The sequence below is a fragment of the Sulfobacillus sp. hq2 genome (assembly GCF_002903155.1).
GTDB lineage: Bacteria > Bacillota > Sulfobacillia > Sulfobacillales > Sulfobacillaceae > Sulfobacillus > Sulfobacillus thermotolerans.
Window position 1 is genome coordinate 1 of the sequence record NZ_NWUL01000047.1, and the last position, 57,671, is coordinate 57,671.

Annotated in this window: 55 protein-coding genes (1 of these 55 running past the window's edge); 11 read left to right on the forward strand and 44 right to left on the reverse strand. The window is 53.1% G+C overall.

The annotated features are described in order from the left end of the window. From CO251_RS17255 to CO251_RS13530, 4 genes are all read right to left on the reverse strand, one after another. Positions 1–262 (reverse strand): recombinase family protein (locus tag CO251_RS17255; RefSeq protein ID WP_158246354.1); only part of this gene is annotated, 262 nt, incomplete at its 3' end. Between the two features lie 234 nt (positions 263–496). Next, positions 497–1,624 (reverse strand): citrate synthase, encoded by a 1,128-nt coding sequence (locus CO251_RS13520; protein ID WP_103376353.1) that lies wholly within the window; start codon positions 1,622–1,624, stop codon positions 497–499. A gap of 151 nt (positions 1,625–1,775) precedes the next feature. Beyond that, complete coding sequence (locus tag CO251_RS13525; protein ID WP_103376354.1) at positions 1,776–2,060, reverse strand: hypothetical protein; 285 nt, start codon at positions 2,058–2,060, stop codon at positions 1,776–1,778. 96 nt (positions 2,061–2,156) lie between these two features. Beyond that, on the reverse strand, positions 2,157–2,732 hold the full coding sequence (locus tag CO251_RS13530; RefSeq protein ID WP_103376355.1) for a TetR/AcrR family transcriptional regulator: 576 nt from the start codon (positions 2,730–2,732) through the stop codon (positions 2,157–2,159). Positions 2,733–2,801: 69 nt separating this feature from the next. Between CO251_RS13530 and CO251_RS13535 the strand changes: the two genes are divergently transcribed. Continuing rightward, positions 2,802–3,341, forward strand: a complete 540-nt coding sequence (locus CO251_RS13535) for an NUDIX hydrolase (protein ID WP_242968612.1) — start codon at positions 2,802–2,804, stop codon at positions 3,339–3,341. Positions 3,342–3,440: 99 nt separating this feature from the next. Next, positions 3,441–3,698, forward strand: coding sequence for a hypothetical protein (locus CO251_RS13540; RefSeq protein WP_146039086.1), 258 nt, complete (start codon positions 3,441–3,443; stop codon positions 3,696–3,698). A 5-nt stretch (positions 3,699–3,703) separates the two neighbouring features. Here the strand turns inward: CO251_RS13540 and CO251_RS13545 are convergent, their stop codons facing one another. The 4 genes from CO251_RS13545 to CO251_RS13560 form a co-directional block, all read right to left on the reverse strand. Further along, positions 3,704–4,939, reverse strand: coding sequence for a SpoVR family protein (locus tag CO251_RS13545; RefSeq protein ID WP_158246355.1), 1,236 nt, complete (start codon positions 4,937–4,939; stop codon positions 3,704–3,706). Then, positions 4,917–6,068, reverse strand: coding sequence for a DUF444 family protein (locus tag CO251_RS13550; protein WP_242968613.1), 1,152 nt, complete (start codon positions 6,066–6,068; stop codon positions 4,917–4,919). Before CO251_RS13550 ends, CO251_RS13545 begins: the two co-directional genes overlap by 23 nt. After that, the gene (locus CO251_RS13555; RefSeq protein WP_369825284.1) at positions 6,065–7,921 is read right to left on the reverse strand and encodes a protein prkA; all 1,857 of its coding nucleotides are present in this window, start codon (positions 7,919–7,921) and stop codon (positions 6,065–6,067) included. The genes CO251_RS13550 and CO251_RS13555 overlap by 4 nt, the downstream gene beginning before the upstream one ends. 80 nt (positions 7,922–8,001) lie before the next feature. Then, positions 8,002–8,952, reverse strand: a complete 951-nt coding sequence (locus CO251_RS13560) for a magnesium transporter CorA family protein (RefSeq protein WP_242968614.1) — start codon at positions 8,950–8,952, stop codon at positions 8,002–8,004. 133 nt (positions 8,953–9,085) lie between these two features. Here CO251_RS13560 and CO251_RS13565 point away from each other — a divergent pair, with 133 nt between their 5' ends. The 5 genes from CO251_RS13565 (at position 9,086) to CO251_RS13585 (ending at position 11,897) form a co-directional block, all read left to right on the forward strand. After that, a complete protein-coding gene (locus tag CO251_RS13565; RefSeq protein ID WP_103376360.1) occupies positions 9,086–9,997 on the forward strand; it encodes a YIEGIA family protein in 912 nt (303 codons plus the stop codon). A 3-nt stretch (positions 9,998–10,000) separates the two neighbouring features. Then, positions 10,001–10,204 (forward strand): hypothetical protein, encoded by a 204-nt coding sequence (locus CO251_RS13570; RefSeq protein ID WP_103376361.1) that lies wholly within the window; start codon positions 10,001–10,003, stop codon positions 10,202–10,204. A gap of 63 nt (positions 10,205–10,267) precedes the next feature. Then, a complete protein-coding gene (locus CO251_RS13575) occupies positions 10,268–10,831 on the forward strand; it encodes a nitroreductase (protein WP_103376362.1) in 564 nt (187 codons plus the stop codon). A 20-nt stretch (positions 10,832–10,851) separates the two neighbouring features. Next, positions 10,852–11,439, forward strand: a complete 588-nt coding sequence (locus CO251_RS13580) for a cob(I)yrinic acid a,c-diamide adenosyltransferase (RefSeq protein WP_103376363.1) — start codon at positions 10,852–10,854, stop codon at positions 11,437–11,439. Between the two features lie 104 nt (positions 11,440–11,543). Further along, on the forward strand, positions 11,544–11,897 hold the full coding sequence (locus CO251_RS13585; protein WP_103376364.1) for a hypothetical protein: 354 nt from the start codon (positions 11,544–11,546) through the stop codon (positions 11,895–11,897). On the opposite strand, the gene CO251_RS13590 is transcribed toward CO251_RS13585, so the two are convergent. From CO251_RS13590 to CO251_RS13655, 15 genes are all read right to left on the reverse strand, one after another. Then, positions 11,894–12,430, reverse strand: a complete 537-nt coding sequence (locus tag CO251_RS13590; protein ID WP_103376365.1) for a hypothetical protein — start codon at positions 12,428–12,430, stop codon at positions 11,894–11,896. The genes CO251_RS13585 and CO251_RS13590 overlap by 4 nt on opposite strands. Then, positions 12,399–15,167 (reverse strand): DNA polymerase III subunit alpha, encoded by a 2,769-nt coding sequence (gene dnaE, locus CO251_RS13595; RefSeq protein WP_103376366.1) that lies wholly within the window; start codon positions 15,165–15,167, stop codon positions 12,399–12,401. Before dnaE ends, CO251_RS13590 begins: the two co-directional genes overlap by 32 nt. Positions 15,168–15,170: 3 nt before the next feature. Beyond that, complete coding sequence (gene typA, locus CO251_RS13600) at positions 15,171–16,991, reverse strand: translational GTPase TypA (RefSeq protein ID WP_103376367.1); 1,821 nt, start codon at positions 16,989–16,991, stop codon at positions 15,171–15,173. 44 nt (positions 16,992–17,035) lie between these two features. Further along, a complete protein-coding gene (murD, locus tag CO251_RS13605) occupies positions 17,036–18,403 on the reverse strand; it encodes a UDP-N-acetylmuramoyl-L-alanine--D-glutamate ligase (protein ID WP_103376368.1) in 1,368 nt (455 codons plus the stop codon). Continuing rightward, on the reverse strand, positions 18,400–19,599 hold the full coding sequence (locus CO251_RS13610) for a pyridoxal phosphate-dependent aminotransferase (protein WP_369825285.1): 1,200 nt from the start codon (positions 19,597–19,599) through the stop codon (positions 18,400–18,402). Before CO251_RS13610 ends, murD begins: the two co-directional genes overlap by 4 nt. A 44-nt stretch (positions 19,600–19,643) precedes the next feature. Continuing rightward, positions 19,644–20,372: a creatininase family protein gene (locus CO251_RS13615; protein WP_103376369.1), complete on the reverse strand. Its 729-nt coding sequence runs from the start codon at positions 20,370–20,372 to the stop codon at positions 19,644–19,646. 56 nt (positions 20,373–20,428) lie between these two features. Beyond that, positions 20,429–20,686 carry a spore protein gene (locus CO251_RS13620; RefSeq protein ID WP_103376370.1) on the reverse strand — a complete coding sequence of 86 codons (258 nt, stop codon included), beginning with the start codon at positions 20,684–20,686 and terminating at the stop codon, positions 20,429–20,431. Positions 20,687–21,109: 423 nt separating this feature from the next. Continuing rightward, entirely contained in the window at positions 21,110–21,898 is a 789-nt protein-coding gene (locus tag CO251_RS13625; protein ID WP_103376371.1) for a sulfite exporter TauE/SafE family protein, read from the reverse strand. Positions 21,899–21,949: 51 nt separating this feature from the next. After that, positions 21,950–22,939, reverse strand: a complete 990-nt coding sequence (locus CO251_RS13630; protein ID WP_103376372.1) for a sodium:calcium antiporter — start codon at positions 22,937–22,939, stop codon at positions 21,950–21,952. A gap of 57 nt (positions 22,940–22,996) precedes the next feature. After that, a complete protein-coding gene (locus CO251_RS13635) occupies positions 22,997–23,461 on the reverse strand; it encodes a tRNA (cytidine(34)-2'-O)-methyltransferase (protein ID WP_103376373.1) in 465 nt (154 codons plus the stop codon). Between the two features lie 32 nt (positions 23,462–23,493). Beyond that, positions 23,494–23,649, reverse strand: a complete 156-nt coding sequence (locus tag CO251_RS17540) for a hypothetical protein (protein WP_173677114.1) — start codon at positions 23,647–23,649, stop codon at positions 23,494–23,496. Between the two features lie 39 nt (positions 23,650–23,688). Next, on the reverse strand, positions 23,689–24,531 hold the full coding sequence (locus tag CO251_RS13640) for an aminotransferase class IV (RefSeq protein WP_103376374.1): 843 nt from the start codon (positions 24,529–24,531) through the stop codon (positions 23,689–23,691). Positions 24,532–24,555: 24 nt separating this feature from the next. Then, the gene (gene pyk / locus CO251_RS13645; protein WP_158246356.1) at positions 24,556–26,280 is read right to left on the reverse strand and encodes a pyruvate kinase; all 1,725 of its coding nucleotides are present in this window, start codon (positions 26,278–26,280) and stop codon (positions 24,556–24,558) included. 13 nt (positions 26,281–26,293) lie between these two features. Beyond that, the gene (locus tag CO251_RS13650) at positions 26,294–26,497 is read right to left on the reverse strand and encodes a hypothetical protein (protein ID WP_103376376.1); all 204 of its coding nucleotides are present in this window, start codon (positions 26,495–26,497) and stop codon (positions 26,294–26,296) included. 96 nt (positions 26,498–26,593) lie between these two features. Further along, positions 26,594–28,081, reverse strand: coding sequence for a DHA2 family efflux MFS transporter permease subunit (locus CO251_RS13655; RefSeq protein WP_103376377.1), 1,488 nt, complete (start codon positions 28,079–28,081; stop codon positions 26,594–26,596). 270 nt (positions 28,082–28,351) lie between these two features. On the opposite strand from CO251_RS13655, the gene CO251_RS13660 reads away from it, so the two are divergent. Further along, a complete protein-coding gene (locus CO251_RS13660) occupies positions 28,352–29,863 on the forward strand; it encodes an NFACT family protein (RefSeq protein ID WP_146039088.1) in 1,512 nt (503 codons plus the stop codon). Here the strand turns inward: CO251_RS13660 and pyrE are convergent. Genes pyrE through pyrR form a run of 9 tightly spaced genes read right to left on the reverse strand, consistent with a single transcriptional unit; the run spans position 29,860 to position 39,900 of the window. Beyond that, on the reverse strand, positions 29,860–30,432 hold the full coding sequence (pyrE, locus tag CO251_RS13665; RefSeq protein ID WP_103376379.1) for an orotate phosphoribosyltransferase: 573 nt from the start codon (positions 30,430–30,432) through the stop codon (positions 29,860–29,862). The two genes, CO251_RS13660 and pyrE, sit on opposite strands and share 4 nt — an antisense overlap. Further along, entirely contained in the window at positions 30,429–31,136 is a 708-nt protein-coding gene (gene pyrF, locus CO251_RS13670) for an orotidine-5'-phosphate decarboxylase (protein WP_103376380.1), read from the reverse strand. The genes pyrE and pyrF overlap by 4 nt, the downstream gene beginning before the upstream one ends. After that, positions 31,133–32,080 (reverse strand): dihydroorotate dehydrogenase, encoded by a 948-nt coding sequence (locus tag CO251_RS13675; RefSeq protein WP_304465939.1) that lies wholly within the window; start codon positions 32,078–32,080, stop codon positions 31,133–31,135. The genes pyrF and CO251_RS13675 overlap by 4 nt, the downstream gene beginning before the upstream one ends. Further along, complete coding sequence (locus CO251_RS13680; protein WP_103376381.1) at positions 32,074–32,853, reverse strand: dihydroorotate dehydrogenase electron transfer subunit; 780 nt, start codon at positions 32,851–32,853, stop codon at positions 32,074–32,076. Before CO251_RS13680 ends, CO251_RS13675 begins: the two co-directional genes overlap by 7 nt. Then, positions 32,854–36,066: a carbamoyl-phosphate synthase large subunit gene (carB, locus tag CO251_RS13685; RefSeq protein ID WP_103376382.1), complete on the reverse strand. Its 3,213-nt coding sequence runs from the start codon at positions 36,064–36,066 to the stop codon at positions 32,854–32,856. It abuts the gene before it with no gap. Further along, positions 36,059–37,141 carry a carbamoyl phosphate synthase small subunit gene (locus CO251_RS13690; RefSeq protein ID WP_103376383.1) on the reverse strand — a complete coding sequence of 361 codons (1,083 nt, stop codon included), beginning with the start codon at positions 37,139–37,141 and terminating at the stop codon, positions 36,059–36,061. Before CO251_RS13690 ends, carB begins: the two co-directional genes overlap by 8 nt. Beyond that, positions 37,138–38,436, reverse strand: coding sequence for a dihydroorotase (locus tag CO251_RS13695; RefSeq protein WP_103376384.1), 1,299 nt, complete (start codon positions 38,434–38,436; stop codon positions 37,138–37,140). Before CO251_RS13695 ends, CO251_RS13690 begins: the two co-directional genes overlap by 4 nt. Then, positions 38,429–39,349, reverse strand: coding sequence for an aspartate carbamoyltransferase catalytic subunit (locus CO251_RS13700; RefSeq protein ID WP_103376385.1), 921 nt, complete (start codon positions 39,347–39,349; stop codon positions 38,429–38,431). The genes CO251_RS13695 and CO251_RS13700 overlap by 8 nt, the downstream gene beginning before the upstream one ends. After that, positions 39,346–39,900 carry a bifunctional pyr operon transcriptional regulator/uracil phosphoribosyltransferase PyrR gene (gene pyrR, locus CO251_RS13705; protein WP_103376386.1) on the reverse strand — a complete coding sequence of 185 codons (555 nt, stop codon included), beginning with the start codon at positions 39,898–39,900 and terminating at the stop codon, positions 39,346–39,348. The genes CO251_RS13700 and pyrR overlap by 4 nt, the downstream gene beginning before the upstream one ends. A gap of 340 nt (positions 39,901–40,240) precedes the next feature. On the opposite strand from pyrR, the gene CO251_RS13710 reads away from it, so the two are divergent. Further along, positions 40,241–41,161 carry a mechanosensitive ion channel family protein gene (locus CO251_RS13710; RefSeq protein WP_103376387.1) on the forward strand — a complete coding sequence of 307 codons (921 nt, stop codon included), beginning with the start codon at positions 40,241–40,243 and terminating at the stop codon, positions 41,159–41,161. A 388-nt stretch (positions 41,162–41,549) separates the two neighbouring features. On the opposite strand, the gene CO251_RS13715 is transcribed toward CO251_RS13710, so the two are convergent. The 8 genes from CO251_RS13715 to ileS form a co-directional block, all read right to left on the reverse strand. Beyond that, positions 41,550–42,635, reverse strand: a complete 1,086-nt coding sequence (locus CO251_RS13715; RefSeq protein WP_103376388.1) for a hypothetical protein — start codon at positions 42,633–42,635, stop codon at positions 41,550–41,552. 20 nt (positions 42,636–42,655) lie between these two features. Then, positions 42,656–44,020, reverse strand: coding sequence for an MFS transporter (locus CO251_RS13720; protein WP_103376389.1), 1,365 nt, complete (start codon positions 44,018–44,020; stop codon positions 42,656–42,658). A gap of 102 nt (positions 44,021–44,122) precedes the next feature. Next, positions 44,123–44,968 carry a hydroxymethylglutaryl-CoA lyase gene (locus CO251_RS13725; RefSeq protein WP_103376390.1) on the reverse strand — a complete coding sequence of 282 codons (846 nt, stop codon included), beginning with the start codon at positions 44,966–44,968 and terminating at the stop codon, positions 44,123–44,125. Continuing rightward, positions 44,969–46,171, reverse strand: coding sequence for a CaiB/BaiF CoA-transferase family protein (locus CO251_RS13730; RefSeq protein WP_103376391.1), 1,203 nt, complete (start codon positions 46,169–46,171; stop codon positions 44,969–44,971). Positions 46,172–46,184: 13 nt separating this feature from the next. Further along, on the reverse strand, positions 46,185–46,949 hold the full coding sequence (locus CO251_RS13735) for an IclR family transcriptional regulator (RefSeq protein WP_103376392.1): 765 nt from the start codon (positions 46,947–46,949) through the stop codon (positions 46,185–46,187). Between the two features lie 484 nt (positions 46,950–47,433). Continuing rightward, positions 47,434–48,468 carry an RluA family pseudouridine synthase gene (locus CO251_RS13740; protein ID WP_158246357.1) on the reverse strand — a complete coding sequence of 345 codons (1,035 nt, stop codon included), beginning with the start codon at positions 48,466–48,468 and terminating at the stop codon, positions 47,434–47,436. Further along, the gene (lspA, locus tag CO251_RS13745; protein ID WP_103376394.1) at positions 48,455–48,916 is read right to left on the reverse strand and encodes a signal peptidase II; all 462 of its coding nucleotides are present in this window, start codon (positions 48,914–48,916) and stop codon (positions 48,455–48,457) included. Before lspA ends, CO251_RS13740 begins: the two co-directional genes overlap by 14 nt. Next, the gene (ileS, locus tag CO251_RS13750) at positions 48,916–51,654 is read right to left on the reverse strand and encodes an isoleucine--tRNA ligase (protein ID WP_103376395.1); all 2,739 of its coding nucleotides are present in this window, start codon (positions 51,652–51,654) and stop codon (positions 48,916–48,918) included. The genes lspA and ileS overlap by 1 nt, the downstream gene beginning before the upstream one ends. Before the next feature lie 645 nt (positions 51,655–52,299). Between ileS and CO251_RS13755 the strand changes: the two genes are divergently transcribed. Together CO251_RS13755 and kynU are read left to right on the forward strand one after the other, a co-directional pair. Next, positions 52,300–52,650, forward strand: coding sequence for a DsrE family protein (locus CO251_RS13755; protein ID WP_103376396.1), 351 nt, complete (start codon positions 52,300–52,302; stop codon positions 52,648–52,650). Positions 52,651–53,075: 425 nt separating this feature from the next. Further along, complete coding sequence (gene kynU, locus CO251_RS13760) at positions 53,076–54,356, forward strand: kynureninase (RefSeq protein WP_103376397.1); 1,281 nt, start codon at positions 53,076–53,078, stop codon at positions 54,354–54,356. 49 nt (positions 54,357–54,405) lie between these two features. On the opposite strand, the gene CO251_RS13765 is transcribed toward kynU, so the two are convergent. From CO251_RS13765 to CO251_RS13785, 4 genes are all read right to left on the reverse strand, one after another. Beyond that, complete coding sequence (locus CO251_RS13765) at positions 54,406–55,467, reverse strand: helix-turn-helix transcriptional regulator (protein ID WP_255398172.1); 1,062 nt, start codon at positions 55,465–55,467, stop codon at positions 54,406–54,408. Positions 55,468–55,750: 283 nt separating this feature from the next. Beyond that, positions 55,751–56,236, reverse strand: coding sequence for an ABC transporter permease (locus tag CO251_RS13775; protein WP_207654689.1), 486 nt, complete (start codon positions 56,234–56,236; stop codon positions 55,751–55,753). Next, a complete protein-coding gene (locus CO251_RS13780; protein WP_242968615.1) occupies positions 56,233–57,168 on the reverse strand; it encodes an ABC transporter permease in 936 nt (311 codons plus the stop codon). Before CO251_RS13780 ends, CO251_RS13775 begins: the two co-directional genes overlap by 4 nt. Before the next feature lie 51 nt (positions 57,169–57,219). Then, positions 57,220–57,671: the final stretch of a peptide ABC transporter substrate-binding protein gene (locus CO251_RS13785; protein ID WP_103376399.1), read on the reverse strand. It continues 1,276 nt past the right edge of the window; the window shows 452 of its 1,728 coding nt (coding positions 1,277–1,728); the start codon falls outside the window, past its right edge; the stop codon is at positions 57,220–57,222.

A 57,671-nucleotide genomic window follows, 5' to 3' on the forward strand; every position in this document is an offset into this window, starting at 1 on the left:
CTCCGCGTTTGCCATAAATGCGGGCCGAGAACGACGTGGTAATGGCAATCAAGTCCTCCACGAGTTCCTGCTGATCGTCTTTCACCGTGTGCTCCATGACAACAACACGCACGCCAAAGGCGTGCAGGTAACTTTCCAGATAAGTAAACCCGAAGCGTGCCAATCGATCCTGGGATTCCACAGCCACAATGCCCGCTTGGTGTTGCTGAGCAAGATCCAGCAACCGATGGAGTTTCGGAATGCGAATCGCACGCAATGACACGACCGGATACCGTGCCAGAACTTCGCCGCGAGGCTTGTCCTCACCTCCTCGAGCGTCGCTTTCGGTGGATGTTAGTCCAAATTGTGGACACCTCGAATTGAGACAAGATGATACGATAATTCTCCATTGCGGTGAATCCGATGGCCAATCCGTAGGATCCGAACGGATGAAGCAGACGCCGCGTTTAACAACGGCGGCGTCTGCTTGGGATTCTGATGAATGGGGGTAAGTTTTCTACCTTTGGTCCAAGGGCACAAAGGTCCGGTGTTCAGGTCCAGTGTAATCGGCGCGGGGCCGAATAATCCGGTTATGCCGATATTGCTCAAGGATATGAGCTGTCCAACCCGCAATCCGGGACACCGCAAATACCGGGGTAAACAATTCGCTGGGAATCCCCATTAATGCATACACGGAGCCCGAGTAAAAGTCTACATTGGGATATAACGCCTTCTTCGCCTGAATATGCTGGCGCACTGCTTCTAACATGTCATAATAATGTAGATTCTGGGCCTTTTCTCCCAAATCATGAGACAGCCGGCGAAGAATAGTCGCCCGGGGGTCTTCGGTCTTATACACCCGGTGGCCAAAGCCCATAATTTTTTCGCGGTTGGCTAACGCGTGATCCAACCACGGCTTTACATTGTCAACCGTCCCGATCTTCTCAAGCATAACCATGACTTGCTCATTGGCACCGCCATGCAAGGGTCCTTTAAGCGTTCCCACAGCCGACGTCACCGCCGAATACAAGTCCGTCAACGTCGCGGCTGTCACACGCGCCGCAAAGGTTGAAGCATTGAGCTCATGGTCCGCATGAAGCACTAATGCCGTGTTGAAAACGTGCGCATCAAGTGCAGGGGGACGCTTGCCCGTCAGCATATATAAAAAGTTTTCCGCAAGACTTAATTGAGCATCAGGAGCGACCGGATCATGTCCTTGGTGATGCCGCTCAAACGCTGCGACCATGGTCGGCACTTGCGCCACGAGGCGCATAGCCTTACGGTAACTAGCCTCGTAGGAATTGTCATGCGAGTCCGGGTCATAAATGCCTGCGAGGCTCACCGCCGTCCTCAACGCGTCCATGGGATTTGTATTATCGGGCAACGACATCAACAAATCATAGACGGGTTGAGCCAGCGACCGCATTGCTGTCAGGGTCTTGGTAAAGTCTTGCAACTGGGACCGATTAGGTAATTGGCCTTCCCACAAAAGATAGACGACCTCTTCAAAACTCGTCTGTTCCGCCAGGTCTTCGACACTATATCCGCGGTATACCAGACGCCCTTCCTTGCCATCAATGAAGCAAATTTCTGAGGTGCCTGCCACTACATCTTCTAGGCCTTCTTTGAATTCTACATCAGACATGGCTGTTGGCCTCCTTATTTCCAAAATCCTGGCTCAAAAAGGTTTGCGTTCTCTAAAAAATTGACCCCGGCAATTAAATTGTAAGCCGGGGACTCTTTGAAGGCATCCTGACTCAGGCCCGCCTAGCCATACTCGTAATCTTCTGTCAAAACTATGAGGACTTGACCTCGTCTGCTTCGTAGTCCCAGACGTGAACGCCCTCAACTTGCATACCCGTAGGAGGCAATGAGCCCCGCCGCATATGCCGTTTAACTTGATCTAGCACAAATTCTTTCATGCGTGTTTCTTGATCTTGGTCGGATAAAGATGATGGAGCCTTGGGCACATCGACCACTCGCACCACGTAGCGCTCTTTTCGGTAGACGCCTTCAAAAACCGACAATTCCACCGTCCAGTAATCGTTTTGGGCCTTTAATGCCAATACCTCCACTGCCATGGTCATCGCTCCTCGCGTGATCTGAGATTATTCTACAACGTTAGCAAAATAGCCAAAAGACCGTGCCTGCCGCAAATATTCTAGCTTTTGCGGCGTCTAAAGAGAATCCTCTAGGCCCCAAGCCCGCCAAAAAATTCGTTCAATCTCCAAGGCTGCCTGGGTTAGGTCCAGATCTTGGTCTTGGCGAATCCAGACCCCAACCACTTCGGCTAATGCTCCCACCCACGCATGCGATCCAATCACCGCCCGCTCATAGTCTAAGCCGCAGTCCACCAAATCTTTGACGATGAAGGCGCTGAATGCTTCGCGTACGCGCCACATGCGGTCTTCAAACAGTGGGTCAGCCCCTGCCCCTCGCACCAATACCACCTGAGCCAACTCATAATCGCGACGGAAAACCTCAACGGCTGCCTCTAGCGATCTTTTCAGTTTCTCTGCCGGATTATCCACGCCGGCCCGCGCTTTCATAATGTACTCCATCACGTGCGTATAAAGTTGTTCCACCAAAGCGAGAAAACAGTCTTCTTTGCTCGAAAAATATAAATAAAATGTCCCTGTCGCACATTGCGCCTGATCGGCAATGGCGCGAATGGTGGCTTGGTGATAGCCATAGTGTCCAAAGATAGCTTGAGCAGCTTTTAACAGCTCCTCTTTGCGTCCATGTTCTTCCACGTGTCTTTTCCCTTTCCTTCGCGACTATTGCTATAATACAAAGTAATACAAGGTAGAGGGAGTCGTCCATTGCTAAGGAATCGTATCCGGCGGGTGCCCGTCACAGTGCGGGGCACCCATTATATCCACGAGTACCTGATTTTGCCCGATGTCTGCGCCGTTATTGCAGAAATTCCTGAGGGCGTGATATTAGTCGAGCAATTTCGCCCCGCGCTCGGTCGAAAAATTTTGGAGTTGCCGGCCGGACGCTTACGTCGCGGCGAAGATCCGGTCCAAGGGGCAAGGCGAGAGTTACAAGAAGAAACAGGTTACCAAGCCGGGGACATGCGCCTGTTATCTCGCTTTTATCCATCGGTCGGCCTGTCGCGGCACAAAGTCCATCTCTATTACACCGTAAACCCTGTACCGGGCCCTACGCACTGGGATGCGACGGAAGAAATTGAGGTCAAAATCATTCCGGTGAGCGAAGTGCCTAATCTCCTGATAGAGGGACGAGCCGCCGATGCCAAAACACATCTTGGTCTGGTGTATTTTCTTAATGCCCGGGGTTGGCTGTTACAACGAGGACGTTGGCGCCCAGCGCAGGAAATCGCCAAACCTCCGCAGTAAAGTGACTCCCCGCCAACGACCTTTTGCGTTAAAATAATAGGGTAAAAATGCGCGGCATTTTTACCCTATTTGTGGGATCTTACACTGGGTGAAAGAGGGATGGAGCAAATGACGTGCGAGCATTGCGGCAGCAATATCAGCCCTGATGGGACCAGTTGTCCTCAGTGTGGTTTTGAAATTCCCAAACCGAGCGCCTCGAAAAAGAGCGCCAAAGTGGTGCCATTTCGTCCGCGCAAAAAGGCGCGCCGTCCGGTACCATCCAAAAAGCGCCCTCCTACTCCCACGTTTTTTTGGTGGTTCATTGCCATTTTAGCGGCGGCCATCATCTTGCCCTATATTGTGCCAATGCATCCGTAACGGCGTTAAACCGCTTCATCTGTCCACTGTGTCCCGTTATGACGCGCCACATGGGGAGCCCCTTGACGGATGGTCCGGATTTGCACGGCTGCACCCCATAATCTTTGCGCGATTTGCGCGAGGGCAAATGGCAATTGGTAGAAGTCAAGTTCTCGACCATCATCGTTATGCCAAAGCGACAGTTCTCCTGTACTCTTGGTGATGTCCTCCATGACGTGGATATAGGGCACGCCCCCGTGTTCAACGTCTTGGATGAGTTGCTGGCGGATTTTTTCTACATCCGCAGCGACAGCGGCATTGCCGGCATCTTTCTCCCGGTAGACCCCGAGTTGTGCCGTTTGCGCGATTTCTGGTGTCAACGCACCTCGAATGAGTCCGACGTCATCCCAAAAATCGCGCGCTTGGAAGACTCCAGCCAATCCTTGCTCGCGGTAAATCGCTTGGTACAGAAGACTGCCCAACACATAGGGATTTAACGTCGGCGGATGCACTTCGAGCAATTTCGCATTTAAAGCGGCCACATCCCACAACCGATCTCCCGTGAGCGCCAGATGGCGCAGAATTCTTGTGTGCCAAAACGTCGCATAACCTTCATTGCTAATTTTGGAAATCTGTTGGGGCCAAAAATACTGGGCTTCGGCCCGTAACATCAAAAGGACCTCGCGCTCCCAGTCCTGCAATACCGGGCTATAACGGGCAACGAATCCAATAACGTCCGCCGGATCCGTGCCCACTACCGGGCTCGCGTTCACAGGTCCCAAAAAGTCGGCCAACACCAAGCCTGCATCAATTAAACTTTCGACGCGTTCGGTCCCATATTCCTGGCGCATGGCTGCCAAATAGCGAGCATGCCGCGCGGTTTGATGCAAAATCAAGCGATTTGTCGGCGCAAACAGGCGCGAATGCCCAAAGAAATCGACGTGGGCCATCACATGGGCTACAATTAACATCGCTTGCGCGGGCGTGCTACTGCGGTCAATAAAGGCAAAATAGGGACGACTGTTAATCACCAACTCATAGATATGCGACAGACGGTAATCATAGGCCGTCTTCAGACGGCCAAAACTTTTGCCGAAACTCCAGTGTGCGTAGCGAATGGGAAGCCCTTGATACGAGGCCAAGGCTTGAATATCTTCTCCGTCTACCAGTTCAAAATGGATGTGGTCGCAACTCAGCCCTAACAACTCCGCAACCGGCCAGACCGTATCCACCAACTCATTAAGCGTGCTGGGCGTGATCATGCGGGCCTCCATCCTTTGCAAAGTAGTACTCGAGCGCGTGGAAAATATCTTCCTTTTGCCGCAATAAGGTCACTCCGATTCCGGACGCCTCCGCGAACGCTTGATAAAGGGGCGAGGGGTTGCGATCGGTATCGTGAATCTCGCCATACCCAAAGAGATTGGTCTCTTGCGCCAACATCCCCCCAATTTCCACCGCCAAAGCATTATCCGACGTCAGATTCCCCCCATCGGTAAAATGAAAGGCATAGCGATTGTAACGGTCGGCCGGATAACGGTCGGCTAAGATATCCAACGCTAAGCGGTATACCGACGACGACACCGTTCCCCCCGAGGAGCCACGGCGGAAAAAATTCTCTTCGTCGACCTCCCGGGCGCGCACATCGTGCGCTAAAAACACAATATCAACGCGCGGGTAATTGCGGCGGAGAAATTCTACCGTCCAAAAGAAGAAGCTTTTGGCCAAATATTTTTCAAACGTCCCCATCGATCCCGATGTATCCATCATCGCCACGACCACAGCGCCGCCTTCTTCTTGCGGCAATTCATCATACCGCCAATAGCGAAAATCCTTAGCAATCAAGGGTGGCGCCGCCTCTTGACGATGGAGGGCACGGCGTTTGAGACTCTCACGCAACGTGGGCCGTCGAACCCATTGGCTTTTAGGCCCGGATGTGGCCCAACTTTGGGGACGATCTTCATATCCATTGCCTAAGGACCGCTTCTGCGGATCCAAATCGGGCAAGCCTAGGCGTTCAAAGACAATGTCGGCAGCGTCCTCGAGCGTAATCGTCGTATCTTCCACATCCATCCCGGGCTCGTGTCCGCCTTCATGGCCCGGTTCCGCATTACTGCGGCCTGGTTGGCCCCCTTGCGCGCTGTCTGCGCCCATTTGGCCGACGCTTTGGGCTTGCTGCCGGTCAAAGCAAATGCGAAATTCACGCAATAGTGGCAAGGGCACATTGATGACCTTGCGGCCATCAGACAACGTAATTTGTTCATCGGAGACCAAGTCCGCCAGATTGGCCTTGACCGCTTCCCGCACCTTTTGGTCATGGCGCCACTGATCGCGATGAACGGCATGATATTGAAAGGCTTCGCCCCACCCAATGCTATATCGACGATCGTTCACCGGTTGAGCAACCCCCCCACATGATGAATGGCTTTGGCCGCGCACCGGGGGCAAAATTGGCCTGAGGCCACCAACACTTCCGCCGCTTGTTCGACACGTTCCAAGGTCTTAGGGTCAGGATTTAAGGACTGAGTGGTAATTTTGACAACGTCACGAAGGTCATCAAAGAGTTTATTCTCTAAGGCTTGTTGGAGCCGTGGGTACTCGCGCAGAGCCAGAGTTTCCCGCCGTGCCTTGGCCAGTTCAATGCGCGCAAAAATTTCTGACCGAAACGCGGGCGCTTGCAAGGCCGAGACACTTAAATGCTCCTCGACCGACCGCATCAGGGTCTCATCGGCGGCTTTATGCTCGCTATAGCGTATCACGTGGTCCAAATAATTGCGGTACAACCGGTCCAATTCGTCGCTCCAGTCGTCGGCGAAAGCGGCCAGCACCGCGTGTTCAATCTCTTGGTCATATAAACTTTTCGCAGTTTGCAACCAGTCTGCCAAATCTGTGCGCAGTGTCCTATCGCCAAAGGGATTTTGGTCCAAGCCCGTGCGCAGCGCCTCAAACACATCGAGGGCATCAATACATTCGCGTCCAGGATCGGCACACAATGCCGCTAACCGGTTAATGACGTAACGGGGGTCGAGTCCCGTCATGCCTTCACCCAAGGCCCGCGCCTCTTGCATCATGGCCACCGTTTCGGGGTCGGACGGCGCTTTGTGATATGTCAGCATCTTGCTTAACCGGTCATGGCCGGGTTTAGGCAATTCTTTCAAGCGCGACAAAATCGCCACGTGGGCGGCGGCTTTGAGGGCGTAGCCGCTTAGGTGAATGGCGGGCTCTTTATAGGGAGCTAACATCTTGTCATAGATTTGGACCTCAGCGGCGGTATTCAAATTGTATGGTACAGGGACGATAAACATCCGCGACAACAGCGCTTCATTGCGGGGATTTTGCAAAAAGGCGCGAAACTCGTGCTCGTTGGTATGGCCAATGACCACTTCATCGGCCGAAATCAACTGGAAACGCCCGGTTTTGACATTGCCTTCCTGACTCAAAGATAACAGCTGGTAGAGAAACTTTTCATCAAGTTTGAGCATCTCTTGAAACTCGACTAGCCCTCGATTCGCAATATTTAATTCCCCATCAAAACGAAACGCCCGGGGATCAGACTCGGCGCCGAATTCCGCTAAGCCTTGAAAGTCGACGGATCCGGTTAAATCCGCAATATCTTGCGACTTCGGGTCCGATGGCGCGTAGGTTCCAATCCCAATGCGGCGCTGTTCGGACAAAACCACCCGTTCAACCGGAACTTGCCCAATATGTCCTTGATAGGTATTTTGCACACGCCATTGACACACCGGACACAAATCGCCTTCTATGGCAACGCCTAACTCCAGCTCCAATTGCGAGCGTTGGCTGGTAGGAATGAGGTGGAGCGGTTCTTCGTGCATCGGACAACCCGCGATACCGAACAAGATGCCCTCAGGGCTCTGTGTAAATGCTTCCAGCCCCCTTTTGAGCAGCGTGACTAGGGTTGATTTGCCGCCACTGACCGGTCCGACCAGCAGCACAATCCGCTTCTTCACTTCAAATCCGCGCGCTGCAGGGCGCAAATATTCCTCCACGAAACTTGTAATCGCGGTGTCAATCCCAAATAAATGGTCAGTAAAAAATGGATAGCGGTGATCGGTACTGCCCGCCCCGTACTGCATGACCATGCGCCACAGGCGCTGGTGGGCATTGTCTGCGACTTCGGGGCGCGCGCGCACAAAATCGAGATATTCACTGAAAGTACCGGACCACTCCCCAAGCGGCAATGGCGCCATGCGTTCTGAGCTTCCTGCATTTTGACCGGACAACAAGGAAATCCCCTCCTCATAGTGGGTGATGGTTCTGTCCTAGTGTCTCCCAATATCGTCCACTTTATCCGTTTGTTGCCAACTCAGCGAAACCAATGATTTTTCTTCATGTAGACCAGCAACACCGCCGTAATTAAAAACATCACGGTCAAGGAATACCAATAGCCATAGTGCCAATGCAGTTCGGGAATATAAAAGTTCATCCCGTATATCGACGCCACGGTAGTTGCCGGTAAGGCCAACACGGAGATAATGGTCAAGAACTTCATGACTTTATTAATTTCATTGGACTGCATGCCTGAATAGGCTTCCACCAAGCCCTCCAAGCCATCACGGTATGATTCAATATCGCTTAGGACTTCTTGGGCCTGGCTATACAAGTCCTCAAAATAGGGCCGGTTGCGCACCGCAACGTAACGGATGTGCTCTTTCAACAACGCATAAATTTTGAGTTCCGGGCGCACGACATTGTAGAGCCAGTACGTTTTTTTGCGCAGTGCCACAATATCCAAGGCTAAATTGCGGTAGGGTTCCTTGAGCAGTCTGGCGTGCAATTTTTCAAATTGGTCGCTGATGTGATGCGTTGCCGTGTAAAAGTGATGAAGGTGGCCGTATAAGAGCCGGTACAGAGCGAAATCAATCCCTTCATCCAGGGATTCATCATGCAAGATATGCTGCCAAGCTTCTTCGACAATCCCGTTATCCCCGTCAAAGTGCGTGGTCACTAAAAAGTTTTGGCCGAGAAATATCCCAATCGGTTTGGTGTGGTCAGGAAAGGTATCTTGCACTGGGTCAGAAATCACCATGACAACCGCGTCTTCTTCAATTAAAAAGCCCGAGCTGCGGCGTCCTCCATGTAAGACGCGCTCCACGGCTAAGGGGTGTGCCGTGTATAAGCGCCGCACCACGCCAGCTAGGTCCGATTCTTCACCTTGGGGGATATCGATCCATAAGGCTTGTGCCTGTTTAGGCCACTGGGTGGTTTCATGGCTATGCTCCTGGTGCTTTCCCACCGACATGTACCGCGGCATCATCCTGGCCTCCTTCCGTCGTCTTGTCTTGGTCAGAATCCCCGATCCCGTCACCATGTATGCCTGGCTGGGAAATGACCCACAATAAGGCCGTTCGATTGTCGGCAACAATGCTTAGACTGCAAAGGAGGATACCATGTCCAGTTCAGGTCCTATTAACTGGACCCCTATGATTGTGGGGTTCGCCGCGGGGTTTCTCTCCCGCCTCATTTCCCTCAGATCCGGCCGGACTCACTATCCCGGCTACCCTTCGGGCTATATCTCGCAAATTGCTTTGGCAGTCATTGCCGCGATGATTGGATCAAGCATCCTCACCTCGCTATTAGGCAAGGAATTCACTGCGGCGACGTTTTTAACACTGGCTGCCACCCAATTTCGCGACGTGCGCAATACCGAACGCAAAACCTTGGAGCAAGAAGAGCATTTGATTTTAGTGTCCCGGGGGGCTGGATATATCGAAGGGATTGCCATTACCTATGAAGCCCGGAACTATTTAGCCATGCTGGTCGCACTCCTAGGTTCGGCGCTCACATTGGCTGGGGGGCTCATGGTGGGCATCATTGGCAGCGTCATCGTCTTGATCATCTCGGAAATCTTCATGTCTGGTAAGCGCGTGGGTGATCTTATCGATGTGCAGCCAGCCAAGATTAGCTTTGACAAAGGGTCACTGCTGTACGCAGGGGACGTCATGATGATGGAAGTAGGACTCCCCCATTCCCGTGAACGTTACGAAAAAGAGGGGCTCGCCGTCGTCTTAACGCCTAAGGACGAACGCGGTCAAGCCATCTTGTGGAACGTCTCGCAGCGTCAAGCTATTACATATGAGGCGGCTGCAGCGGTCGGGGCACAAAAAGATATCGGGTACCCTGAACAAAGCCCGTTGTGCCGGATGGAGATGCCCGCTGGCACGGGAAAAGCCGGCCTATCGATTTTGCCGGTCGACCGCGATATGGCCAAATTGATTAAAGCCATTAAAAACACCCCCGTGCTCGAATCCGATAAATGGAGCAAAATGAGTAGCCCGGTCCTGAAACGGAAGGAGATGTAGACAATGGCTGACGCCCCAACGCCCGTCATGTTTGCGATTGTCACCACTAAAAAGGATTCGGTGACGGGAGGCATGGCTCCCATTTTCATCGCGGAAGATGACCAAGAGCGCGAACGCATCGCCATGTGGATTTCGCGCATTACCAATGCCATCGTGCATGATTTGCACAATGGCACGCTCATTTTAACCGTGAATCAATCCTCGTAGTGGCTCGTGCGGGGCATTTCTGATACCATAAAAAGGTACCCGAGAGGAGCCACGCACTGTCTCATGGAACTTATGGAAGGCCTTTTAACCCGTCGCACCATCCATCTTTTTCGGCCCGGTCCCGTGCCACAGGCCGTGATTGAAGCTATGCTCGAGGCCGCTGTGCAAGCGCCCAATCACCACATGACTCAACCCTGGCGGTTTGTTGTCCTCCAGGGTGACAGTCTTGCCCAATTAGCCCGCATTCGCTACCACGTCGCGTGGCATAAAGCCGTGTCCCAAAATCGTCCGGACCCCGAAAGACTGGCCATGAAAGCCCAAAACGACTATATGGCCGTGCCCGTGATTATCGGCGTCATTCAACAATTGGCTTCGGATCCCCACCGACAAGAAGAAGACTACGCGGCGGTGAGTTGCGCAACGTACGGGATGCTTTTGGCTGCTTGGAGTTTTGGTGTGGGTACCCATTGGGCAACCGGCGGCATTACCCAAGCCCAAGACGCCCGCGCCTTACTTCAGGTACAAGACCATGAGCGTATTACCGGATTTATTCGCGTCGGATATCCGGCGACCGTGCCCGAGGTTCCTCGTGACCCGGCCACCCACCGTACGCTTTGGTTATCATAGCGCGTTAGAAAGGAGCGGCTATGCCTAAAAGTCCCATTTACACCCGAAATGGTGACAACGGAGTTACCCGTCTTAGCACCGGTCAAAAAATCGAGAAACATTCGCAGCGTGTCACGGCGTATGGGACATTATATGAGCTCAACGCCTTTATTGGGCAAGCCCGTGCCCATTTGTCCAACGCCAGACCGGCAAATCCTCCAGCGCCATGGGAAGAACTGGAGCGCTTTTTACATGATTTGCAGCACCGTCTCTTTTTAGTGGGGGCAGACCTCTCCTCCCTTCAAGAGCGGGCCGAAACAGCGAAAACCCCCGCCAGTCTTACGAAACAGTTGGAAGCGTTAGCCGACCTTTTGCGCGACAACACCCCACCCTGGCGGCCTTTTACCATTCCAGAGGGAACGCTCGCGGCCACCAGCTTGTATGTGGCCACCACGGTGTGCCGGCGGGCCGAGCGGGAAATTTGGAGTCTCAACAAAATTGAGCCGGTGGAACACAACGTGATGACCTTTATGAACCGACTCTCCGATGTCCTATTTGCGGCTGGACGTTATGTCAACGCCCAATTAGGTGTCCATGAAGAAGCCACCCGCCAGCCCGATCTCTATTAATAGCCAAAGACGTGGGTATGCCCACGTCTTTGGTTGATTTTGTTTAGCGGTATGACGCCCCCGGTAATTGGCTATACTGCCGATGGCAGGAGGTCATACGTACTATGCTCAAAGCATCAACGACAGTCCACAAAATTATTACCGCCATGATTGTTGTCGCGATCGTATTGCTCGAGACACCAGCGCCTTACGGGCATCAAGGGATTTCTCCGCGCTATTTAAGTGTTGCCCTCGGCGCAGGCCTTATTACCGGCATCCTCGGGGCGTTGGTTGACCGGACGGTCGGCTACCGTCAGGCTTTATTCGAGCGGTTTCTCGTGTGGGGCACCATTACCATGGTGACCGTCTATTTTAGCGGCTTTTTTCTCCCCGGGCTGCACATCTCCACCATCGCCACCGCAATAGCCGCCTTGGCCACGGCCTTGCTCGAAATCTTACTCCCCGCCTCGGCGGCTTAAACCTCAAATAAGGGGAGCGTCCACCGTCCCCGTACTAAGCTAAGCCATAAGAAGGCTAAGCCCAGCCATAACAGGCCCATGAGCCACCAAGGCGCGCCAAACACCATGCCCGCTCCAAATAACACGGAATACCAAGGAATCACGCGCCCGGCCCAAAAGTGAAAACAATGAGTTTCTTTGGCCGCCATGATCGCACTGCCCGCAATCGTTAACGCCCATGCGCCCAATGACCAAAAAGGCCATAGCACTAACCCTAAGACCACCAAACTTCGTACAATCCACCGCCACTGCTTCAGCCACACCAGGAAAGTCCAGCCTGCCACAGCCAGTCCGGCACTGACCAATCCCTGAATCCAAAACATCGCACGCTCGGCCCGCATCAAGGTCGCTACGGCCGCGGCCACCATGGCCAATGCGGTCCATCCCAAACTCATCCGGTACACTTTGTCACGCTTGGCCGGATACGGGGGCATGATAATGCCTGGGGGCGGCGTCAAATGTTTAATCAGTTCCTCGCGTGATATCTTGGCCATCGGTCCACACCCTCTTTGTTTCAATCCGGCGTCCACACCCGGACACCATGGGCAACGCTCGCAGGGCCTGAAGACTCTGCCACGATCCTTGCAGGCGAATCCCGTCCACCCTAAATGCTTTGCCCTGATCATTGCCCACAATCACTGCATGCGGGCCCGGAAAATCGCGCTGCAAAGACTTCAGCTGCCGTTGCCACCATGATACATCTTCTAGGCGTCTGGTGGTACGAATATAAATAGGACCTTGTGCCACCGGCCATTCCATGCCAAATGACTGCACGGCATCCACTTGTTGCAAAGAGGCGTCTTGTTCGGTGTCGAATAAGCTCAGCTGCCCCGTCTTTAGCAATCGTCCCGGTAAACGGCCTAAGGCACCCGAAGCCGAAACTAATTCCGCGATACGAGACTGCGTCACACGGCTAATGCGTTCAAAGGCCTCGGACTTCGACTGAAAGGATTTCCGCTCGCGTTCGGCAATGATGCGCTGAGCCATCTCTGGACTCACTCCGCGAATCAGCGTGAGCCCGGCAACAATTCCTGAAGGCTCGGCCACGAAATCGACATGACTGCGCGTCACGTCCGGCGGCCAAAGCACAATCCCTTGGGATACGGCGCGTTTAGCTTCTTGAGTCAGCTTGTCGACACCAATCGTGGAGAATTCGGCCGCCCAAAATTCCAAGGGATAATGCGCCTTCAAATACGCCATGTAATAACTAAATAACCCATAGGCGGCGGCATGCGATTTGTTAAACCCATAATCCGCAAAGGCCATAATACTGCCCCAAATCTCTCGAATTTCCTGAAGGCTCCACTGTTTGCCTTGCGCTCGCGCAGTAAAGTCGCCTTCCATCTGTGAAAGGGTCGCATGATCTTTTTTGCTAATCGCTCGGCGAAACAAATCCGCCTCAGCCAAGGTATACCCCGCCATGGTCTGCACTAACTGCATTAATTGTTCCTGATAAACCATGACGCCGTACGTGTCATGGCACACGGCCCCAAAAATATCGTGGGGAACGGGTTCTTGCCCGGCCCGCCGCGCCAAGTACGTCCCAATAGCGTCCATGGGACCAGGCCGGTACAGCGCAACGACGTCGATAATCTCCTTGGCATGGCGCGGCTTCATACGCTGCAAGAGTTCGCGCACACCGTGCCCATCCAGTTGAAAGACCGCGTCGGTGTCGCCCCGAGCGAGTAATCCCAATGTCAAGGGGTCCGCCCCATCCACGGTGTTAAAGCCATGCTGGCGGCTGCCTCCTATCCGCACCGCCACACTTAATGCCCGCAAGCCCAGCACATCGAGCTTCAACAGCCCTAGCTTTTCGACCGAGACCATATCCATCTGCGTCACCAAATGGCCGTCCGGTCCTTTGACACATGGCACGAGCTGGGCTAAAGGCCTATCCGACAAGACCACGCCCGCCGCGTGAATCGAGCTATGGCGAGGCAATCCCTCCAAAGCACGGCTCACCCGCCACCAGCGTCCACTTGGTTCAATTGCCAAAGTCCTGGGCTTGAGGTCCCCGGCAATCTCCTCTAAGCGCAGCCCCGGCGTTTGGGGAACGTTTGCCATGACAGCATTCACCTGCGCGGCAGGAATCTGTAGCACCCGCGCCACATCCCTTAAGACAGCACGCGCCCCCAGCGTGCCATAGGTGCCGATTTGCGCCACGCGGTCTGTTCCCCAACGCTGGCGGAGATATTCAATGAGCTGATAGCGCTTGGTAAAATCAACGTCCAAATCGATATCGGGCAACGTCCGTCGATGAGGATTTAAAAACCGCTCGAATAACAGACCGTGTTCTATGGGATCGATACTGGTAATGCCTAAGCACCGCGCCACAAGACTGCCGGCAGCCGAGCCGCGCCCCGGTCCCGTCAAGATCCCATGCGTACGCGCATACTGCACCAAATCTGCCACGATAAGAAAATAGGAAGCATAGCCCATAGAGACAATGATGTTCAGTTCGTGCTGCAAACGCGCCTCATAGGGTTCTTTGGGCGTAGGGTTCCAGGCATCCAGTCCCATTTTGGCTTGATAGACCAATTGCTCTTGGTCCTGGCTTGGGGTTTCCAAGAAAACAGGCAAACGCGCCCGTTCTTGGGGCAACACAGACGGCGGCAGTTCCTGAAACAACAAGGGCCGCCACTCGACAGGATAGGGCGCTAAAACGCTCTGGGGAGAAGACGCGGAGCACGCACCGGGTTGGGGTAGATGCTCGCCCATGTGCATCAAAATCTGGTACGCATCTTCTTCTCTGGCGTGATAGCGGACGGGACACGCGGGAATCCACGGTAATCCATGAGACGCCTGCTCGGGCCGGAGTTCTTCTACTAATCCGCCAAATTTCAAGGCCGTCACCGCCGGCCATAGGCGTTGGTCTTCATAACTGGCGGCCGGCAGCACCAAGAGCAAATGGGGACTAGCCAGGCGATCTAGTTCAGTGGGCACGCCTTCTTGGACCATGGTGCACAGAAGCTGCCATCCGTCAGGGCTTTGGGCATAGAGCATCACATGCAGGTCCGGAGCCAGTGCCACGGTCATACCCAACCATGTTGCCATGTCCAAATGCGCAGCGCGGCGGCTGAACAATTCAGCCGCCGCTAGAGACTGGAAATCCGCCAGCCCCACCGTGCGGTAGCCCAACCGCTTGAGCTCCGCCAATCCTTTATCGATATCCCAACTGGACCGCAATAACGAATACGCGGACCAAATGTTCAGCAGCGGGAAAGACTCCATAGCCTACAACCGCTGAATCTTTTCACGCTTGCGTAGCGTCTTATCCAATGTGGCTTTGCGTAGTCGAACCGATTTCGGTGTAATTTCGACCAACTCATCCGACTTCACATACTCTAGCGCCACATCCAAGGTGAGGGGTCTGGGAGGACTGAGATGGACTCCTTCATCAGACGTCGAGCTCCGCATATTGGTCACGTGCTTCTTTTTGCAGACGTTGAGCTCCAAATCAGTCGGACGGCTATTCTCACCCACGACCATGCCAGCATAAACGGGAGTCCCTGGCCCCACAAACAAAATTCCGCGCTGTTGGGCATTGTCCAAGGCATACGATGTCGTCACGCCAGCCTCGATGGCAACGAGCGCTCCACGAGGCGCTTCTTCGATCGGGCCAGAATACGGCTGATAGCCTTCAAACAAATGATTCATGATCCCATAGCCGCGCGTCTGGTTGACAAAGGCCGTGCGAAACCCTAACAACCCCCGAGCTGGAATAATAAATTCTAAACGGGTCTGGCTCGGCCCGGCTTGGCCCATATGCAACATTTCCGCCTTGCGGGGCCCTAACAATTCCATCACCGGTCCTACGTACTCATCGGGCACGTCCAGATACAAATGCTCAATGGGTTCCATAAGTCCTTCAGGCGTCTGGTGCATGATGACTTCCGGTTTCGAGACTTCCATTTCATACCCTTCACGGCGCATCTGCTCCAACAAAATGCCTAAATGGAGTTCACCACGTCCAGACACCCGAAACACTTCCGCATCCTCAGTCTCTTCCACGCGCAAGGCCACATTGCGCTCTTGTTCACGCATCAAGCGGTCGCGCAGATGCCGTGACGTGACGTACTGGCCTTCTTGTCCGGCGAAGGGACTGGTATTGACGCCAATTAAGATGGTGAGAGTAGGCTCATCCACCACAATCGGCGGGAGCGGTGCTGGGTTATCCGGATCGGTAATGGTTTCTCCAATGTTGACATCAGGAATTCCAGCCAGCGTCACGATATCGCCCATCCGTGCCGATTCCAACTCTATGCGTTTGAGCCCTAAACGGCCAAATATTTTGCTGAGCCGCGCCCGCCTGACCGCGCCATCATGGTCCACCACACCGACGGTTTGATTCAGCGATACTTGCCCTTGGGTGATGCGTCCAATCGCCATCCGTCCCAAATAATCATCGTGATCTAACGTGGTGACCAAAATTTGCAAGGGGGCGGTGTCATCCCCCACGGGAAACGGAATTTCTTGCACAATCGTATCAAACAGCGGTTTAAGGGATCCATCGGGCAAAATCACCGGTTCGAGAGACGCAATTCCCTGTTTGGCTGACGCGTAGAGCACCGGGAATTCCAATTGCTCATCAGTGGCTTCCAAATCAATAAACAATTCTAAGACCTGGTCAATGACTTCATGGGGCCTAGCCCCCTCCCGGTCCATCTTATTCAACACCACAATCGGCTTAATCCCAGCTTTGAGCGCTTTTTGCAGCACATAACGGGTTTGGGGCATCGGCCCTTCATTGGCATCGACCACCAATAACGCTCCATCCACCATGCTTAGAATCCGCTCGACCTCGCCGCCAAAGTCAGCGTGCCCAGGTGTGTCGACAATGTTAATGGTGATGTCTTCATATTTAATGGCCGTCGTTTTCGACAAAATGGTAATCCCGCGTTCCCGTTCGAGGTCATTCGAATCCATCACGCGGTCGGTCATTTGACTCGGGTCCCGAAAAATTCCACTTTGCCGCAACATGGCATCGACCAAGGTCGTCTTTCCATGGTCCACGTGGGCAATAATGGCTATATTGCGTATATCTCGCCGTTCCAACTTGCTAAGCCCTCCTGATCGAATGCTTTGGACGCCTGTAGAATCTAGAGGCTTTCCACAATTTCACGAAATCGTCGTCCGCGTTCCTCAAAGTTGTTGAACATATCATAACTAGCTGACGCCGGCGACAGCAAAACCGTATCTCCTGGTTTGGCCACGCGGCGCGCTTCCCGTATCGCATCGTCAAACGTCGCGGCACGAATAACTGCTATTGTACTATAACGAGCCACAGCTTGCGCAATTTTCTCCTGCGTTTGCCCTAACACCACCACGTGATGCACGGTACTGTGCGCAATCGCCTGCCCAAGCGCATCATAATCCAGATGCTTGTCATAACCGCCCGCAATCAGCACGAGCGGACTCGATAACGCTTTTAATGCCGCCATGGTGCGGTCGGGGGCTGTGGCAATCGAGTCATTAATATACAAAATGTTATCATGTTCGCGCACTTTTTCCAAACGGTGTGGCACCCCTGAAAAACCCGCAATGGTGTCGGCCAGCGCTTGACTATCTCCGCCCGCCATTTTTACGGTGGCCACGGCGGCCAAAACATTAAGCACATTATGCGCACCGGGTAAGCGCACCTGGTCTACGGCCACAATGGGTTGCACCTGCCCATGGACATCGCGGTACATGATCGTATCATTATCAATGAAGCTTCCGGTTTGTTGGTGATCCTGGAATGCAAAGAACACCAACTGGCCCGCATATTGCGTAAGCAGCGGGGTAACGGCCGGATCGTGATAAGGAACGACCGTCCATCCATTTGGACCCTGAAAACGGAAAATGTGCGATTTAGCGGCCCCATACGCTTGCATCGACTCGTGGATATCTAAATGGTTAGGAGACAGATTTAAAAAGGCCGCGCCATGTGGACTATGCTCCACCAATTCGAGTTGAAAACTTGATAGTTCCATCACAACCCAACTCTGGGGAGTAATCTGCGCCAAATCCCCTAAAAGGGAGCGTCCAATATTGCCACCCACAAACACCGGATGACGTCCATCGGTCTTCAGCGCTTCACCTACCAGGGTCGTTGTGGTCGTCTTTCCTGCAGAACCGGTAATGCCGATAACAGGGGCGGGACACTGCGCCAAAAATAGGTCCGTTTCGCAAGTGATGCGAGCGCCTTGGGCACGCAAAGCCTCGATCGGAGCAAGCGTCTTCTTCATACCCGGTGTGAGATAGACGACATCAGGATGCTCTGCTTGAGCCAGACGGTCTAAGTAATCGGGTCCAGCATACAAGGCCTGGGGTTCGCCTAAATGACGCTCTGCAATCGTACGAGCTAGCTCCTCCGCGGGCTTTTTGTCCGCCACTACGACCTTATAGCCATGCTCCTGCAAAAATGGGAGGAGGGGCTGGTTATTGATTCCCAGCCCCACCACCGCGGCGACAGGTTGTCGGCTCATCGAGCCTCCTCCAACAATGCCGCCATACGGTCGAGCCCTGTTTCGATCCGTTCCATGGATGTGGCATAAGACATCCGGAAATAATTGGGCATACCAAACCCAGACCCTGGCACGACGGCAACATCGGCCAGTTCTAGCCAAGCCAGCGCCAAGTCGTCGGCATTTTGCACCAAACGCCCGCGAATCGTTTCGCCAACCCAGCCTTCCATGTTTACCCATACATAAAAGGCTCCTTGGGGGGTGGCTACGCTCAGCTTGGGCATCGTGTTTAGGCGTCCAACAATATAACGCCGCCGTCTGTCAAATTCCCGCTGCATCACCGTCACGGCTTCTTGCGGCCCGGTCAAGGCTTCCAATGCCGCATACTGGGAAATCGTGGAGGGATTGGAGGTAGACTGCGACTGCAACGAGGACATCGCTTTGATAATATGTTTGGGACCCGCGGCATAACCAATACGCCAGCCGGTCATGGCATACGATTTGGAGACTCCGTTAATCAAAATCGTCCGGTCTTTCATTCCATCAAATTTGGCGATTGAGGCATGCACCGCATCATCATAAATCAATCGGTTGTAGATTTCATCGGAAATCACCCACAAATCATGATCGATGACAAAACGGGCAATATCCTCCAAGACGGACGGGCGAATGACGGCTCCTGAGGGGTTGCTCGGCGAATTTAGAATCAATCCCTTAGAACGCGACGTCACAGCCGCGGCTAGGTCATCGACCCGCAATTCGCCTTCGTGCGAGGGCGCAATGGGCACATACTCGACGGTTCCTTCCGCCAACGTAATTTGTTCGGGATAGGTGACCCAATAAGGGACTGGCAGAAGCACCCCATCTTGTGGGTTGATGAGGGCCATGGTGGCGTTGTAAAGAGAATGTTTGGCGCCAACCGATACCAAGATTTCTTCATTGGTGTATTGCACGCCGGTATCAGCATAAATCCGCTCACAAATGGCCGATTTTAATGCTTCAATCCCACCGACCGCAGTATAACGCGTATGACCGTGATTAATCGCCTTGATGCCGGCATCGCGGATATTTTCTGGCGTATCGAAATCGGGTTCGCCTGCGCCGAAGTTCACCACATCCCGCCCTTGCGCTAATAACGCCTTGGCCTTGGAGTCAATGGCCATTGTCGGTGACGGTTTCAATTCCTGAACCCGCTTTGATAAAGATACTGCACTCACTATGACTGCCTCCTCCACAACGTCCCTTGAGCATTAACGCTCCTTTATAGCGTACGATCAAAAAGCTGATCATTCCATAAATCTTGCAACAGCTGCCGCAATTGATCCGTGACGAGCGAAATGATGTCGTCGCCTTTGGCGCGGGTTGCAGGCCGACCATCTCCCGTCGTCGCGTGCCGGAGACTTTTGTCAGTCAAGCCTGGACCTTTCATCCGGTAGCGAGCGCGAAAGGGATTAAACGATGCATCTTCCATGTGAACGAGGTCCGGCCGAATCGCCAACATCACGGAGGTTTCATCCTCCCCCGCATGACCTTGGCCAGTCGTGATCGTCAAGATTTGCTCACGGTAGTCCAACCACCAGTTCACCAAGATGACCGTCACTTGCTCGGCGGCAATGGCTTCCATTGCCTGTTGCAGGGCGGAGATATTCCCCCCATGGCCATTAAGTAAAATGAGGTGTTTAATGCCCCAATTTGCCGCCCCAATCCCAATCTCTTCGACATAACGGCGAAAGGTATCGGCCGATACAGAAATCGTGCCGGGCCACTCGGCTAATTCCTGCGTATGTCCGTATGGCACAGGCGGGAGAATTAACACCCGGTCCGGAAATTCGGATTCGATGCGCTCCGCAAAATGCCATGGCGCCATGTTATCTGTCCCTAGGGGACAGTGTTGTCCATGAGCCTCTACGCTGCCGGTCGGAAGGATTGCCGTCGTGATACGGCCAATGGTATCACGAAAATGTTTCGTCGTTAAATTGTCCCAATACATATCCTTCTGCCTTTCTCTGATCATGCGGACCCTGCCTGGCAATGGGAACTTGGCGGCTATTCGGTGGACGCGGCCGTCTGTGTTTTTTTCTCTACGAGACCTCTTTCACGCGCCATCTGGCTCACTACAGCGCCGATAGCCCCGGTTTCCTTGGAAGACAATCCGCCCCAGCCCAGTTCTTCCACTTTCGTGATAAGGTCCAGCTTGCGAGCCGCTTCCCACTTTAGAGCCATTCGCTCTGCGGCCCGTGGATCAATGCGAGACTCTTTTTTCAGTTTACCAGGTTGGTCGGCGCTACGGGATCCTTTTGGCATGAGATTCCCTGCCTTTCTTAATATATGTCAACGAGTCACTAGCTGAGCTTACGCTCAGGCATCCCCCTTTTGGGCGCCGTAATCCGTCGGTTTCCTCATATTTTGGCATTAGACACGTCTGGAACCCTAGGGTCGTACTGCGCTCGCTTAGGATTAGACACTCTTGCCATGGTGCTATGCTTTGTATTCGAGTCTTTAAATAAATGGAATGAAGCCTCATCCGTGCCCCTTTCCTAGCGATTCGTATATAGATGATTTTGCCAGTTTGCCCCATAAACAGCCCTATTCATACGTCAAAACTTACGACGCCTCCATGCTTCCACCTAAGAAGCCTTTAAGCATTGCGGCAGCCCATGGGCTTAGGCTGCTTAGATAGCGTAAGCTATCCTTCGTCTTGGTTCCCTCAGAAGCCCCCTCCACCGTTTAAAAGATTTTTGGTGCCATCCACAACGCGGCCACAATTAAAATTCCTCCCATGATCCCGGCTTGCACACGTTCAGGAACTTTTTGGACAAACCGTGCCATTGTATAGCCCGATATCATGGACACACCGCCTAACAGTACGGCCGGCCCCCACGCTATCTCAGAACGCCAGACGTAAGCGCCCACGCCACTGGCAGCCGAAACCGCCATAATGACAATCGCGGTCCCCACGGCCGTTCGCAGAGGCATCCCCAGTCCATAAATGAGCACGAGGAGATAGAGCACACCGCCAGAAGCGCCAATCAGACCCGTGACGGTGCCAACCGCTAAACCTGCCGCCAATACCCCCAGTGCCTGCCCACCTCGCCTCGTGGGACGCTCTTTTTGGCCTTGCGCCCCGGGTTCAGGCATCAGTGGAATGTTACGCCACCCGTGCTGCAAAAAATTGACGCCCATGAATAAGAGGGCAACCACAAAAATCGCCGTAAGCCACCAGGTGGGTAGGACATGAGAAAGCATAGCCCCAAGCTGCGGGCCCAAAATGGCCCCTCCTAAAAGCGGCCACGCATTGCCAAGATCGACCGCGCGGTTTCTCGCATAACCTACGGCTACCATGATCGATGTCAAGACATCGACTGCTAGGCTCGATCCGACAGCCATACGCACGGGCGTATGCCAAACTTGTGTCAAAAAAGGCACGACAATGACAAAGGCACTGCCGCCCGAAAATCCAGTCAGCGCCCCCGTCAAGATGCCTACCACGCTCAGCAAAAGCCATTGCGCGAACATCGTCTCACCTCGTTGCTTTGCCTTTCTCTACTATACAACGAGGATATGAACTTAACGGGCTGTCATGGCAATCACCATGCCGATATACAGGACGTAAAAGAGGCCTGCTGCAATCAGTTCGGAGACCATAAGAGGACCTTGCCGACTTCTCAACCAAATCCATAACGCCGCAAGCCATGTGACAATGCCCGTCAGCAATTCGAGCGCATCGAGGTGCCATGGTGTAAGTCCAATGCCTAACGCGGGCACAACACTGGACTGAAAGGCCATGGCCCCCGTGACATTGCCAACGGCCAACGTATCCTTATGCCGGCGAATCCAAATCACACTGTTGAGCACTTCAGGCAACTCCGTGGCCACGGGCGTCACAATTACCGCCAGCAAAAAAGCAGACAGATGAATAATTCCTGTCATCCCATCAAGGGCTGTCACAAAAAAATGCGCACCAATAATCAACCCCAATAGTGCCAAGACGACCTGCAATAGCGCTAACCAGAGCGGGGGATCAGGCCGGGTCGACAAGCGTAAACCTTGACTCGGATGAGACGCAGGGCCTTTCGCCTCACCGCCTCCTTTAACCAAGGCCACAGCATGAAAGGCGTAAAGTCCTAAAAGTCCTACGGCGAGATATGGATGCCACGGGCCAGGCAAAAGGCTGGCGACAATCGCCAGCCCGAATGCGACCAGAAAAAAGGCTAAGTCAGCCGTCATATGACTGCCATTTTCGACCGTTAACGACTGACGTCCTGCCCACAAAAGGCCCGCCCCAATCACCAAAAATCCCACCGTGGACAACATAAAAGGAGCCCCTAAAATCGCGCCCAACCCAATTGAGTTTTCGCTGGTCCCTTGTCCAAACAATATGGCGATAACAGGGACTAAGGTCTCTGGCAACGCGGTCCCCAATGCCGCCAATAATGAGCCAACGGCTCCTTCATCCAAATGAAGGCGAAACCCAACCCACTCAATGCCGTTCGTAAAATAGTCGGCGGATAAAACAATTAGGACCATGCCACTCAGCGTAATAAGCAATAACGACATCAATACGTCCCCCGTGTCCCAGCCAGTTAATCCATTATATGGGCTGGCCGTGCTCCGCTATTCATGAGCCAGCCAAAAGTTCTGCTGTCTAAGGGCTTCGTAAACGACAATCGCCACACTGTTGGCTAAGTTTAAGGAGCGTACCCGGCTGTCCATGGGAATCACATAAAAGGCGTCCGGATAGCGTTCCATTAAGTATGATGGTAAACCGGTGGATTCCCGGCCAAATACCAAGACCGCATCCGGTCCGTATTGCGGCGCCGTATATAACTTCTGGCTGTGCGAAGAGAAATAATACCAATGAGCGGGGTCGCCCAACTGATCGACCACGCTTTGCCAATCGGGGTGTACCTGCATGTCGACAAAGTCCCAGTAATCCACCCCGGCCCGTTTCAAATACCGATCACTCACCGAAAATCCTAGCGGTTCCACCAAATGCAGATGGGTACGGGTTGCTGCGCACGTGCGCGCAATATTTCCCGTATTCGGAGGAATTTCCGGCTCTACCAACACCACATGCACCGACCGGCCCTCCTATTGTTTAACATTTGCGGTCAAGAACGACCACTATAATAGTCAATTTGGCGAAATTCCATATAAAGTTCCGCCAATCGTCCGAGCAGATCTGCCTGATCCAGTTCCCGCAAAACATCTGCCAACGCCAAGAAATAGCCGCGGGCCTCATCTGCCAAAAGATCACTGTTTTGCATAATGTCACCTCTGACAGGCAGTCTGCCCCGAAAATGGCCTTATGATACGACGCCCGCGCGGCTCCATAGCGCATCCAAGAGCATGCGGGCGATGGGGCCCGCTTGGCCTGTTCCAATCAGGTGGCCATCAACCTTGGTAACCGGCAATACTTCCGTCGTGGTCCCTGTTAAAAAGACCTCATCAGCCGCTTTTAAAGCCTCCACCGAAAAAGGCTGCTGCACCACTGGAAGCTGAAGGCGCTGGGCCTCTTCGAGAAGGACTTCCCGCGTAATTCCGGGCAAGATATAGTTTGTCACCGGCGCCGTCATCAGTTGGCCATTTTGGGCAATAAACACATTGGAACTGGTGGCTTCGGTCACCATCCCATCGCGCACAAAGATGGCATCAAACAGTCCTTGACGGTGCGCTTGTTCCTTGGCTAACACATTGGGCAAAAGCCCAATGGTCTTAATCCAGACTTTGGCCCAGCGATCGTCATAAGTGGTCATCACGCTGACTCCGTCATGCCATGCGTCCATATTGCGAGCAGGCACGGGCCGTATCCACATTAACACCGTCGGCTTCGTGCCGTCGGGCGGGAACGCGTGAGCCCTAGGATAAGCCCCGCGGGTAATTTCCAGATACAAAGCCCCATCGGCTTCCGGAAATTGCTCTAACAAACGATCGGCGCCTTGGGTAATAGCCGCCAAGTCAACGCCGGGCAACGCAATACCGCGCAAAGACCGCTCAAGCCGAGCCATATGCCGTGACCATTCAAAGAATTGATGGTGATAGACGCGCACGACCTCGTACACCCCATCGCCGAATAAAAATCCACGGTCGTCAAATGAAATCCGCACGGCGCTTTCGTCGACAAGCGCTCCATTCCAATAGACTTGCACGATGTGGGTCCCTTCCTTCGTGTCTTAGGTTTGTGCCCGGCCTTTATAGATTACACCGCGCAAGGGGTCTAACGTGACAATCTGTCCCTCAGCCCATCGTGTTCGCGCATTTTTGACGCCCACAACGGCGGGAATTCCCAACGTGACCGCCACCACGGCAATATCCGAGGTGCGACCGTCTCGTTCGGCGATTATCGCCGCCGCTTTTTCAAAAAAGGCGTGTTGGTCGGGCGTATAGTCCACGGCCACAGCAATATACGGTTCATCACGCGGTGGCGGGTTAGCCCCGGGATAACGCACGGGGGCCGTAACGGGGTGCCCATAGCCAAGGCCCATGCCCACGACTTCGGGGCGCGATACCGTCTCCACCCGCACCAAGTTGGTTGTACCGGGAATGCCCGCGGGAACCCCCGCGGTGAAAATGACTAAATCGCCATCTTGCACATACCCGCGGTCTGCTGATTCTCCAATGGCCGTAGCCGCCATATCTGAAGCGCCATCGACACCCGGAGAATGCAAGGAGTAGACCCCCCACGAAATTTGCAATTGACGCGCTACCTTCAGATTCGCCGATAACGCAATAATCGGCACTTCGGGGCGGGCCCGGCTGACCATCCGCGCGGTATAGCCCGTTGAGGTCACCGTAATGATGGCTCGTGCCCCCAAACTTTCCGCCATTTCGGCGCTAGCTTGACTGACCGCATCGGCAACCCGTGCCACGGTATGCACGCCATGACTGACGTATTCCGGGCGGTCATCAGCGTCTTCGGCAATCTTCGCCATCATTTTAACCGATTCCACCGGGTACGCCCCGGAGGCGGTTTCGGCCGACAACATCACGCTATCTGATCCATCCCAAATCGCGTGGGCGACATCGGACACTTCAGCCCGTGTGGGACGCGGGGCATGCGTCATCGACTCAAGCATTTGTGTGGCAGTGACGACGGGAATGCCTAAGCGGTTAGCATGCGTAATGATTTCTTTTTGAAGCCAAGGCACCCGTTCAGGCGGTAATTCGACGCCGAGGTCGCCGCGAGCCACCATCACGCCATCGGACAACGCCAGAATTTCTTTAAGATTGTCGACCCCAGCCCGGTTTTCAATTTTGCTAATAAGAAACACGCCGCTATTATAATTTTCGAAAAATTTTCGGATTGTTAAAACGTCTTCCGCGGAGCGGATAAAGGACGCTGCCACGAAATCGATGTCTTCCTCAATGCCCATGCGCAAGGCTGCTTGATCAACATCCCCCAAAATATCCAAAGGCCACGTCAAATCTGGGGAGCTAATCTTCTTGCGGCTTTGCAATGTGCCGCCGACAACCACTTCGCAACGCAACGTCAGCCCTTTTTGGTCAATGCAGCGCATAACAATATTGCCGTCATCAATCCACAAAATTTGTCCCGGTTTAACCAACTGATAAATCCCTTCCCAATTGACAGACGCCGAAAGGCCTGTGACGTCATCCTCTTGAGTCAAGAAAAATTCATCATGCTCATGCAAAAGGAGCGGAGCAGGCAAATCCCCTAGGCGTACTTCAGGGCCCCGGGTATCGAGCATAATGCCGGTATAGCGCCCTAACTCTTGGGAAATCTGGCGAATCTGATGAATTCTTTGCCGGTGGGTTTCAACATCCCCATGGGATAAGTTTAAACGGGCGACATCCATTCCGGCTTCAATCATAGCCCGTAGCACCTCTGGATGGTCACAGGCAGGACCAATGGTCGCAACAATCTTTGTTCGTCTCACGCAATATCTCCTTTTACCGCAATCGTCCCAAATGTTCGGCAATTAACTCGGTAGCTTCTTCCGCCTCGCCCTCAGGTACCTGCACTTCAATGGTGCCGCGGTCATTTTCATCAAGTTCAACAATTTTCAAGGTGACAAGGAAGCTTTCTTGTTCCAAAAGCGCTTGCACACGTTCCGCAATCGCTTTGGTAGGTGCAATATATACGACCGTCCACATTATATAGCCTCCCGAAGAGTAGGTCATCTAGGGTAAGAATACAATGAACGGCCCGCACTCACAACTGCAAGCCGTTCATTAAATAGACAAAAATTCCTACCATTCGAGCGGCATGCTCTCATGTTTCGACGAATCTTTCTCTGCCACGCGGAATAACGACAACAAAGCGGCTAATAAAGACAAGGCCACTAAGACATACAGTGAATATCGGGTCGACGGAATCCACGGTCCTTTGGGTCCGCCGGCTTTCTCCACCCCGCCGTGGGCTATCAGGACCACAGCCATAATGGTACCGGATAACGCCGTGCCCATCGCCATGCCTAAGGACCGGGCCATATTTAAGATACCGCCGCCCACTCCCAAGCGTGAACTCGGCAAGCTGCCCATGACCGAGGAATTGTTGGGCGGCGTAAACACCCCTAATCCAACTCCCACCAAAACCAATTCAATCACCATCATCACCACACTGGGATGAAGGCTTAACGTCCACGCCAATAACAAGCTAGCTAGTCCCGTAAGCGCCATGCCGCTTGTCGTTAAAAGTCGGGGCCCATACCGGTCCGCCATCGCCCCGGCTTTCGGCGCTGCCACCGTCATCCCTAAGGGCACGGCGGTTAAAATCAACCCGGTGACGGCTGAATTGAAGGTCAAAACACGTTCAAAGAAAAACGGCATGAGAAACAGCACGCCAAACATCGCGAGATATGACAACAAACCGGTGAAGTTGCCGACACTAAACACCCAAATCTTGAAAAGACGCATGTCGACCAAGGGTGCGCGGAAAGACAATTCCCGAAAAATAAACCCGACAAGCAACAGTCCCGAGGCGGCAAACATACCCAATATCGTAGGCGACGTCCACCCCCACGAGTTCCCTTCCGTCAAGGCCATCATGAGCAACACCAAGAAGGGGGTCATAAGCGCCGTGCCCCACCAGTCAAACGTCGTCTTGTGTCCCGACAGCTTATCTTTCGGCAAAATCGCGGCGGCCATCAATGTTCCAATGAGCCCCACCGGCACATTGACATAAAAAATAGCCCGCCACCCGAAGAGTCCAATCAATCCTCCTCCGATAGCTGGCCCTAACGACAAACCAATGGCCTGCGCTGATCCTTGAAACCCAATGGCACGTCCCCTAACTGATGCGGGGACCGTCGCCGTGATAATGGCCACCGAATTGGCTTGCAACATCGCGGCGCCTGCCGCTTGAAAGACACGAGAGACAATCAACATGGGCAAATTGATAGCCGCGCCGCACGCAGCCGAGCCAATAATAAAGACCAAGAAACCAAACGTATATAAGGGCCGTCGCCCCATCATGTCTGCTAAGCGGCCAAATAACGTTAAAAGCGTGGCCAACGTCAGCAGATACGCAATTAATACCCAACTCACCAACGAAGCACTGGCATGAAAATAGGTGCTCAAATCGGGCAATGCGACATTGACGATACTGGCATCCACTGCCGCCATGAACGCTCCAATACACACGGTTGCAACCACTAACCAAATATAATTGTCGCGGGACGTATACCTTTCGAGAGGCAACGAGTGCCAAATTCCTCGGATCCCCGTCGCTCGTGCCACTGTCGCACCTCCATTTTGTGAATATTTTCTCAAATAGCCCGATCAGATTACGGAAGTATTATCCCACCATCATCTTAATAAATCTAGCACTTTGCGTACTCTTTTCTTGCCCTATTAGAGATCGTACAATGCAGAGAAGAGCGACTCTGGTATGCGTCTTGTCCGCTTATTCTTCTTTGGAGGTTTTTCATTCCGTTTGATGCCTTCTTACTGCGCCAATTGTCTCACCGTTGGAACACGCGCTGGGCGGGTTTGGAGGTCGCCAGCGTTTTGGCGGACAAAAGCCGTTTGGCCCTCCAAGGCTGGCACCCGGCCACGCGCCAGAAATTGTCCATCTTGATTGTGCTCGAAACAGGGCTGGCGCGAATTCACGAAACACGCCATCCCCTTGCCTGGCCCAAGGCGTTGCAGCCGATCTTTACCCGCCTAGGGGCGTTCACGATTGACCAAGTGTTTACCCCGAGTCTCGATCGCATTTTATGGCTTGGCATTACCTGGCGTGATGACTGGGGTACAGCCGTGCATGGATTTATGGTGATTGAATTGACCGGACGTTTGACCAATATTATGGTGTTAAACCAAGACCACATCATTCTGGGAGCGTTACGCCGCCCGTCCGCTAATGCCAACAGCCGGTCTATTCAGCCGGGGCAGCCTTACACGCCGCCTCCCGCCTTTGCCAACCCCTGCATCACGCATACCGTCAAAGATTTACCTCCCGCGGCCAAAGACCTGGCGACATTGCCTGAGTGGTCATGGGACACGTTTTGCAACGATCTTAACAGCTACCGCCTTCCATTCTATCACCTGCGTCACGAAGGCCACGAAGATGTCTGGATTGCACCTAGGCCAGGGTGGGAAGCCTCTCCTATCCCAGATCCCGACGCTATCTTGGATGAGCTATTCTGGCGCGTAGACCGCGAACGCCGCATCGCCAATTTGCAGCAACAATTGGTATCCCATTGGAAAGACCGCTATAACCATTTATCAGCGAAGCTGGCGGAGGCGGAAAACGGCGCCCGAGAGAATCCCGAAACCTATAAGGAGCAGGGCGATTTGTGGTACGCCTATCAATACCTTTTCCAAGATCCCCATGTGCAAGAATACCACGTGCCGTCATTGTCCAATCCCAGCCAAACCATCACGTTGACGCTTCAAGAAGGCAAAACGCCTCCTCAAATGGCAGACGCCTGTTATCGCGCCTATAAGAAAAGCAAACACCGCGTAGCCGCCAACCAGCGTCTTGTGACGGTGCTCAGCGAAGAGCGGACTGCGGCCAAAGCGGCTTGGGATGACGCCTTGGCGCCGCAGTCCGAAGAGGAGTTGCGCAAGAAATTAGCCGACATTGCCCCGCGCATGCGCCACCGCGTCCAAAACGCCCAACAGTTCCGCCGCTTTACCAGCCAAGGCGGCTATGATATATGGGTCGGACGTAGTCGTGAGGAAAACCAAGAATTGACGATCAGACGGGCACGTCCCGATGATTTATGGTTTCACGTCAAGCAAAGCCCTGGTTCTCATGTCGTACTGTTTTGCGGAAAAGCCAATCCGAGTCTCGAAGACCTATTAGACGCGGCTCAGCTAGCGGTCTATTATAGCCCTGTCAAGCATTCCTCCACCGTTGCCGTCGATTACACGCGCCGCAAATTTGTCCGCAAAAGGCCTCATGCCGAAGCCGGGCAAGTGCTTTATGAGCGTGAAAAGACTTTATATATTACCCCTGAGCCCGACCGATTGCGGCGTTTAGGTGCTACCAGCGACAAGCTTGCCACCGATATTTAGCGCTTCGGCGCGGTCAGTGGCAGCCCTTGCTGACACAAGGGGCATTCATCGGGAGCCCAGTTGCGCACCCCCGTCAATTGCAGCACGGAAGCGACGGGGACGTCCCAGGGCAAGGGGACTTGTGAGCGGTTGACCAAGGTGCCTACAGCTACCACCCGTCCTCCTTGCCGTTCGACGGCCTCCATCACTTTGCCTACCGAAAACCCGGTCGTGATGGCGTCTTCGACAATCACGACAGGCTCACCCGGCTCTAGATGAAAACCCCGGCGAAACTGCATCGAGCCATCCGTATCTTTTTCGGCAAACAGCACCCTGGCATTGCCCATCGTGCTGGCTAGCTGGTAAGCCGGAATGATGCCGCCGACCGCCGGACCCACCACGGTTCGCGCCGAAATGTCGCCTAGGCGCTCTCGTAAGATCTCAATCCACGGAATTAAACGCTGAGGCCATTCCGTCAAGCGCGCTAATAAGAAGAATGTGTCGCTATGGCGTCCCGTAGTTAATAAAAAATGCCCTTGGAGATAGGCTCCGACCTCCTGCAAATCTTCAAGCGTTCCAGCCTGCGTCACGAATGACCCGCTCCTTTTAGATAGGTTGTCATAATCATTTCGAGTTCCTCATACTTTTGTTCGGGATTTTCCGCATGCGTCAAGGTCCGGCCAATAACCAAGTCCGTAGCCCCCTGCTGCAAAGCGCCTTCGGGCGTAATCACCCGGCGCTGGTCATCTAAGCTGTCTGTCCGGCTGCGAATACCCGGCACAACAAAGCGGCCATCTGACCAGATTTCGCGAACCAACGGCAACTCCTCTCCAGACGTCACCACCCCATCCAATCCGCTGCGAAGCGCGAGACGAGTCAGCTCGCCCACATGCTGAGGGATGGGACGTTCTATGCCTAAGAGCCGCAAATCCTCTTGGTCCAGACTTGTGAGCACGCTCACGCCAACCACATCCATATCACCCTTTTGAGCGACCGCTTCTTGGCACATTGCCAGCCCGCCGTGTAAATGAATCGTCACTAAGCTCACCCCGATGCGCGCGAGTTGGCCGACCGCGTGACCCACCGTGCGCGGAATATCGTGGAGTTTGAGATCCAAGAAGATGATGCGCTGTTGATGTAAAATCCAGTTGGCCACCGCTTGAGGCCCCATTTGATAAAACAGTTCCATACCCACTTTGTAGTGGCGATGACGAGGAAAGCGGGCCATGAGCCGTTCTGCTTCCTCTTGAGTGGATACGTCCAAGGCAATCCACATCACAGGTTGTGTGGTCACTGTCCACCTCCTCGAATTGGCGCGCGTCCGGGCAACGCCTGACCCACTGCGTCGCGTACGGAAGCAAATCCGTATTCGTGCAGTACTTGGGGCAATGCTTCAATGATTTCATTCATCCGCTTTGGATATTGAAACGTGACGGTCCCCACCATCACGGCCTGCGCGCCCGCCAAGAGAAATTCGAGAACGTCGGTCGCGGTAGAAATACCGCCCATGCCAATAATGGGGATGTTGACACTCTGCGCGACTTCATACACCACGCGCAAAGCCACCGGTTTAATTGCGGGGCCGGACAGTCCACCGGTCACCCCGCCTAGCGCGGGGCGGCGGTGTTTAATATCAATCGCCAGTCCGACAAGCGTATTGATAGCCGAAATCATGTCCGCCCCCGCGGCTTCTACCGCCTGCGCAATGAGCGCAGGATACGTCACGTTGGGGGAGAGTTTCACCATCACAGGCAAATCAGTGACTTGCCGCACCGCTCTCATCACCGCATACGCCTGATCCGGGTCTTGACCAAAACTCATGCCGCCTTCTTTGATGTTGGGGCAAGAAATATTGACTTCCAATGCCGCCACTCCGGGTTCATGGTTCATGCGCTCTGCGACCTGAGCATACTCGTCAACGGTATGCCCAATAATATTGACAATCACCACCGCATTCTGGTCGCGTAAAAAGGGCAAATCCTCTTGCAAAAACACATCCATACCAGGATTTTGCAGTCCAATGGAGTTCAACAGTCCCAAAGGAGTTTCCCAGACCCGCGGCGTAGGATTGCCGAGCCATGGCTCAGGCGACACCCCTTTGACGCTGACACCGCCCAATGCCCCAATATCGACATACCGGCTATATTCGGGACCAAATCCAAAGGTTCCCGACGCGGCAATCACTGGATTTTTCAAGGTGAGTCCCCGTGGCAGGGACACGCTGACGTCTATCACCATATCAACTCCTTGGCCGCAAAGACCGGACCCTCAGTGCAGACCCGGCGATACTCTGCGTGCTCTTTTCCGTGAGCCTTCACGACACACGCTAAACACGCTCCAATGCCGCAGCCCATACGCTGTTCAAGCGCCACATAAGCTGTGGCTCGCCCTTCGCAGGCGGCCGACACAGCCGCTAACATGGGCGTGGGACCACAGGCGAACACTTGGCCGTCTGGATGATCCTGTAGCCAAGTTTCAACCGGCCCCATCACCGTACCGGCATGGCCGGCTGTACCATCATCGGTCGCCACAGTAACGTCAAGTCCCAAGTCTTTGAAATCTTGGGCCATTAACACCCAATCCGCGGTTCGTGCGCCGATAATGACGTCCGGCCGGCTCCTGTGCAGATAACGAGCGGCGGCTGCATATAGTGGCGGCACGCCCACCCCGCCTCCCACCAAACACCACGGCTTTGAGGGATCCGGGGCGGCAAAGCCATGGCCCAAGGGTCCTAAAATATCGAGAACCTCTCCATGACGTCTCTCGGCCAGCCATCTTGTGCCGTCTCCCACAATTTGAAACATCAACCCGACTTGGCCATTTTCTTGGTCGATGCGGGAAAATGACACAGGCCGCCGTAACATCCCAGGTGTCAAAATGTGCGCGAATTGACCCGGTTCGGCTTGGCTTAACACCGCACTGGAAATGATAAGCTCCACATGATCCGGAGCCACGGCCCTGTTTTCCACAATGGGGGCTAGCACTTGTTCGGATATAATCGTGTCTGCCATCTAATGCACCTGCCCCACGTGCAGCCACTCATTCAATGCATGCACCGAAAATGTCTGCTTATGCCGTTCGCGTAGGGCCTCTAAAGCCGCCCGCACGGTATCAAGCGAGGTAAAGCACAATACCCCTTGTTCCACCGCCGCGCGCCGAATCAGAAACCCTTCGCGTTCTTCACTGCCGCCGACGGTAATCGTGTTAATCACCAAGTCAAACTGCCCGTCCCGAATCATGTCCACCAAATTGGGGCGTGCCTCTCGAATTTTGTAGACAGGACGCGCCGGAATCCCTTGCGACGACAATAACGCCAAGGTTCCGGAGGTGGCATAGATGCGGTACCCCAGTTCCGCCAGCTCACGCAAGTAGGGCAACGCTTCGGCCTTGTCTTGGTCCGCAATCGTGGCCAAGATTTTGCCGCCAGCTGGCACGCGAAATCCGCCGGCAATCAGCGCTTTATAGAGGGCCGTCGAAAAGTCGTGGTCAATCCCCATGACTTCTCCCGTGGATTTCATTTCAGGCCCTAAAATCGCATCGACCCGTCCCAATTTGGCAAAGGAAAAGACCGGCATTTTAATGGAGAAGTGATCAGGGGCCTTCATGAGTCCCTGTCCCCAGCGGTCATCCATCTGCCCAGTCAAGCTCGCTTCCATGGCCAAGTCAACCAAAGGCACGCCGGTGGCTTTGATAATAAAGGGCACGGTACGACTGGACCGAGGATTGGCTTCAATGACGTAAACCTGATTGTTGACCGCCACAAATTGGACGTTGAGCAATCCCTTGACGTGCAACCCGCGACACAGACGTGTGGTAATGTCGACCACTTGGTCCATCACCACTTTGCTCGCGCGGACGGGAGGCAGCACCGCGACAGAATCCCCTGAATGAACCCCAGCGCGCTCGACATGCTCCATGATGGCAGGAATAATCACGCGCTGGCCGTCACTCACCGCATCGACTTCGAGTTCAAGACCAGACATGTAGCGGTCAATCAATAACGGCTGCCCTTGGCCCATTTCGGTATTTGTCGCCAAGTACTGTTTGAGTTGCGCGCGGTCCTCAATAATCCGCATGGCCCGGCCGCCTAGCACAAACGAAGGACGCACCAAGACCGGGTAGCCAATATCCTCGGCCGCGGCCAAAGCTTGTTCCTCTGTAATGGCGGTATGCCCAGGCGGACGTTTAATGTGCAGCTCTTCGAGCAAAGCATCGAATTGTTCGCGATCTTCCGCTTGGCTAAGTCCCTCAAGGTCCGTGCCAATAATGTGCACGCCATTTTTCTTGAGGTCTTCCGCTAAATTGATGGCGGTTTGACCGCCAAATTGCACCACCACCCCCAAAGGCTGCTCCCAATCGACAATATTGAGCACGTCTTCCAAAGTGATAGGTTCGAAATACAAGCGGTCCGACGCATTGAAATCCGTGGAGACTGTCTCCGGATTATTGTTGACCATAATGGCTTGATATCCCAGCCGCTTCAGCGCGTTCAAGGCGTAGACGCTAGCCGCATCAAATTCAATGCCTTGCCCAATCCGAATCGGGCCCGATCCGATTACCAGCACTTTAGGGCCTGGCAGGGGCACCGCCTCGCTACTCGGCTCATAGGTCGCATAGTAATAGGGCGTACGCGCGGGAAATTCCCCCGCACAGGTATCCACCATCTTATATCCCGGGCGCACGCCTCTTTCCAGCCTTGCCCGCCGGACTGCTTGCTGAGTCGAGCCAATCAACTGCGCAATCCGGACATCAGAAAATCCTAGCTGCTTGATCGTCCATGCCTCGTCAAGCCATTGATCGGGATGGCTCTTGAGCCATTCTTCCCAGCGAATGATTTCCGCCATGCCTTCCAAAAACCATGGATCGATATGCGTTTTCTGGGCTAACTCTCCGACTTCGAAGTGCCGACGCAAGGCTTCTGCTAGATAGAATAACCGTTCGTCCGTTGCCGTGACACTGCCCGCCCAAATCGCATCGTCTGAAAGCGTCGTCAAATCCGCGTCGTACAAGCCCATCTTGCGGATTTCCAACGACCGCACCGCCTTTTGCAGTCCCCCTGGGAATGTGCGGTCGATTGCCATCACTTCCCCCGTCGCTTTCATCTGCGTGCCTAACATCCGGTCGGCCGTGGGGAACTTGTCGAAGGGCCAGCGCGGAATTTTCACGACCACGTAATCTAACGCCGGTTCAAAGGCCGCCGTGGTGTCTTCTGTGACGGGATTAGCAATTTCGGGCAAGGTCAAGCCTAAGGCGATTTTCGAAACAATACGGGCAATGGGGTAGCCGGTAGCCTTGGAGGCCAATGCACTGGAACGCGAGACCCGAGGATTGACTTCGATCACCCAATAGCGGCCATCAGGATGCAACGCGAACTGCACATTGCATCCCCCTTCGACGCCCAAATGAGTGACAATGTCAATGGCCGCTGAACGCAACATTTGATATTCATAGTCGGTCAGGGTCTGGCTGGGAGCGACGACGATGGAGTCCCCCGTATGCACTCCCACCGGATCAAAGTTTTCCATGTTGCAGACAATGATAATGTTGCCCGCACTGTCACGAATGACCTCGTATTCCACTTCTTTGGACCCGGCGATGGATTCTTCCACTAATACCTGCGTAATGGGGCTCAAAGCTAGAGCATGCGGCAGACGTTCCAACAATTCTTCAGGGCTGTGTGCAAATCCCCCACCCGTGCCGCCTAAAGTATAGGCAGGACGCAGTATCACAGGATACCCAATCTCATTAGCAAAGGCCAGTCCCTCTTCCACCGTCGTCACCGTGCGGCTCGCCGGAATGGGGTGTCCTAACCGAATCATCAGATTCCGAAATTCTTCCCGGTCTTCTGCCATTTTAATCGCCGACAACGGCGTGCCTAACAACGGAATGCCTAAATCGGTCAGCACTCCTGACCGGCCAAGTTCCGACGCTAAATTGAGCCCCATTTGCCCACCCAACGTGGCCAATACCCCATCTGGCCGCTCTTTGCCCAAAATATAGGCTAAAAAGGACACCGTGAGCGGCTCAAGGTAGACGGTATCGGCAACGGACAAGTCGGTCATAATCGTGGCGGGATTGCTATTGACAAGCACCACCTCCACACCTTCTTCGCGTAAGGCCCGGCAGGCTTGGGTTCCCGCGTAGTCGAATTCCGCGGCTTGGCCAATGATGATGGGACCCGAGCCAATGACCAGGACTTTACGCACATCTGGTCTCTTAGGCATGCTGTGCCTCTCTCCCCTCACGTACCATTGTCAAAAATTCATCAAACAGATAATGAGAATCCCAAGGCCCTGGCCCCGCTTCGGGATGATGCTGCACCGTCAAGACCGGCTTTTCGCGGTGTTGAAAGCCTTCAACCGTTTGATCATGCAAGTTGGTCAGACGGATTTGGTAACGATCCAGAAGGGGCTGGGCTTCCACGGCATACCCATGGTTTTGCGAGGTAATCAACACTTTCCCCGTCTTATGATCCATCAGCGGGTGATTGGCGCCATGATGGCCAAACTTCAAAGGATAGGTGTGGGCCCCTTCCGCTAATCCAATAAGTTGGTGCCCAAGACAGATGCCCAGTGTAGGATAATGGTCGACACAATGTTTGACCGTTGGCAATAAATCGGTAAACAGGCTTGGATCCCCGGGTCCATTGGAGAGCACGACGCCATCCGGATGATACCCATCAAGTTCCGTGGGCGTAATGGTGCAAGGCACGACAGTTACCGACATGCCGCGCACCCCCAATTGTTCCATAATAGAGTTCTTAGCCCCGTAATCAATCACGACAACATGCGGCCCTTCGTGTTCCACGTGATAAGGCTCAGGGGTGGTCACCGCATAAACGCTTTTAGACAAATCAATAGCCGCCATCGCTTCTTCTAGTACCGAGGCTGGCGTATCAGCGCTGGCTAAAACGGCGTGCTGGGTCCCCGCACTGCGAATGTACAATGTGAGTTCACGGGTATCGACGCCGGCCAATCCCACCTTGTGATACCGCTTAAGGTAGCTGTCAAAACTCTCGGCCCCGCCAAAGTGCGACGGAATTCGAGCGTAATCTTTGACAATGACAGCTTCCGCCCACGGAAATAATGACTCTGCCGCTTCCGCAAAGGTGCCGTAGTTGCCAATCAAGGGATAGGTCAGCACCACGATCTGCCCGTAATACGAAGGGTCGGTCAAGATTTCTTGGTAGCCCGTCATGGCCGTGTTAAAGACCACTTCGCCCGCCGCAATTTTTTCCGTGTCCCCGATTAAGGTGCCTTCAAATTGGGTGCCATCGGCAAAGCGTAATCGCCCTTTCATCCCAGCACCTCCTGTTCACGCATCGTCCAGCGTCCCCCGACCATGGTTGCGACGGCCCGCCCTGTTAATGTGGCACCCGCTAACGGGGTATTATGGCCTTTAGAGTAAAAGGCTGCGGGATCCACGGTCCATACCGCGCCTGGGTCAATTAAGGTAAAGTCCGCGGCCGCACCTGGGCTAATTCCGGCATAGCTTTGCCGCAGCACTTGATGGGGCATGGCGGTCAGCTTTGCAAACAAATCCAATGGACTTAGCAAGCCCCGGCCCAAGAACACCGTCATGACCGTTCCCAAAAAGGTTTCGAGGCCGCTTATCCCAAAAGGTGCTTTGTCATAGGGTTCCGCTTTCTCATCTGCGTGATGCGGGGCATGATCGGAGGCCAGCACATCGATAAGGCCAGAGGTCACGGCCTGAATGAGTGCCTCTTGCATGGCAGCGGGGCGTAGGGGCGGATTGACTTTCGTGACGGCGCTGTACTGCCATTCCCGTACCGCGTCATCGCTCAAAAAGAGATGATGGGGTGCCGCCTCGGCTGTTACGGCCAATCCCTTATTTTTAGCATACCGGACCGCCTCAAGCGATCCCGGAGCAGAGACGTGGGCGACATGTAAAATGCCTCGCGTCAATTGCACCAGTTCCACGTCCCGCCATACCATGATCGATTCGGCTTCCGCAGGAATTCCACCAAGTCCCAGTTGCTGCGAGATAGCGCCTTCATGCATAGAGCCCCCAGCGAACAAATCCGGGTCCTCGGAATGCTGGATGATCGGACGATTAAGCGTTGCACTGTAGCTTAAGGCCGCGCGCATAATCCGGCTATCCGCCACGGGATGGCCATCGTCGGAAAACCCAACCGCCCCGGCTTGCGCCATTTGGTACATCTCTGCGAGCTCTTTTCCCTCTTCACCCTTGGTCACCGCACCAATGGGCCAAATCCGAACAAGCCCTAACGTTTCTGCGCGTTCCTTCTGCCACTCGACCAGACTCGGGATATCCACCACCGGTTTCGTGTTGGGCATCGTGCACACCACCGTGAAGCCTCCCGCTGCGGCTGCGCGGCTCCCGGATGCCAAGTCTTCTTTATATTCCAAACCAGGGTCGCGAAAATGCACATGCATATCGGTCAGCCGGGGCACAAGCCACAAGCCCTTTGCATCGACCACAGGAAGGCTTGGGTCATAGTCCTCCACAAACACCCCATCACGCACCGTAACATCCAACACCGCATCAATTCCCCGGAACGGGTCAATCACGCGAGCCCCTTGGATGCGCCAAGAAGTTCCTGTATTACTCATTGTGAGCACCTCCTAATAATCGAAAGAGCACGGCCATCCTCACAGCAAGCCCGTTGCGCACTTGCCGCCCGACCCACGACCGGGATGAATCCAAAATCTCGGAATCAATTTCCACTCCGCGATTTTGGGGACCGGGATGCAAAATAATGGCATCGGGTTTCGCCCATTGAAGGCTGTGAGCGGTGACGCCCCAACGCGCGCGATATTCCCACAGTGACGGAATATCGCCCCCGGTCTGGCGTTCTTTCTGCAAGCGCAACACTTGAATCGCATCGACGCCTTGCAATCCTTCTTTCAAATCCGTGGTGACGGTGACGTGGCTGAGCTGCCGAAAGGAGTCGGGCATTAAAGAGGGAGGACCGATTAACACGACGTCCGCGCCTAGAGCCCGCAGGGCCCAAATATCCGAACGTGCTACCCGACTATGCAAAATGTCGCCGACAATGGCCACACGCAGACCATCAATACGTCCTTTGGCTTGTCGCAACGTGAGCATGTCCAATAATCCTTGGGTGGGATGCTCGTGCATACCGTCGCCCGCATTGATAATCGGAATGGACACCATCTGGGCGAGTTGCTGAGGCACTCCTGACACTTTATGGCGAATAATCGCGGCATCAATGCCCATTTGTACTAAATTGTCTGCAGTATCCCACAACGTCTCACCCTTCTCCACACTAGAACCAGATGGCTGAACGTTGATGACATCGGCGCTTAAATATTTAGCGGCCAACTCAAACGAATTGCGGGTACGCGTGCTCGGTTCGAAAAAGAGGTTAACGACCGCTTTGCCACGCAAGGTAGGTAATTTTTTGATCGGCCTGTCCACAATTTCGCCAAGATTCTCGGATAAATCCAACAAATCCTCGATATCCTGGGCGCTTAGGTGTTCTAGGGTCAGCAAATCTTTCATGCGTCCTCTCCTTTGCCATCCCGCTCCAAATACGCTTGGTCCATCCCATCGACTTCCTGCACTTTAACGTACACCCGCTCCGCGCGCGCGGTAGGCACATTTTTCCCCACGTAATCAGCGCGTATGGGCAGCTCCCGGTGACCACGGTCGATCAAGACCGCCAGTTGAATCGCTTTGGGGCGTCCGAAATCGGATACCGCATCCATCGCCGCTCGAATGGTCCGGCCCGTAAACAACACATCATCGACCAGCACCACAACTTGCCCATTAATTCGATTAGGGGCCAGCGACGTCGCATCGACATTTGAAAACGGCCGCTGCTCCCAGTCATCGCGGTATAACCCAATATCCAGCACACCCACCGGAGGAACTTCGCCTTCAATTGTGCCAATGTTAGCGGCAATGCGGTGGGCCAGCGGCACCCCGCGACGCCGAATGCCGACCAAGGTCATATTGGCGACCCCATGATTGCGTTCGACAATTTCATGAGCAATTCGCATCAACGCCCGCCGGATGGCGTCAGCGTCCAACAGCAGTGCTTGATTTTTCATAACCGCCTCCTTATGGACAGCAACCAAAAAATGCTCTAGCCTCGCGAAGGCTAGAGCAAAAAATTCTGGTTTTGCCCCTTTCCAGCCTCACGGGACTGGTGTTAAAGGATGTGACCTACACGAGATCATATACGACCGGGTGCTCGTCGTAAAGGCTTTCCGGACAATTCCGTCACAAAATTTGTCCAAACTCGCCAGGTCTTTACATACTTTAGCTTAGAATGCCGGTTTCTTCGCGATTTTATCCCTCGTGAAGACAATTCTTCGGTTATGATATCCAAGAGGACTGGCCCATCGTGTGATAGACGGGACCAGCACTGGATAGAAAGGCAGGGTGCTAGTGGCTCATCATAACGTGGACTTAAAGAAATTATGGCGCCGTACAGGCCTATTCATTCTCGGTTTGCTCGTTATTGGCGTCGGCTTAGCCATTTTGGTTGATCAAGGCAAACGGCACAATTTACTTCCCCCCGAGACCATTGACCCCATTAAGGCCCTCATTGTACTCATGATCGGCGGGGCCATCTCGTACTTGCTCGAACGCTATCTGTTTCAATTGGCTGCTAGGGCGCTAGGAGCCAACCGCACCACGTCGTTACGCTTTTTGATTCGCTTGTTTCTCTTATTGGCCGTCATCTTGTCGGTCTTGGCCGCCTTTGGAGTTGGCCTCTCCTCCGTCGTCTTTGGCGGCGCCTTTGTCACCGCCATCATTGGTCTTGCCGGCCAAACAATGTTTGGCAACCTCATTGCCGGGATCGCCATCTTGGTCTTTCACCCGTTTGAAGTGGGAGACCGCATTAATTTTGTGGCATGGCAATACCCCGTGCTCATGCCGTCGTTTCCCCATGAGGCACTTAAACCGACTTATAGCGGCGTGGTCACGGACATTACCCTCATGTATACATCTTTGGCAACCGACACTGGCCCGACGATGGTCATTCCCAATGGCATTATCATTCAAGCCGCGGTGGAAAATATGGCCCACGCCAAAAAGCGCATCTTGCGTATGCGCTTTGATGTCGATATGGCCATTGATCCGGCAGAGTTGCTGCCACGCGTGGAAAAATTGCTCAATACGTTAGGCTTTGTGGGCAGTACGCCCCGCATTATTGATGTCACGCCCACCACATTTGCTCTGCTGTTGGTGGTTGACACGAAATTGCGGAGTGACGACGAGGTCCGCCATCAAATTTTTGGCCACCTCGTACCCATGATTCGCCACTTGGCCCATCCCGATTCCACCGAAAGTGGGAAATCCTAACGGCTTTTGAAAAAGCCAATCACCTTCGACATCTTTTTTAGGTATTAGCGGTTTATATAAAACAACGAAGCGCCATGTGCGTTTCTGGCCTGATGCTATTCAACAATCCACAATTAATTTAAGGCGCAATTATCCTAATGTATCGCCAATAAAGGGCGTTTCAATATGCGTTGCTTACCCTTAATTGGGTTTTGTGGCATGAGAGCACACGCCCTACGCTACACCACGCATGTTTTTAGGATGTGGCATCTATGACGGTCGAGGCTGCAAAGAAGTCACATACATAATGCCCGGTGATGCAATCAGTACGTCATAAAGGCCCGCAATCCGTGCGGGCCTCAAAGAACATATTCGTCCAATGAAGAAAGAGAGCCCTATACATTTTTACTCAAGGGTATCCTTGCGATTTCATGCCGGGCGAGTCGATTAACCGCATCACCTCTCCATTCATGATAATCAACACAGGTGCCCAGAAAACAGAGACCTTTAATGTTTGACCGAGCGCATCCGGCAGTGCCATGGGCATAGTCTGTCTTTCGAAAAATACCCAACTCAAATGGTCGTCGACTAAACCCATGTAGGCAGCCGGTGTCAGCGACGCGGCTTTTATGGCCTCAGCAGGTAGAATCCCCCCAGCGATGCAGCGACCAACCACATGCGGCAAATCTACAACAGGCTCTTGCTGCCATGTCGAACGGGTTAGATCGGTACTGATGGTGTCAGGATCCAACCCCGCTGCATGAGCTTCCGCAAACACCTGCCATGCAAAATGATGACGGCCATGGCCAACGTCCAACAAGACCTGTCGACTTCTAGCATTAGACAACGCACGAATCCGTGTTTCCAGATTCTCGCCTTCTGTCAAAGGCGCATAGATATGCGTAAGCACATCTCCTGGCCGAAGACTGGAGGCGACCAGCTCCGTCGGTAGAAATGTCGCTGTCCAATGGACCATCAGGGGAACATGAAAATGCTCCGCCCATAATAAGCCCGACTGCAGAAGGTCTTCGTCATCCTTGCGGTCATTCTGACCCAATCGGATCTTGAATCCCAAAAAGCATCGAGACATGTGGACCGCGTGAGCGGAGGGCTTAGCCATGTGAAGCATCGCCTCACGTAATCTCGGTATCTGCGGAAAAGGTTTTAACCCTTCAGGCAACAGGGACACCCACCACCGAACAGATTCAAACGGGGATGGATTTTCATAAGTCCAAGAGGCCCAACCGTAAGTTCCTGCATCAGCCGCATGGCGAACTCCTGATTTCTTTAACCACGCCTCGGGAACCCCTATGGAGTCATTGTTTCCCCGGTCAATATGGGCGTGCAGGTCGACCAGACCTGATACGACAATTATATCTTCCCGAAGCGACACGTACCGATCCTCAGTCCCTTTCACATCCACTTTGAGTTCCTCTAACGGCTGCACTCCCCCTTCAGTCAGTCTCTGACCTCCGGTAAAGGTCCACTCTCCCACCTAAGTCACCTTCTTCTACGCTATTGCGAAATGGCTTCAAGCTGCGCGTTATTGGTACGGGGGCCAAAAAATCCTATTGTAATCGCTACAATCGCCATCGCCAATCCGATCGTCACAAACACGCCATTGACACCATAATGCTGAAGAACCACCGCAATCAAGAAAGCCGTTAGCATGGAACTCAATCGACTCCAGCTATACGTAAATCCAATTCCCGTCGACCGTGCCCGGGTCGGAAACAACTCGGATTGATAGGCATGAAACGTTGCAGAAAAAGCATTATTAAACAATGTAATTCCTACCCCTACGAGAACAATCAGTAACGGACTTCTCACATGGGCAAACAACAATCCCAGGGCCCCAATAGACAAACTCTCAATCACAATTAACCACTTGCGCTGAACCCGTTCAATCACTAGCATGGCAAACCACGGACCCACCGGATTGATAACGGCGATAAGAAACGTATAGAACAAGCTGTGCAACAGAGTAAATCCTTCTTTGAGCAACAAAGTGGGAACCCACGCAGCAAATCCATAAAACCCGATTGTTTGAAAGAACTGGAAAATCATCATCATGATTGTGCGACCGCGGTATGCGGGTTGCCAGATTTCGCGGAAAGGATTGTCGGACGCCACCTCAGGCAAAGCTGGCAAAGGGGCGGGCAAGGGAGCATTAAGTTCTTCCCTCACACTTTGCTCAATGCAGCTCATAGCCTTATCCGCGTCTGCGACACGTCCATGAAGCGAATACCAGCGGGGCGATTCGGGAATCCGCAAGCGGATAAACCAGACGATAAGAGCTCCCAACGCGCCAATCAGCACCACCCATCGCCAGCCTGACAGTAAGATATGGGTCGGAACCAGTACATAGGATAGGAATGCAACCACGGGAACAGCGGTATAAGTAATAACTTGGCTGAAGGCGATATACTTTCCTCGAGTGTTATGCGGTACTACTTCCGTAATATAGGTGTCAATGACGACTAGTTGAGCCCCGATTCCAATCCCAGAAAGCGTGCGAAACGCTAAAATCCACCCAACCGAAGGAGACAGCGCCATGAGTGCTACAAAAAATGAATATAAAATCAAAGAAAATGTGAATACCGTTTTTCTTCCCCACAAATCGCTAATAAGGCCAAAGCCAATGGTTCCGACGAACATACCTGCAAAACCTAGTGAAATAAACAAAGTGAGATCGGCCAAAGTAAACATTTTAGCCGACAACAAAGCCGCCCCCACGTACCCAGCCATGAAAAGGTCATAAAACTCAAACCATCCGCCCATGGAGATCAGGGTGACAAAACGCCGGAAATAGTGGGTAGGCGGTAAACGGTCCAACCGCGCGGCAATGGTTGCGGGCGCCGTTTGAGCAAAATCACTCATAATAATTGCCTTCTTTCCAATAAATTTACTTGCGCGATAATTACGGGCACAAAACACTTAAGGAGCGAAAATCCCCATACAAAACAATGGAGCCGCATTTTACTAGCTGACGATCTGCGTCAGCCACTCCTCCGTATCCGCAAGACGCTGAATATCTATCCCCGTGTCATATCCCCAACCCTCGAGCCATGTGACGAGTTTGACCGAATTCAAATTACCAGGCGCATTAGGAGCAAAAGGACAGCCTCCTAGTCCTGCAAGCGCCGACTCAAATCGTCGGATTCCTAAATTTAGAGCCGCTTTCACATTCTCCTGCCCCAAGCCAGCACGGTCGTGAAAATGTATTGCCAGAGGCACATCGAGCACCGCCGCCTGCACACCCCGAACGATGCGATCGACCTTCTCAGGAGTCGCCACCCCAACCGTATCCGCAAGCACAATTTCACAAGCACCAGCCGCCACATAACGTCGGGCAATTTCAGCCACCACCTCTTCTCCACCGACTTCTTCCGAGTAAGGGGAGCCAAACGCGCAAGAAACGGCCCCGCGCAACTTCATTTTGTTGTTGGACTGTTCGGCAAGCGATTCAAACTCCCGCAAAGAGGCCTCAAGTGGACGCCCCACATTATCTTGTTGGTGACGCGGGCTAGCGGACACAACGTAAGTCAAATAGTGCGCATGGGTAAGCTTTGCGCGATCATAACCCCGCCTATTGGGAATTAGCGCAATCCACTGCGCAATGCTGGTTGGCAGCCGAGACAAGACTACTTCCGCATCAGCCATCTGCGGCACCATCTTGGGAGACACAAACGATGCCACTTCAATCCACTGCACACCGGCCTCTACTAGCCGGTTGACCAATTCAACCTTGATAGCCGTTTCCACAAACTGGTCCAAATCCTGCAACCCGTCACGCGGTGTCACGTCAATAATTCTGGCTACACCCATTTACCGGATCACTCCTTCCGCTTTGAGACGGTCGATGTCAATCAAGCTTCTGCCCAGTACCTGCTGAAGGACGTCGGATGAGTCACGCCCCACCGCCCCCCCCGCCAAGAGAATTCTGCCAGGCGTCGCACTGAGACGCGGCACCACACCCAGCATTCCGACGAATTCTCCTTGATCCGCAGGAACACGCACCATCATATCTCTTGCCAAGAACTGTGGATCTTGAGCAATGTCCTTGGCACTCATAACCAAACCGGCAGGGACTTGAGCAGTCGTGAGCTTTTCCAATACGAGGGTAGCCGTCAAAGATGAAGTCCATTTTGTGATAACTTCATCTAGCACATCAGCATGTTTCACACGCTGCGGATTGTCCGCAAATCGCGGATCTGATAACAGGTCGACTCTATTCATCGCTGACGCCAAGGCCGCAAACGTCCCCTCCGTATTCGCACCGATAGCCACCCATGATCCGTCTGCTGTAGGATAAGTGCCTGAGGGAGCTGCCCTGAGCAGCTGATTACCTGATCTCTCCTGAATGATTCCTTCATTAAGGTATTCGGGCATCATCGCTTCCGTTAGACTCAGTACGGATTCTGTCAGGGCCACATCTACTAGCTGCCCTTCCCCTGTATTATCTCGATGCCTCAAAGCGGTGAGAGCACCGATGACGCCATATAGGGCGGCCAGTTCGTCACCTAGCGAGACGCCTGTGCGGACTGGTGGGCGGTCTGGATAGCCAGTAACATAACGGATGCCTCCCATCGCTTCCGCAATGTTTCCAAAGCCCGGACGGTCTTGGTAGGGACCTGTCAATCCGTGGCCAGTTATCTGCACATACACCAAGGAAGGGTGATTCTCTTTTAGTCGACTATAATCCAGACCCCAGTTGCGAAGCGTTGCCGGTCGCAAGTTGGCAACCACAACGTCTGCCCATCGAGCAAGATCTCTGACTATAGCCTGTCCCTCCGGTTTTTTAAGGTCCACCGACACTAATTGTTTGTTACGGGATTGCATTTGCCACCACCACGAGGAGCCAGTAGGCGACACTGCCCCCCATGCACGCAGATTGTCACCAGATGGGGGCTCAATCTTAATGACTTCCGCGCCAAAATCTCCCATAATTCGTGTCGCCGACGAAGCTGCCACAAGCGATCCAATTTCAAGCACTCGAAGTCCTTGCAAAGCCGTTTTCTGCTCAGTCATTCTCTCACCTTCTTCATGCCAGAGACTCATCCCACTGACTTTCAATAGCGCGAGCAGCCTTGAGTAAATACTGCACCATTACAGGCAACGCCTCCGGAGAGAAGCGACTGATCGGGCCCGATAACGCCAGAGAAGCTTTCACCTGGTGGTCTTGGCCCCATACCGGAACGCTGACCGAGGCCAATGCACTGTCGCGTTGCCCTAAACTCACAGCGAATCCATCACGCCGAATTTGCTGCCACGTTTCCTCCGAAGGCCACTGAAACAGTTCACTACCTCCGAAAAACCGGATTGATTCAGACCATAACCTCTTTCGTTCCGATTCCTCTAGCCAAGCCAGCAAGATATAACCGGACGAACCCGCGTGGAGCGGCAACGGCTCGCCAACGGAAATGCTGTGGCGCAAAAGCCCAGGCCCTTCCACCCGCACCGAACAAATTCGAATGGCACGTACTCGGACGTAAATAGAAGCGGTTTCCCGAGCACGCTCCACTAGATGTTCAAGGACCTCCTGGCCGACATCAGTCAACGACTGGGCCTTCAAGGCCCTAGCCCCCCACTGCGCTAATCTCCATCCCGGAATGTAATGCCCTTGACGCCGAGAAAGAATTCCTTCTGCAACAAGAGAATCCAAAATACGGTGCAAGGTGGGCCTGACAATATTGAGCTGACGACTCATTTCGGAAACCGACACAGCTTCACGGTTCACCGATAAATAATCGAGAACTTGACCAATTTTCGTCAGCACAAGGATGCTAGAATTTTCTTCTGTCTGCATTATGGACACCTCATCCGTATTATGGATACAGTACTATATTCGCCAAGTATTTAGTGAATTCCTGCATACTCTCTCTGTTTTGAAAAAATTTTCCTTTTGCGTAAGGCCTTCTCTATAACACACGTTTTCCAACTCAGTGGCAGCCTCTATGCCGCCTAAGAATTGCAGGTAGATCTCTAAGAATGAAATAGAGCTTCGTATCATCAGCTGTTTTGCGCAAGCGATTTGGAGGATTCAGCCGGAAAGTCCGTTCTAAAATTCTTCAATAGTTTCTCACATCAAGATGCGGTCGTCGGTATGGAGAGCAGGCTCAGCGCCCATAAGAGTTCTTGGTATCAGCGGCGCTTCGGGAATCTTAGATATCAAGACGCGAGCGGAGAATTTTCGATTACTGCTGTGACTTAGAAAGAAATCGTTAGAGATCATTGCGGATCACAAATCTGAACATGGAATGCCCTAAGTTATACGAGTGGATTACGGGGGGTCACTCAGGAAAGGCCCCCCATTCCCCCAATATCCCTAGTCCCTCTTGCAACAGTGTAACAGTATGCATCTCTGGCGCGCACAGCGCCGTGTGGGGCAAAGCCACCGGCTCGGTGATAGTCACCGGTCCGGCCATTGTGGACCATCGGGTCCACTCCTCGGTTGGCGGCATTTGGGTAAAACATAAGGGCTGGCCAGAGACAGGATGCGGGAACGATAGGCGCACCGCATGCAAAAGCTGCGAGGTAAAAGTCCCCTTTGCGCGCGAATAGAGCGGATCTCCCACCACCGGATGGCCGACGCTGGCTAAATGCACCCGGATTTGATGCGTTCGCCCTGTCTCCAATCTTAGCTGAACCAAACTTACCTTGTCCCATGCCGCGAGCGTCCGGTAATGGGTGCGCGCTACGCGCCCCCCATAGGCCACCGCCATTCTTAGGCGGTTGGCAGGGTCTCGGCCAATGGGCGCATCAATGACGCCGGCGGGTTCAGGCAATGTGCCCGTGATGACCGCAATATAATCCCGGTGAACAACCCGTTCTTGAATCATCACCGATAAGCGGCTGCGAATCTCTTCGGTGCGCGCCAGTACCATCAGTCCCGTCGTATCGCGGTCTAGTCGGTGCACCACCCCAGGCCGAAAGTCTTCGCCGCCCGTACCTAATAACGGGGCCAAACGGTGGACAACGCTGTCATCTTCGTGGCCATGACTGGGATGCACCACCAGCCCTTTGGGCTTATTCAGCACGATAATCGCGTCGTCACGGTAGATGACCCCGGTTTCGTCGACCGCCCTTGCCGCATTCCACGGCACCGGTGCCGGTTCGGCTGACAAGGCCTCAATCTGCACCCAGTCGCCCGCTTCCACCACATAACTGGCTTTGGCTTTTTGCCCGTTGACGGCTACGCGGCCATCCTTAATCTGGCGTTGCCAAAACGTGCGGGAATGACGCGGATTCCATATCATGAGCAGTCGGTCCAACCGTTGACCCGCTTCATGGGCCTCAACCCGCTGCCCTGTTTCAAGACTCTCCACGTTTGTCTTGCCTCCAGTAGTAGTAGACGCCAAGTGCCATCCCCACCACAATCGCAGAATCGGCCAGATTAAAGACGGGCCAATCAATGACATGGATATAATCCACAACGCGTCCGGATATGATGCGGTCCCACAAATTTCCGGCCGATCCCCCCGCTAGCAGGCCCAAAGCAACCATCATGGGTCCTGGCAGATCGGGATGTCTCACGGTGTATACGACGATGGCAACTAACAACGCGAACGCAACAAGAATAAAGAGGGGGGTCCCCCCTCTCAACAAACTAAAAGCCGCCCCATTGTTTAGAATGTAGGTCCACGAAAGCACCGGCGGCAAGACGGGAATACTTTGCCCCGGCACCATCGTCCTGGCAATATGGTCTTGAATCAGTAAATCAGCCACGAGAATGATCGCGGCAATAACCCAAACCCCAGCTGCTCGCTTGGACATCAAAGCATCACCTGCAACACATCATGGCAGCGCTCGCAAAGATCGGGATATTCCTCATGGGTTCCAACATCGGGCGTGTACCGCCAACATCTTTCACAACGCTGCCACGTCGTGCGTTCCGCCTGGGCCTCCAACGTTTCACCAACATGGGCCACAATGTCAGCAGCCATCGTCATTTCGGTCAACAAGGCCCGGTCTTCCTTCGTAAATGGCGGGTCAGACACGGGGATCGTCAACGTGACGACGCCTTCTAACGCATTACCGATGGTTTTGTCGGCGCGGACGCGTTCTAGGGCTTTTAACACCACTTCTCGGTATCGTAGCATCCGTGTCATGCGCTCATCTTCTTCGGGTGTATAGCCAACCGCCCACACATCAGGCCACCGCAGCAAATGCACGGACATAGGCGCATCGACCTCTTTGGGCGCGTACTGATACACTTCATCGCTGGTAAACACCAAAATGGGAGCCACCAAACGCATCATTACGTCCAAGATGTAATGCAGCACATACAACGTTTCTTGGCGCAAGGGATCATTGGGTGCCAGCGTATATAAACGGTCTTTGATGACGTCTAGATAGACACTTGACAAGTCCGTGGTCACCAGATGCAGCAAGCTGTGCACTACTTGATGAAACGCGTAGCCTTCATAGGACACCCTCGCTTCGCCGCTCCAGCTGTTGACCGTATGCACAATCCAGCGATTTAAAGGATCGGCCAAATGCGGACGCGCCTTGCCCGCGCCGTCAAATCCTGCTAGATTGCCTAGCAGAAACCGAAACGTATTGCGAATCTTACGGTAGCTTTCGCCCAACTGCCGCAGGATTTCGTCAGAAATCCGGACGTCATTGCGGTAGTCACTGCTGGCCACCCATAACCGCAAAATGTCCGCCCCATACTGCGCCACGATATCCATGGGGTCAATGGTATTGCCTAACGACTTGTGCATTTCTTGTCCCGATTTGTCAAGAACCATGCCGTGGGTCAAAACCATGTGATAAGGCGCTTGATCTTTTGCGGCCACGGCGGTCGTTAACAAACTATTGAACCACCCACGATATTGATCGTTGCCTTCTAGGACCAAGTCAGCTGGCCATTTCAAATGGCGGTGTCCCGCTAAGACCGCAGCTTGGCTCGAACCCGAGTCCAACCACACGTCAAAAATGTCATGTTCTTGCACTAAATCACGGCTGCCGCATTCAGGACATTTATAGTCTTCAGGCAAAAAGTGCTCGGGACCTTGCTGCCACCACGAATCGGCACCTTCTTGGCTAATAATACCCGCGATATGGCGAATGAGCGGAGCATCGAGAACGGCCGTATGACAGGACTGGCAGTAAAAGGCGGGAATGGGTACGCCCCAGACCCGTTGGCGGGAGAGACACCAATCCTGGCGATTTTCCACCATCTGCCGCATTCGGTCCCCACCCCACTCGGGATCCCACTTGACGGAATAAGTAGCTTCCGTCAGCTTTTCCCGGACCCGGTCAATGGACATGAACCACTGCTGAGTCGCCCGGAAAATAACGGGATTTTTGCACCGCCAGCAATGGGCGTATTGATGCTCTAACGGCTCCTCGAGTAGCAGGGCTCCCACCTCTTGAAGTTTGTCAATGACCACCGCATTGGCATCTTGGTAGAATAAGCCCGCGACAAGCGGCGTGCCGTCTACATAGATTCCTTGGTCGTTCAATGGCTGCACAACAGACAAGTGATACTGACGCCCTGCCTCAAAGTCTTCCATCCCGTGTCCTGGTGCCGTGTGCACTAAACCGGTTCCACTTTCACTGGTGACGTGATCACCTAAAATCAAAGGGACATCATGCCCTAAATAGGGATGGGTGGTTATAACACCTTCCAGTTCCCGCCCGGGCCAAGGGCCATAAGTGCCCACAATCGTCCATCCCATTTTCTGCGCGAGAGTTTCCGTCAAATCCACGGCGACCAATAAGGCGCCAAATTCCTTGGTCTCCACAACGTGATACAAAATGTCAGGATGCAAGGCAATGGCCACGTTTGCCGGGATGGTCCACGGGGTCGTGGTCCAAATCACCGCGCGCGTTTCTGCTGGCAATAGGCCCCTACTCTCTTTAACGGGAAATGCCACATAAATCGCGCGCGACCGGTGATTATGGTATTCAATCTCGCCTTCGGCCAGGGCCGTTTCACAATGCGGGCACCAATAAACCGGCTTTAAGTCCCGGTAAATTAATCCCTTTTCCACCATTGCTGCAAATACTTCCAACTCCGCGCCCTCATATTCAGGACTCATCGTGATATACGGATGCTCCCAGTCCCCCAAAATCCCCAACCGCTGAAACTCTTGGGTCATGAGCCCAATATAGTGCCGGGCCACCGCCGCACATTCCTTGCGCAGTGCCACAGGATCAATCTGGTGCTGAGAAACTCCCAATTGCTTTAACGCTCGCATTTCAATAGGCAGTCCGTGCGTATCCCACCCGGGCACGTACGCCACATCGTAACCGGCTAAGGTCCAGTAACGATTTATCATATCCTTGAGGATTTTATTTAAGGCCGTTCCCGTGTGAATATCGCCGTTGGCATAAGGCGGCCCATCATGCAACACAAACTTTTCGTCATGCGCCCTTTGTTCACGTTGCGCTTGATATAACCCTTGCGCCGCCCATGCGGCGAGCCACTCAGGTTCTTTCGCGGGCAAATTGCCTTTCATTGGAAATGACGTTTTCGGCAATTGCAGCGTCGGTCGGTAATCCATAATCACCCTCCTAAATAAAATAACGCCCCTGGCGTAAGGGACGTCGTGGCGCGGTACCACCCTTGTTCCTCAGATCCTCGCAGCAGATTCTGAGGCGCTTAGACAGATAACGGTCGCCTGCCGGCCCGGCTACTGTCAGTTCACCAGGGCACTCTTGGGGGATCAATATGCCTATCATGGTCTGGATTGCACCAAAACTCCAGATCTCTGAGCCAGCGGACAAGCACATGGTGTCCCAATCATTGTGTTGAGCGTTTTTCCCATTTTAACATAGCTTTGGCGGCTAGCAAAACGTGGATAGACACACCCGTTATTTCTTCCGGGTCCCCCATGCCTTGCGAAACGCCCGCGGGAGATTACACGCGGCCTGGGCATAACGGATTACGCATTCCCGCATTCTCTCTTTAAAGAAATGCCCTAAGAAAGGCATCGCCGTCACCGCAAAGCATAGGTATCACCGCATGCGGAAAAGAGACCATTCCCCATTGAAATTCCGCACCTTTAGCATCATATTTTATGAGGAGGTAGAGGTGATTAAATCGTCCTCACCGTATATAAGATCATGTGCAAAGGCACCGCAAAGACAAGATCGGCTTTAGTGCACGTCCCACCGCTTTCCTTGATGGATAGAACAGGAGGAATTCCATGGCGAAACTCATGGTCATCATTGCATCGGGCCCCGATCAACCTGCCAAAGTCAAAGCCGGTTTAGGATTTTCCATCGTGGCCCAACAAAGTCACGAACTGGAAGAGGTGAAGGTCTGCTTTTTTGCCGACGGCGTTGATGTGCTAACAGAGAGCCACCGCGGGCAGTTTGCCAAATTGGTCGACAAAATTCAAGAACTCGAGATTGTTACGATAGCCTGTCAGATGCACGCAGAACAAAAAGGCATTGCCGACGAAATCCGCCGTGTCGACCCGCAAGTCGACGTGCATTATGTCGGGGCCGATTTGGTTCAAGCGATAAAACAGGGATTCGAAATGGTGACCTTTTAGGTCTATAAGGCATAATCGTCATAATGATGCATTGCGTCTTACGAGTAGAAATCAAACTAGGGTTGCTCATGTCGTGATCCGCGTCACGACCCGCATTTCACGGGGCAGCAATCTTCTTTTGCAGAGAAAGGCGCCATGCTTTGGCGCTACCTTGTCCCCACACGCCAGTAAGTCTTCTTTCCATCATTAAGCTCAAAATTCTATCGACGGCAGGCCTTTGAAGGCCTGCTTCATGGCGTCGAAAAATGCCGTGCCAGCCTTTACTTCCCTGCCTGAAAAGGCTACAGCCTTTTTTCACAGACGCTCAGTGACAAGCAGTCCCCCTTTCGAAGGCTTTAAGATACAATGGAACCAACTTTCCCGTCCAAAGCATGGTGTGTCACGACTGAGGTTAAGAAGCGGCGGGATACTTTTGAGGTGATAAGATGTCAGCGTTTCCTTTAAGCCGGGCTTTTGCGGAATCACTGGACCGTGCCGCGCCCCTAACGCAGTTCCGTGACGAGTTTCCCATGGCTTCACAATGTCTTTATCTAGACGGCAACTCATTAGGTCTCTTGTCCCGCCGTGCAGAAGCCTCTTTACTCGCCATCTTGGACAGTTGGCGGACCTACGGCATTGATGGGTGGTCGACCGGATCTTACCGCTGGTTTGACCTGTCTGAACACCTCGGACATATGATGGCGCCCCTAGTAGGGGCACAGCCCCACGAAGTCATCGTCACGGGATCTACCACCGTAAATTTGCATCAACTGCTGGCCACCTTTTATCGCCCTCATGGCGAACGCCGAAAAATTTTAGCTGATGCGCTGGCCTTCCCGTCGGACATCTATGCGATATCCAGCCACTTATTGCTGCACGGTCTCTCCCCTGATGAGGCGTTAGTGCAAGTGCCCAGCCATGATGGCTTTACGTTGTCCGAAGATGACATTATCGACGCCATGACACCTGACGTCGCGCTCGTTTTATTGCCCTCGGTTCTTTTCGTCAGCGGACAATTGCTCGATATACCCAAGTTAACGGAGGCTGCGCATGAACGCCATATCATAATTGGCTTTGATCTTGCCCATTCCGTAGGCGTTTTACCTCATGCTCTCTCCCAGTGGGGTGTCGATTTTGCGTTTTGGTGCACCTACAAATATTTAAACGGAGGTCCCGGCAGTGTCGCTGCACTGTACGTCGCAGAACGCCACCACGGCATACGCCCTGGGCTTGCCGGATGGTTTAGCTCGGATAAAACAGTGCAGTTTGATATGGCCCACCAGTTGATTCCCGCCCCTGATGCCGGGGCCTTTCAAATCGGCACGCCACATCTTCTTAGCCTTGCGCCCCTCATCGGGTCGTTAGAAATGTATTCGGAAACAACCATCGATATCATCCGCGCCAAATCCGTGCAACTCACGCACTATCTCATGGAATTGGCCACCGCGCGCCTCAAAGATTTTAATGTACGGGTGGTAACGCCTCAAGAGGAGACGCAACGCGGTGGACACGTCGCCCTGGCACACCCCGAAGCCGTTCGTATCTGCAAAGCTCTCAAAGACCGTCAGGTCATCCCCGACTACCGGCCGCCGGAAGTTATCCGCTTGGCGCCGTCTCCACTGTACACCACATACACCGATATTTGGGACACGGTCGATCACTTATGGCACATCATGCATGAGCGCGAATATATGCGGTACCCACAAGAGCGAGAAGTAATTTCCTGACTAACGCTTACTGGCAACTGTTCATAAAAACGCTCCTTGATATAATTTCTTAGTAATTGTCCCACCCTAAAAAGGCGGGTACAGGAGGCCGATCAAATTGTTCCATTTCATGGACAAATGATATGAAAAACTGACGATTAGTTTGATATAGAACATAGTGCCCCATAACAATGCGATTAACGAGTCCGTTAGCATGCAAGAGATTTAAATGACGCGAGACTGTACTAGGACTCAACCGCAAAACATGGGCAATCGAACTAGTCGTGCCCATCGTCCCAAAGAGATGCCGAAGAATGAGAAAGCGAACGGGCTCGCTCATTATCTCCAACAATTGCGGCAATCGCTCTGAGGTCGCAATTGGACTTGCCCAATTTATAATAGATTGTGATTGATAGGTAATACTTAATCTAGACTCCAACTGTTCAACCCATAAATGCGGCCAACAAAATACGCTAGGAAACATCTCAATCTGAATACTATTCGATAATGTCATCTCGATGTTCCATGGGATCATTATACGAATAATCCCATCATCACAATCATAGCGAATCCGGGGAGATATGGATTTCCACCAGGTGGCGGGAGCATCTTTAACCGAAAGAAGTCTCATTTTTACATCCTGTTGCATCTCAGAGTAAATTTGTGTCCAAACAGCACTAAATTCTCGCTCCCAAAATTCCTGCATAAGCATGCCAATATCGCGCCACCATGGATCTTGAGACCTCTCCCAACGGCTCCACCAGTCTGGCCGCACCATTTCTGCCCAGCCTTCCCACTCGGAGTGACGAGCCATGCGACGGTCAAACGCACCTGTCCAACGCTCTTTGAAATGGTTGAAGAGTTCCTGCCAATGGTCGCCCGACAGCGCCATATAACTTTCCCACTCTTGCTGAAAACTTATATTTTGCCCCACGCCCAGTAACGGCTCTCCAGGAGTATCCAGTCCAATCAACAAAAAAGGAGAAACCCGCTCCAATTTCGTGATGAACGCAGAACCTAACCTTTTTCGAACACCTAGTGCCCACCGAAGAAAAACTCCATGATGGTTTGGATTAGCCAGCACATGCAAAGCCCATCGCAATTCTCTGAGTGGCGAAAGATGAAAAGAGATATTCTCGTTTCATATCGGTACGAGAATCAATGCTAGTATTATACTGCAATCTTTACGTTACCGTCTCCTCTACATTGTCGCAATCACAACAGATTTGCCCAACTTGCCGTATGAGTCGTCTTACTGTCCCTTGGTTCCGTTTTCGACCGCAGTGCAATTCTCGGTAACCTCTTGGCTGACTTACTCTATGCTGTAGTAGATCCGAGAATACAGACCGCGATCTTGTATTTTCTTTATGCGATGCCGACGTTTTGGTTAGGCGTACTTATGGTTTCAATTTTCGCTATTGATTTAGGGTGGTTTCCGGCTGAGGGATTATATAATCCGCTTCTTTCTCATGCGACTGTGGTGTCTTATATCTTGCACATGGTTTCAACACATGATCGATCTTCTCTCCCCGATGTGCAGCCTGATAACTACCAATAACAATTGCCAATATATGAGAAATGGCAATGGCTGTTACCACAAGTATCAAAGTACGTGGAAGATTGACCGCAATAAGACTCGCAACAGACTGGTGATAAGAATAGGCATACCCTAAATTGCCGCGAAGCAACTGACCTACCCATATCAGATATTGAACCCATAAGGGTTTATTGAGACCTAAAGATCGGTTAATTTGAGCGATAAGTGCAGGCGTCGCCTTATCGCCCAACATCATCACTGCAGGGCCGCCCGGAACCACATGAATGAGCACAAAACTGACAATTGATAACAGAATAAGAGTCGGAATGGCTTGCATGAGACGGTGCAGAGCAAACTTCATCATTGTTCGTTACCTCCCGCAGCATCCAAACTCATACGGGCATCAAGGGCTGCCCTCAATCCATCTCCGATAAAACTTATGGAGAGAATCGTCCACAGAACCGCAAGTCCCGGCGGATAAATTAACCACCACGCATGCTGAGGAAGATACGCCATGGAGTCCGCTAACATCGCCCCCCAATTGGGAATAGGTGGTGGCAACCCCATCCCCAAAAAGCTCAAACTGGCAATCACCAAAACCGCATCTGCAACCATAAACGTAGTCGCCACGATCACAGTTCCCATGATGTTTGGCAATAAATGCTTAAGTGCAATGTGCAGGGAACCAGCACCAAGGGCTCGTGACGACTCTACAAAGAGGCGTTCTTTTAACGACAAAACCTCCGCCCGCACCAGCCGACTCACTCCATGCCACGACGTAAATGCGATTAAAAGAATGAGTAATTCTGGACTAGGAGTTACCAAAGCATCCAAAAATATTAACAAAAATAATCCGGGTATAGCTCTTAATAGGTCAACAACACGCATCATCAGCGCGTCCACCCAACCTCCCGTGAATCCAGCTACCAACCCATACGCCACTCCTATCGCCATTGCCGAAAAAGCGGCAACAAATCCCACCTCAAGAGACGTTTGGCCCCCCAGCATAAGACGAGCTAGCATATTGCGTCCTAAATTATTAGTACCAAGGGGAAAGTCCAAAGAGGGAGGTTTTAATATCGCGGTTAAATGCAACGTGTATGGGCTAGCTCGATAGAGCATGGGCCCCAAAAACGAAAAACCAAGCAATAAAGTAAGGCCAACCATACCCAGCCGTGCGAGCGGATGGTGCCAAAACACTTTACGAAATCGCGTACCGGAAGAACGCATAGCCGGCATGAAATCAAAAGATTCCAGTTCCGGCGATGCATCTCGAATTGAATCGGTGTCGATCATGTCACATCACCCTCTTTGTTCCACTTTCCGCCATCTTTCCGTCACAGTCTATTATTGGCTTACCCACCAATACTGTGGTGAAATCGCATCTGTGAAGTTATTTGCAGAGGACCGTACTCCATGAATGTTATTCTCTATCTCTCCAAGGCCCTGGGGAACTGGCATCCAAAGGTTTGGCAACTGCTGAGCAGCAAACATTTGATACGCATCTAATGCCTTCTGGGAGTCAGCAGGGCTCGGTTGCGGTGAGTGAGTTGCAGCAATCAATGAGTTCATCTTACTATTAGAGTACCCGTAAAAGTTGTATCCTCCGCCCGTAGAGTACATGCCGCCTCCTGTCGGATAACTTCCTCCATAACTCCATCCAAGACCCGTTTGGATCTCCCATTTTGTGGGCTGGTGATGATATTGCAACATCGAAGCAAAAGGCAAAGGGCTCAATGATACGTGGATGCCCTCTTTGGCCCAATCCTGCTGCATAATTTGAACCATAGCCAAAACCG

Coding starts and splice junctions, on each gene's coding strand:
- CO251_RS13520 (WP_103376353.1), bottom strand. CDS start 1,624: ATGTCTGATGTAGAATTCAAAGAAGGCCTAGAAGATGTAGTGGCAGGC.
- CO251_RS13525 (WP_103376354.1), bottom strand. CDS start 2,060: ATGGCAGTGGAGGTATTGGCATTAAAGGCCCAAAACGATTACTGGACG.
- CO251_RS13540 (WP_146039086.1), top strand. CDS start 3,441: ATGGAGCAAATGACGTGCGAGCATTGCGGCAGCAATATCAGCCCTGAT.
- CO251_RS13545 (WP_158246355.1), bottom strand. CDS start 4,939: ATGATCACGCCCAGCACGCTTAATGAGTTGGTGGATACGGTCTGGCCG.
- CO251_RS13560 (WP_242968614.1), bottom strand. CDS start 8,952: ATGATGCCGCGGTACATGTCGGTGGGAAAGCACCAGGAGCATAGCCAT.
- CO251_RS13565 (WP_103376360.1), top strand. CDS start 9,086: ATGTCCAGTTCAGGTCCTATTAACTGGACCCCTATGATTGTGGGGTTC.
- CO251_RS13570 (WP_103376361.1), top strand. CDS start 10,001: ATGGCTGACGCCCCAACGCCCGTCATGTTTGCGATTGTCACCACTAAA.
- CO251_RS13575 (WP_103376362.1), top strand. CDS start 10,268: ATGGAACTTATGGAAGGCCTTTTAACCCGTCGCACCATCCATCTTTTT.
- CO251_RS13580 (WP_103376363.1), top strand. CDS start 10,852: ATGCCTAAAAGTCCCATTTACACCCGAAATGGTGACAACGGAGTTACC.
- CO251_RS13585 (WP_103376364.1), top strand. CDS start 11,544: ATGCTCAAAGCATCAACGACAGTCCACAAAATTATTACCGCCATGATT.
- CO251_RS13590 (WP_103376365.1), bottom strand. CDS start 12,430: ATGGCCAAGATATCACGCGAGGAACTGATTAAACATTTGACGCCGCCC.
- dnaE (WP_103376366.1), bottom strand. CDS start 15,167: ATGGAGTCTTTCCCGCTGCTGAACATTTGGTCCGCGTATTCGTTATTG.
- murD (WP_103376368.1), bottom strand. CDS start 18,403: ATGAGCCGACAACCTGTCGCCGCGGTGGTGGGGCTGGGAATCAATAAC.
- CO251_RS13615 (WP_103376369.1), bottom strand. CDS start 20,372: ATGTATTGGGACAATTTAACGACGAAACATTTTCGTGATACCATTGGC.
- CO251_RS13620 (WP_103376370.1), bottom strand. CDS start 20,686: ATGCCAAAAGGATCCCGTAGCGCCGACCAACCTGGTAAACTGAAAAAA.
- CO251_RS13625 (WP_103376371.1), bottom strand. CDS start 21,898: ATGTTCGCGCAATGGCTTTTGCTGAGCGTGGTAGGCATCTTGACGGGG.
- CO251_RS13630 (WP_103376372.1), bottom strand. CDS start 22,939: ATGTCGTTATTGCTTATTACGCTGAGTGGCATGGTCCTAATTGTTTTA.
- CO251_RS17540 (WP_173677114.1), bottom strand. CDS start 23,649: ATGCAAAACAGTGATCTTTTGGCAGATGAGGCCCGCGGCTATTTCTTG.
- CO251_RS13650 (WP_103376376.1), bottom strand. CDS start 26,497: ATGTGGACGGTCGTATATATTGCACCTACCAAAGCGATTGCGGAACGT.
- CO251_RS13675 (WP_304465939.1), bottom strand. CDS start 32,080: ATGGTGATAGACGTCAGCGTGTCCCTGCCACGGGGACTCACCTTGAAA.
- CO251_RS13680 (WP_103376381.1), bottom strand. CDS start 32,853: ATGGCAGACACGATTATATCCGAACAAGTGCTAGCCCCCATTGTGGAA.
- carB (WP_103376382.1), bottom strand. CDS start 36,066: ATGCCTAAGAGACCAGATGTGCGTAAAGTCCTGGTCATTGGCTCGGGT.
- CO251_RS13690 (WP_103376383.1), bottom strand. CDS start 37,141: ATGAAAGGGCGATTACGCTTTGCCGATGGCACCCAATTTGAAGGCACC.
- CO251_RS13695 (WP_103376384.1), bottom strand. CDS start 38,436: ATGAGTAATACAGGAACTTCTTGGCGCATCCAAGGGGCTCGCGTGATT.
- CO251_RS13700 (WP_103376385.1), bottom strand. CDS start 39,349: ATGAAAGATTTGCTGACCCTAGAACACCTAAGCGCCCAGGATATCGAG.
- pyrR (WP_103376386.1), bottom strand. CDS start 39,900: ATGAAAAATCAAGCACTGCTGTTGGACGCTGACGCCATCCGGCGGGCG.
- CO251_RS13720 (WP_103376389.1), bottom strand. CDS start 44,020: ATGAGTGATTTTGCTCAAACGGCGCCCGCAACCATTGCCGCGCGGTTG.
- CO251_RS13725 (WP_103376390.1), bottom strand. CDS start 44,968: ATGGGTGTAGCCAGAATTATTGACGTGACACCGCGTGACGGGTTGCAG.
- CO251_RS13730 (WP_103376391.1), bottom strand. CDS start 46,171: ATGACTGAGCAGAAAACGGCTTTGCAAGGACTTCGAGTGCTTGAAATT.
- CO251_RS13735 (WP_103376392.1), bottom strand. CDS start 46,949: ATGCAGACAGAAGAAAATTCTAGCATCCTTGTGCTGACGAAAATTGGT.
- lspA (WP_103376394.1), bottom strand. CDS start 48,916: ATGTCCAAGCGAGCAGCTGGGGTTTGGGTTATTGCCGCGATCATTCTC.
- ileS (WP_103376395.1), bottom strand. CDS start 51,654: ATGGATTACCGACCGACGCTGCAATTGCCGAAAACGTCATTTCCAATG.
- CO251_RS13755 (WP_103376396.1), top strand. CDS start 52,300: ATGGCGAAACTCATGGTCATCATTGCATCGGGCCCCGATCAACCTGCC.
- kynU (WP_103376397.1), top strand. CDS start 53,076: ATGTCAGCGTTTCCTTTAAGCCGGGCTTTTGCGGAATCACTGGACCGT.
- CO251_RS13775 (WP_207654689.1), bottom strand. CDS start 56,236: ATGATGAAGTTTGCTCTGCACCGTCTCATGCAAGCCATTCCGACTCTT.
- CO251_RS13780 (WP_242968615.1), bottom strand. CDS start 57,168: ATGATCGACACCGATTCAATTCGAGATGCATCGCCGGAACTGGAATCT.